This is a genomic window from Algivirga pacifica (assembly GCF_039543525.1).
Lineage (GTDB): Bacteria > Bacteroidota > Bacteroidia > Cytophagales > Flammeovirgaceae > Algivirga > Algivirga pacifica.
This window is the reverse complement of the sequence record NZ_BAABJX010000035.1, coordinates 1-57,671: the sequence shown is the minus strand read 5'-3', so window position 1 is coordinate 57,671 and position 57,671 is coordinate 1. Positions and strand designations below refer to the sequence as shown.

Below are 57,671 nucleotides of genomic sequence, written 5' to 3'. Positions count from 1 at the left end.
CTTTACGTTTCAAAGGGAATGTTCTCCCCTCTGCCTTTAGGGATTTCCATAGTTCAATTTGCTGTTCATACCCCTCTGGCCACCTTCCTTCTTGCTGTAGTTGCTGCTTCTCTTTCAAGTACCAAGCATGGTGCTCTTTCATAATCATACACCAATTTAATGGATTAAAGCGCCAAAGGATACTCCACTGCTGTTTGCATTCTTTCCAGAAATCCTTCCACTGGAAAGGATGTGTTCCATGGGCTGCTACAGAATCGTTCAAATGGGCTTGCATATGATCCTGAAACTGATCTCTCAACTGTTGAATTTCTTCTTCTGTAACTTGTTCTAATGCACGGCCATCTACCAACTCATATGGTTTGAACGGTGCCCCTTTTACAAAAGTCAATTTCGCTGGAAACCCAAAATAAAAGAACCAAGGCTGAAAAGGCACGACCAACAACGCTAGCCCTATAGGCAAAAAAGGAATGCCTAGCTTTTGCGCCAACCGATTGACCCAATCCATACTATAGCTATAAGGGTTAATATACTCTCCATTTACAGTAGCAATTGGTACGATAGGTGTTTTATGCTTAATACTCATACGAATCGTTGAGGAAGCCAATCGCCTTAATTTGTATTTCTTATCAAACCCCTTCCCTATACCCGGTACACCTTCCGGATAGATCAAAACCTGACTATCCTTGGTATGCATTAAAGAATCGTAGTTTATCAATGTCGCGTCTACGCCTCCCAGTTTTTTCCAAAAATCAGGAATCAGGAAAGGGCTCATAATAGGCGCTAATGAAAGTGCAGGAGAAGCTAACACTCTAGCCGCTTTTTTTAAATTGTAATCACTCCGTTCAAAAAAGGAAGAAGCAAGGGCTATAGCATCCCAAGGAAATGCCATCCCCGAATGGTTACTCGCATAAATCAAGGGAACATCTTCACCAACACGCTCAGGTTGTTCTTCAAAACCAATAAATTTGACGCGGAAATAATGACTATTCAAGTGGGTCAGAACAGATGTCGTGATGCTATACGCATACCCTGCATCAAACATCGTATGGAGATTATCAATATTCTCCATCACCTCTTGCTCATTGTAGACTCTAAACTTCTTCTTTGCCTTCATAAATTTAGTGGAATCATTCATTCCCTGATCTTGTATTTTTGATGAAACAGCGACAGCTGAAGATGTAGGATGTTTTGCTTGCATAGTATGATTAATGGGCTAAGGATAAAGAATCTGTATCGCAGCTTACACGTAAAAAAGTTTTCGCTTTTTACATATACTCAATAAAAATAAAAACCTAGAAGGTAATTTCTAGGTTTTTTACTGTTTATACTAATTATTCTTTCAATCAATTGGGAATTTCATCCCCTATTATTCTACTCAGGACAATATTTCATATATTGCTATAAGTGAATACCTATTATTGGTTTGCAGCCATAAAAATGCTGGTATTTTCTGTAACGAAGTCGTAAAAGGCCAAATTGAAGAGCATAAGTACTCCCAATAATACTACTGCAGATACCAATCCTCTTACAATACTCATATGAGCCAAAAAAGAACGATAGCAACGAATCAGGATAGCTAGGGTTGATACGATCAAGTAGACTTTGAATAACAAATCAATGGATTCCATATTCATAGCGGGTTAGTTTTTAAGTATATATCAATATACATACTCTACCACTGAATCACATATAGGCTTTCTTCTCCGTAACATCTATTAATACAATAGCACAGCATTTTTACAGGCAAGAGTCAATAATATTCATAACGCAACAACACATATAAAATAAATTCTATTTCAAACCAACAAAAACATGAATACCAACACGGCTACAACTATTGAGCAACAAAAAGCACAGGAACAATTCCGCAAGAAAATGCTCAACAAAAGTGTCTTTCGCACTTTCACCCTAACGCAAGTACCTCTGGGGTATTTGGCAGGCATGAAGCTAAACAGCCTAGACCTACACACCTGCTCTACTAGCATGAAGTACAAATGGATTAATAAAAACCCTTTTAAGTCCATGTATTTTGCGGCTCAAAGTATGGCAGCAGAACTCTCTACTGCGGCACTTTGCATGTTAGGTATACAAGGGTATGCTCCTTCAGTTGCTTTTATCATTATTGGTATGGAAGCAACATTTCCTAAAAAAGCCACAGGAAAGGTAACCTTCACTTGTGAAGATGGGGATGCCATTATGGAGTGTATCCAAAAAGCGATTGATACAGGAGAGGCTTCTACTATAAAAACGAAAACCGTAGGAAGAATGGAAGATGGTACGGTCGTGTCGGAGTTTTTCTTTACTTGGTCGTTTAAGCAACGAAAGTCTAAATAAAAAAACATGAGTCACCCCCCTAAATGTTAATATGGGGTGACTCATCTATATAGCGTGAAAAGATGTTTGGAGCTTATTTCTCAAATACCATTTTGTGGTCTCCATCTTGATGGATAAGCTCTAACATTCCATCAGAAGTCATTCGATAAGAAGAAACTTTTTCAATAAACTTGATATATTTCTCCTCTTCCCCCGGGTTCATAGGCATTTTTCTGGTCACTGCCATGGCACCGTTCAAAGACAAGCCTTTCTTCCCCTCTCTCGTGAACACCCCCATATAATTATTAAAAACCTGTCCTGCAAAACGCAATGTACCGTCTTCCAAGGTTTCAATGTGTAACACGGGTTCTACTCCTTCTCCTGGCTCTGTCTTGTCTCCACTTTTAATCTCCTCATAGTATGCAAAAGTCCAATCTCCATCAATTGCTGATGGTTTCATTTCCTGAGAGGAATTATCTGTGGCTTTTTTGCTTCCTGCACATGCAAACACAAGGAATGCTATTGCTAAAATAAATAGTTGTTTCATAGTGGCTGCTTTTAATTCAATGATAGTAATACCTCAAGATAAAAACGATCCACTCCAACTCGCAATGATATTTACTGCTTCTCTTTAGAATCTTTATGTACAATTGTTTCCATGATCGATAACAGAATATAGGTAATCACGATCATTGGAATGGCTAATACCTTGAACAGTACAATAAAGACACACGACAACCCCAACAAGACAAATCGGAATTCATTTTTCTTCCACCCAAATGTTTTAAACTTCATGGCTATCAATGGCAACTCTGACACCAGCAAGAACGACATAACAATCGCTACCCCTGCTAATAGCCAAGGGTTATACACTAAAGGAGCATAAGCTGGGTTTACTTCTGCGATGACAGGAAGTGAACCAAACAACAGCGCATTGGCTGGAGTAGGTACTCCAATAAAACGATCAGACTGCCTTGTATCCACATTGAACTTTGCCAACCTCAAAGCGGAGAACGCTGGAATAAGCAATGCGACATACGGAAAGTATGGATGAGGAGCTTCTTTCAATAACAAATGATAGGCGATCATCCCCGGCAACACACCAAAAGAAACCATATCGGCCAAAGAATCTAACTCCTTACCTATAGGTGAAGCCACCTTCAAGAGACGTGCGGCAAAACCATCAAAAAAATCAAATATAGCTCCGAGCAACATTAATGCTGCCGCCATGACTAAATCTCCTTGAAAACAAAAAATAATACCTACTGTACCTGACAATACATTGCCGGTGGTCAATGCATTAGGAATATGCTTCTTAATCATAATTCACGGTGATGTTCAAACATCAATTATCTCAAAAAATAAATTATCCCTTCACAAATGGATTAGACACTTTCTCTTTTCCGATCGTAGTGGTTGGGCCATGTCCACAGTATACTCGTGTATTATCAGGCAATACATAAAACTGTGTTTGAATACTATTCAACAACGTTTGATGATCACCTCCCGGTAAGTCCGTACGCCCTATGCTTCCATGAAACAGTACATCTCCTCCGATAAGAAAACTTTGGGCTTCGCTATAGAATGCCAAATGTCCCGGAGAGTGCCCAGGTACAAATAAAATCTTAAGGGAAGAGTCGCCAAAAGTAAGTGTCCCCTCTTGAGGTAAATAATGGTCTGCTTCCACCTCCTGAAAGCCTTGCATCCCCCACATCTGAGCTTGCATAGCTCCTCGCTCCAATAACTCACGTTCTCCATCAGGAGAATATAAAGGCACTTCAAATGTTGTTTTTGCAAAATAGTTTCCAAAGATATGGTCAATATGGCAATGGGTATTGACGATCTTCTCAATTTGTATGCCTTTCATATCAATAAAAGCTTTCAGCTGTTGCTCTTCATAAGGCTCCATACATCCGGGATCAATAATGATTCCTTTGTTTGTATCATCATAAAGGACATAAGTATTCTCAGCAAAAGCTCCGAACTCAAATGATTCTATATATATCATAAACAATTAAGATTAATATTTAAGGAACAAATATAGATATTTCATAAGTCTATCATTCCATAAGCCTATCTTTTTACCTCAATGATTTACTAATTTAGTAATGCGATTTATTATTTTTGTCCTATGAAGAAGACTTACGATTATATGATCGCCGGGCAAGGGATTGCCGGCACCACACTTGCTTATACTTTATTACGAAAAGGGCACTCTGTACTCTTATTTGATAAATATAACCCATTCAGTTCATCCAGAATGGCCGGTGGTATCGTAAATCCTATCACTGGTAGAAAAATGATCAAAACGTGGATGGCAGACACACTATTTGATAAGTTGCATAGTTTCTATCCTGAAATGGAAGAATTCCTAGGAAAACGTTTCTTCTACCCTATCAACATTTTTTTTCCCTTTGAGAGTCAGGAAAAGCAAACGGATTGGATGAGCGCCAGTGCTGACGAGAAATATGAAAATTATATTGTTGATTTTCATGCTGACGGTATCTACCAAGAGGTGAATCAAGCTTATGGAGGTATGGAGGTGCAACGTTCCGGTTTTTTAGAGGTAGTTCCTTTTTTGGAAGCTTTTAAAAAGTATATGGAAACCAATGGAGATTTTGTTGAACAGAAGCTTGAAGCAAAGGACCTAACCCTTACCGAAAAGGGGGTAATCTGGAATGATATACAAGCCAAAAAAGTAATCTTTGCCGAAGGTGCCAATAACCCTGACAACCCTTATTTCAACTGGCTTGACTTTAGAAATGTGAAAGGGGAAGTATTAATGGTGAAATTCAAGAATGCCCGTTTTAACCATATCATCAACCGCAATGGCTTTATTATCCCTATCGATCAGGAAGGAACTTGTAAAGTTGGCGCGACTTATGAATACCATCAATTGGATAATACCCCAACAGAAAAAGGTAAAGAGCAACTCTTAGAAAAGCTACACGCCCTCTGCAACGATGAATATGAAATCCTAGATCATTGGGCAGGCATTCGTCCTGCCACTTATGATCGCCGTCCCTTTATAGGGCTACATCATGAATATCCTCAAGTGGGGATTTTTAATGGACTTGGCACTAAAGGCGTCTCTTTGGCTCCTTATTTTGCTGAACACTTTTATCATTACCTTGAAAATGGTGAACCTCTCATGCCTGAAATAGATTTTCAGCGACAACTTCGTAGAAAAAAAGGCGGTAGAGGTAAGAAGTAAAAGGTAAAAGGTAAAAAGTTGTATCTTAAAGCTGATCTGTAGAGGTAACCAAAAGGGCACCTCTAGCCACTTACTTATATATCACCTGCGTTGGGGCGACCACAGGGGATGTACTACCTTTTTCTTTGGTCCGGGCAACCACAAGGGGCGCCCCTACCTTTTACCTTTTACCTTTTACCTTTTACCTTTTAAATATGAGACTACTCTATTGCTTATTACTATCCGGAATCTATCTCGTCTCTTGTTCTCAATTACCTAAAAAGTCACAAACACAGGAGCCAATCATTATGACTGAAGCTAAACCTTTTGTAAGTCAGATGATTGAAAAAGACACAGTATACTACAATTCCTCCTTCAGTTTTAAAACAACCTTTCCTACGATACTGCAACAAGAAACGCTCAGTGATAATACAGAAGGAGCTGAATTTACGGATGGTACAGCACACTTAGTATTGTGGGGCTCTCTTGGTACGACTACGGATGTTCAAAATCTCTTTGAAAAAGTGTCTTCCAAAACACTAGAGCAATACAGCATAATTCCTTCCAAATACTCCTGGCAACCAGAACTGAAGAAGCTTTATTTTCAAGAAGCGCTACTTTCTGAAATACGACAAGATAGTATCTTATATCATCAAGCCACCCCCCTATTCTTTGTACTTTCAGGTTATACGTCCGAGAAGAATGTTTTTTACCAAAGGACGGAGCAATTTATGAACTACTATGTGAGCTTTAAACTCACCTATCCTTTGACGTCTAAAGTTCACTATGACTCTCTTGTTGATCAGATTAAGTTAGAACCTTATCTACCTACTCCTTAAACTTATGTTGTTTAATTGAGCTTTGCTCGTTCATATTGTTTGGTTGATTAAAACTTCTTTGACCAACGCTATAACTATCCTGACTCAACTCAACACACTATACGATTTATTCCACTAATTCACCAAAGGGGAAACTAGTGGATTGATTGCTAAATAAACTTATAGCTAAGTAGTACTTTCAAACGGTTTAAGGAAGAAGGAGAAAGGATTAATAATCAATCATACTCCAGAAGCTTCTATTCCTTTATCCTTTTAATACTTATACCTGACAAGTCCAAGATAAGCGCTCGTGAACTATGACGTTATTAGTTTCTTTTTACTATTGACACTCTTCGATTCTTTAGCCTTCCATCTTTTGTCGTATTAGATGCAATAGGTCTCTCCTGCCCCCATCCTTTCGTCGTCATTCTATCCGCAGGGACTCCAACATTCACCAACGCCTCTTTTACCGCAGCAGCTCTCGCCTGTGAAAGTCTTTTATTATTTTCTGGAGTACCTACATTATCGGTATGCCCCTCAATACTAATTTTAAGTGAAGGAGCTTTCTTCAAAAAGCGAGCTACCTCCCGAATGTTTAGGTAAGAGTCATCTGTCAATTCTGCACTACCCGAAGCAAAACCTATATATAAATCCAAACTTCCCTTTTTCTCAATCAAAGCTAGCATATCTTCTGCTGTCTCTGCCTCCTGTAGTTTCTTCTTGGTCATTATAGAAATCGAATAACCTTCTCCTTCCTTATAAGTTTCTACTAAACACCATATCTCAGCCCCTCTACTTTTAATATAATAACCAGCCGCATCCTCATTCTTGTAAATTTCTTCTCCACTATAGCGCCTAACGACCTCCGAAAACTGATTCATGATTTTTTGCTTTCGGTAATTATTTCCGCTGGAAGTCGACGGTTTATTTTTTAGCTCATAAGCCACATATTCCTTGTTACCAGTGATAGTTGTCAGCTCTACTTCACTTAATGGAAATTCAATTTTATCAAACTTCTCCTCTGTATACACTAATTCATATTCTCCTAAAGGCATCAACAAAGGATTACTTCTTACATTTTGAGCATGGACCGGAGCCATAAACTCTACAAAAGTATATAGAAATAACGCCAGTATCCGGTAATAAGCTGTTTTCATTCTCATAAAAAATACTTTGATATAATGTGATGAAGTTCAATCTATGAATCTATGACCTGAATATAGGCCCTATCACATTATTAGAACGGTAGGTATTAAAAAATATTTCGACCCTAAAAACAGAAGTAAAAAAAAGGCAGTTTCATCATTTGAAGCATAAAGTGTAGACATTTATCATGAATAAAAAATTTCTACACCCTACACTTCTACACCTCTTGAGCTTACTAGAAATGCTCCTCTACCATCATCAAAAACTCTTTGGTAGTATCCTCTGTTAGATCCCACTCATACTTTCTCGCAAAATTATTTCGAATATGCTTGATCGCCTCTGAGTATGTATTACTTTCATCAATTAAGCGAATCGCATTTACCAATTCTGTTTTGCTGTTATTAAATAACTTTTCAGTAAAATAGAAACGCTGATTTAAAGCAATTCGACTACCGAAAGATCCCTTAAATCGATCCTTCAACGTTTTTTGTCTTGAAGGATGATCCATCTCTGGCCAAACCGTCTTCTCCTGCTTCTGCTCTTGAGTCCAATCGGTCACTGCCGCTTCTTCTATGGTTTTGGCTATCGCACTTTGTATAGTATCTGCCACTACAGGCTTTACTTCTTGAGCTGTGTTTATAAAAGGACGCTCTGTCTCCTCTTGAATCTCCTTGGTAAAATGATGCTCCGGTTCTTCTCTATACCCCACCACTTCTTCCTGTGTCTGTACCGGAGTTTCCACTTTTGTAGTCGATAGCGTCCCTTCAGGTTCCTCAACAGGCTCATCCACTATTGGGATAAACTGAGCCTCGGTAGTGTAATCAGAAGTTGTTGGTTCAGGTGTTTCCTCCTGTACAATTTCTTTGGGTTTTTCTAAAGGTGCCGTTTTATTGGAAACATTTGCAATATTCCCCCCTGCTGTTACATTACTGAATTTACGTCCAGTCAAGCCTACAAAATCTAATGGGTTCGCTGCTTTCTTTTCTTGCTGTTGAATGAAGAGCTCTTCTTTTTTCAATGGTACTATTTCTCCTAAAATAGCCAGCAACTCTTCCAACTGAGACTCATCACTATTATACTTTTCACAAATACCTAATGATAAAGTAATCGCCTCTTCCTGACCTATACGATCACCTACCGTAGTACGGATTTCGTGAATAATCTCTTGTGCCAAGGAAGCGTATACTCTGAAGTAAGCAAATAATGGAGTAAGGTATCCTTCTACCGGAATCTCCTCACTAAGATTCTCAAAAAATTGCTCAAAATATGTTTTAGGAGATAACCCCAACATAAGGGTATCATAGACAGCCTGTTTTAACAAAGGCTCAAAGTATACTCGCTTGATTGATATGTTCTTTGATAGTATTTCCATCAATCCAAGTAACGCCTCTTGCACATCTTCACTTTCATAGTCGAAATATGGAAGTTGCACCCTCACAGCCTCTTTTTGCCATGTTTCAAAGATCTTGCTAATGACAAATAAATTGACCTGCTCCACAGGTGTTACAGACATCAAGTCCTCCCCTTTGATAAGGTCTTTTTCTGAAAAAATTATCTCACACACCTTGGTTGCAAACTTTGATGAATAAGTATGCAACATCTCTATATTAAACGGTTGGCTCATACGGTAACACTTAAATTCCTTGTATTCACTAAGACAATTCTGATAGACTCCACATCTACTTTCCTTTGAAGATCTTTTCACACACTCCAACAATAATGGTGCCCCAAGGGAAGTAAACACTTTGTTCACTACTCCAAATCTCAATCCTAAATATAGGATATAAACGATTGAAACTACAATCTAATTATTAATTGATTCCAATGATTCAGCAAAAAATGTGTTATTTTTACGTCCTCTAACAATAAAGTTAGATTTTTTTAAGACAAATAGATATCAACCATCTTTATAATCACTGACATACGTAAGAAATATGAGTAAAGTTATTATTGCCAATATGGCAAACAAGACCATTCATGCAGATAGTACAAGTAAATCTCTGTTGGAGCATATCCATGACGCCGAATTGGATTGGATGCATGCTTGTGGAGGAAATGGACGTTGCACAAGCTGTAAAGCGATTGTACTGGATGGCGCAGAGCATTTCTCTCCTCTTTCACCTTTTGAGGAGAAATGTATAGATGCAGGAAAACTAAAAGAAGGAGAACGCCTGAGCTGTCAATGTCAAGTCAATGGCGATATCACGATTCAGGTTCCCGAGACTTCTAAGTTTCCTCACATCACTTACACGGAGGTATAAGTAAAAACAATACACGATTCCTCAACGGGAAATATATTTTTTCACCATTAATCACAAACTAAATGACGAGCACAACAATACACAGCCGCCTTCAAGAGGTGAAATTCGGACTTATCCTAAGTCTTCTAACGATTCTTTTTGGTTTTGGAATGGGAGGTGTCTTTGGAGCGATGGAAGATGATATCAAAGGACATCTAAAAGCAGAAGGACAAGCTGCATTAGAAACCGTTTACAAAGGAGATGAAGCTAAAATGAAAGCTACAGTAAGTAAGTCTTGGAGCTACTTCAAAAGAGCCCACTTACACGGAGGTGGCATTGGAGCCGCGACACTAGGAGTGATCATTGTTCTAGCATTTACCTATGCATCATCGATTTTTAAATTGGTAGTTTCTATCGCGCTTGGAGCTGGCGGATTAGGATACAGTATTTTCTGGATGATGGCAGGCTTAAGAGCTCCCGGCATGGGAAGTACAGGCATTGCTAAAGAATCCCTAAGCTGGTTGGCGATCCCTAGTTCAGGAATGCTATTACTAGGATTGATTACGGCAACTATCGTTGTAGCAATTTCTCTGTTTTCTTCTAAAGAAAAAGCGTAAGTCTCTTTTGTTCATATTGTTTAGTTGAGCTTCGCTCGTTCATATTGTTTAGTTGAATCATTGATTTTCAGCAGAAAACTGCTGAGTTTAATTGAGCTTCGCTCCATTCACACGCTCTATAATGGTCATCGAAGGTGAAATCCAACACTCAACTAAACAATATGAACGAGCGAAGCTCAATTAAACACCATGAACAAACTATTTAGGAAATGGCAAATACAATTCCGGTTGCTTTACTGCTACTTCTGTCAAATGCGCTAAAGAGCGCATCAACTCTGCCTTTAAAGTAACGGGCAAATCTTCCCAAGATCCTTCTTTCAGGTCTCGATCACAATAAGGCCTATAAGCATTCAATAATCGCTCTATAAGCAATTTCCCGCCGAAGCGCAGATTTAGTACTTCATCTGGAAGATTTGTGATCCTTGTGCCATCCGGAAATACTATTGTTCCTTGTGTCAATCTCATACGTGTTCCTTTTAGCTCTTCCAGGTCTTCTGTTTGAAGTGCAACACTTTCAGAAGCTCCTGCAAGCCATAGTGACACTAATGCCTTTCCCTTCTCACTCCACATCCAAAAATCTTTCAGAAAAGGTATTCTTGGAGGCGCCACTTCCAAGTAAGTTTTATACTGCTTCTGGTACTCCTTATTCATGACAATTGCAATACAATAGTAAAAGATATTCTCTTCCGTTACGCTGCGATATTTCTCCAAGGCATCCATCCGCTGCTTATCCAAAGCATAGATACAGTCAGAAAATTGTTGTAACTGCTCTACCAAACGGTTCATCAAAGTCTTACGCTCCTTGACTCCAGAAAATAAGCGTTTTATTTTCTGCTGAAATGCTTGAATAGTCATATTGAGTTGGTCTACTAGCTCCTCCCCTTGTTGCTGGCTTAGAATGTCCGTTAATTGTCTAGAAAACTTATATAATACAGGAAGAGACTTAGTAAGTGTTTCAATTTCACTAACCTTTTCTTTCAAAACGTTTAAAGCTTCTATTGATAAAGAGCTTTCCAAGGCTCCCTCCAAGGGTTGAGCATATCTTTTCCAAAAAGCCTTGACTATATCTTTTGAGATGGAATAAGTCTCCGTTCCATTGTCGTTCAAATACTTTAAAGGGAGTAAGATCGCCTTATATTGCTTCAATAATGACTGTTCTACAGCTCCCTTCACAACTGCTGCTGAAATTCCATATGAACCCGCACTCCATAACAAACTAGGCCCCTCCATTAATGGCACTTCTTCTGTATAAGCCCATGACTTTAGGAAGGGTTGACTCCAAACTCTATGGATATTCTTCTCGGAAAATATTCTAACCTCTACTTTCTGTGAAAAAAATTGCTGTTTGTCTTCCTCGCTATCAATCTGATTACGAAAGTCCTTTTGTACCTTATTTATTAACGCCGTACGTTGTAAATCGAGATATTCAGCATCTATTAATACTCCCTTTCTAGTATCCCTGCTTTCAAAAACTGCCTGTTCATAAGTACTGTATAATGGGATATCACAAAGATATTCCTCTGAAAAACCCAGTAGCCAACTACTACTTTCTTTCAATACTTTTCCGAATTCTTTATCCTTTGAAGCAAAAAACACCTTGTGCCCATCATACGTTTTATCAAAAACAAACGTGTACAAGTAACGGTCAGCTGTGATTTGTTCTATATAAATTGCATCACAAAACTCCCAGGCTTCCTTTCTCCAAACTTGATAGGCTTTCCCAGAACCAATCTCAGCTCCTGCATAAAGCTGTACAAACCCTTTCCCAAGGAACTGTAAACGAGACCATACCAACCAATTAGAGAGCTTTTTATTAGCGGACTTCTTAAAAAACCTTCTTGTTTCCCTAGTAACCACCTTAGATACATAGTAATCCTCTTTCAACCAGTATTGCTCCTGCCCCAGAATGATCATAGGTTTATTCTCACCTAGCTCCCCCACCATATCTTGATGTTGCTTATCTTTCAAAAGAGGTAAGAACTGTTGTCTATAAGTCAAATCATCATAATTCAACCCTAAGACATTTCCCCAAAAAACTCCTTGATTATACTGACTAAATACCCAGTAATAAGCCTCCAAGCTTGTTGTGACCACTAACAACCTACCGCTTACTGAATGTACATTCTCTGCAAAATAATTAGGAGCAATCCATTCTATAGTAGTAGATTCTCCAAGGTGGGTTTCTTGAATGTTTTGAGAAAGTGGCTGAACATCCCATACCTCCTCATCCATTGCTAACATTAGAACGACTTTACACAATAAATCCCTAATGATAGAAGGCTCTCCAATAGACTGAAGTCGACTAACTAACTGTTCTTTTCGCTTTTGCTGCTGAGACCGCTCTAATAGTACTTCTCCAGCGACCTCCATACATTGGTAAACAGAAGAATCTCCTAAGTTATTCTCCTGGCCTAAAGCATAAGTAAGTATAGTACTCATTACCAAATGCTTACTATAATACTGCAAGCTTTCCTCTACCGAAATACGTCTTCCTTCTGTATCCTCAATCAATTGGATCAATTCCAACACAGCATGATCATACTGCATCTCCTCAGCATACCTATAAAATATATCCTGTTGTATATCTTGTTGAAATTGAGCCATCAGGGCTTCTAATACCTCTACGGACGCATAAAACGTATGGCCATTCGTCGTTTGCATATAGTCTATTGCTAATAAAAAACTCAAATAAATGTTGGTTTTTACAATATTGACAAAAAATAAAACAAAACCAATAAAGGTAGAAGGTAAGAGGTAAAAAGTAAAAGGTAGGAGCGACCCTTGTGGTCGCCCAAAGAAAGGCAAGAGGTAAGTAGGCACCTTATAGTCGTCCCTATAAACAAAAAGTCACTTACCCCTATTATCATTAGGAATAAGTGACTTTGCACATAATAGCTTGACTGTCCGAGACAGTAGACTAAGAAGAATACTATCGTACTCTTTTTGAAGCTGCATAGTTTACTTTCAATGCATTCACCTCTCTCAATTGATTGGTAACGTCATTGATCACACCCATTTTAGCATCACGGTCTACTTTCAGAGACATCATGATTTTATCTCTATCCGCTTCAGGCATCTTAGCTTTCTCGTTCATGACGAACTGAGGAATACTCTCTGCGTCGATGATTACATCGTTCACCTGAATACGAGTTTCCTTACCGAAACGAGCTTGATCTTTAGGAGCACCTACGAAGATGTAAGACACCAAAGACTTTTTCTCTAGTTTAGTAAGCTGAGAGGCATTTGGCAAGCTATTCTTTACCATCAGCTCGGAATCTCTCATTACTGTTGTCACCATGAAGAAGAACAACAGCATGAAGATAATATCCGGAAGCGCTGAAGTAGGGATATCCTGACTCGCTTTTGATTTCTTCTTAAATGCCATATACAAATGATATTTGGGATACTGTTAGACAGTACCCAATGGTTCTCAAAATGATAATTAACCTCCGATGTCCGACGGCTCAGCGTCAGAGATCATCTTAGGAATTACTTTTTTCACCTCATCCATTCTTCCTTCCAAAAGTTCCTGCTCTCTACGCTCTACGTCAGACTGAACAGTTTCTTTTAGGAATTCTTCCATTTCCTGGAATTTTTCGATGGAAACTCCCATTTGACGAGCTCTCAACTCATCGTAAGCGTAGTTTAACTCATCACGTACACGAATGTACATTTCGTAGCTAGTACCACGGTCTGTTTTGATAGACACGATCGCCTTTGTAGGAGCCTCAGAGAGGTTACTTTTCTTTGCCGGGTTGATCACAAACTCTTGAACAAGTTCCTTCAATTGGTCAACTTCGACTACTTGATCTTCGGCCAGCAATTGATCCTGAGAGTTGATCAGGATGTTAAAGATGTTACGCTCTTTTTGCTTTACAATTGTCTGGTTCTCAGCTTTAGGGGGTAGCATTACGGCTACCCCTTTATCTGTTGCGATTGTAGTCGTTACCAAGAAGAAAATCAACAAAAGGAATGCGATATCTGCCATTGAACCGGCGTTCACTTCCGAATTCTGTCTATTTTTCTTCTTTTTCATTATTTGAATACTTTTGCAAACGAATTAAATACTGCTGCAATCGCGGTAACTGCTGCCAAGATGTAGAACATGTACAATCCTGACCCTACCAATTTCGAGATATTTGTAGCCTCAGTCACTTGGTCTCTTTTCAGTCCCATGTGTACCAACTGCTGCTCTTCAGTGAAAGCACCGTCAGCCAACACCCAGCTAATGCCAAATATTGCAGCGATCAATGCTACACCTGCGATTGACTTCACAGCCGACTTAGGGTCTGTTGCCATTTTGAAGACTACTCCTAAAAGTACTCCTAGCAATGCCAACGCCATCAGGCCATAAGAAGCATACATCAAGAAATCTGCATAACTACCAATGGTCACCGAGCCGAAAGCTATATCTGTTGCTTTATCTTCCATAATAAACGTTACGTTTTCGTGTAATTAGAAAATATCTAAGCGCCTTTCAACGGCTCGTAGACTTATTTGTGAGATGAAACGTTGTGCTTCACCAATAGGTCTACCAATGAAACTGAAGCCTCTTCCATTTCAAGAACGATGCTATCGATAGAAGACACACAGTAGTTGTAGCAAAGCTGAAGGATAACCGCTACGATTAGACCACCTACAGTAGTCAAAAGGGCTACTTTAATACCACCTGCTACTACCGTAGGAGAGATATCACCTGCTTTCTGGATATCATCGAAGGCACCGATCATACCGATTACCGTACCCATGAAACCAAGCATTGGAGCCAAAGCGATAAATAGGGAGATCCAAACTAGACCTTTCTCCAATTTACCCATTTCAACAGAACCGTAAGCAACTACCGACTTCTCTACTACGTCGATACCCTCACCAGCTCTCATCAAACCTTGTGTGAAGATAGAAGCTACAGGACCTCTTGTTGTCTTACATACTTCAAGAGCTGCATCTACACCGCCAGTGCTAAGTGCATCTTCAACATTCTTAAGAAGCTTCTTAGTGTTTGTAGAAGAAAGGCTCAATACGATGATTCTTTCCAAAGAAACTGCAAGACCCAAGATCAAACAGATTACTACAATACCCATGAATCCCCATCCACCATCGATGAACTTATCTTTGATCACCTGGTGCATACTTGCTTCCTCTTCTTCAGCCTCCTCTACTACTGGAGCTGCTGTTTCTACTGCTGCAGAATCAACTTCAGCAGCTGCGCTATCTACTACATTTTCAGTTTGCTCTCCTGCTGTCATCTGCTCGTCCTGAGCGAATGTAAAAGAAGCAGTATTTAGCATAACTGCACAGAATAGCATCAACGATGTGAATACTGTTTTCATAACTTTAAAAATGTTCAATTTGTAGGTTTAAGTGAGTAAATTAACTTTTTACCAAAAATTGTGGTTTAACATCACAGTTGGCTGTCGCTATAAATGTCGCGTCAATATCAAAGTTTGATTAACAATCTTACTAACGCAATAGATCATTCTTCACCAAGCAGTCCAACAAATTCACCCGCAATTTAAGTAATATTACAATAAATTGTATTTTTTTTCGATATTCTTTAACTGAATAGTCTTGCAAAGAAATTAATAATCTCGAACATAAACAAGAGGTTAAATCTCGAACTATAGCGATTTATGTCACTTTTCTTTCATTTTTTTGTAAAAAAACAAAAACAACCCCTATGTAAGATCTTAGCTAATCTCACCTGCTAACGACTTCTGCATCATACTCTTTACCTCTTCAGAAGAGGTATACCTCCCCCATAAAGCCATCAATTTTGTAATGGCTGACTCAGTGGTCAAATCTTTTCCACTAATTACTCCAATTTTTTCTAAATGAAGACTCGTCGCATATCTTCCTTGCAGTACTGATCCCCCTGTACATTGTGAAACATTCACGATCACTACCCCTTTTTCTACTGCTTTTTGGAGCGCTTGTACCAACCAGGCCTCTGTGGAAGTGTTCCCTGATCCATAGGTTTCCAAAACTACCCCCTTTAATCCTGGCATCGATAAGAGCGCCTCCAAATACTGCTGTGACATTCCCGGAAATATTTTCACGATAATCACATTCGTATTCATCTCCGTATAAACCTTCAGCTCCTGCTCTGTAGATGATGGTCTCCATAAGAGGCTCTCAAAGTACTCAATATGGATACCCGCTTCTGCCAAAGGAGGATAATTATAGGATTTAAAAGCCGTAAAGTTGAAGTTCTGCACTTTCTTGGAGCGATTCCCTCTCAGTAACTCGCTACTAAAACAAATACAAACTTCTTGTACCAACATACTCCCATCAGTCGAGCGAGCTGCTGCCATTTCCATTGCAGAAATAAAATTCTCTCGGGCATCGGTACGAGGTACCCCTATAGGCAATTGTGCTCCTGTAAAAATCACCGGCTTCTGCAGCCCTTCCAACATAAAACTCAACGCAGAGGCAGAATAGGCCATGGTATCAGTACCATGCAGAATCACAAACCCGTCAAAATTATCATATTCCTCCTTGATAATATCCGCTAATGTTGACCAATGCGAAGGTTTAATATCTGATGAGTCAATCAGGGGATCCAAAGAAAATACAGTCAGATTGAAGTCAAAGCGTCCCAACTCAGGCACTTTTTCCAGAATCTGCTCAAAATCAAAAGGCACCAGACTTCCTGATTCCCGATCCTGATCCATTCCAATCGTTCCTCCCGTATACAGAATTAATATGGAAGTATCTGCTTGTCTAACTTTTTGGGTGTTGATTTCCACCACGCTGTACTTACTCATATACTACTTCTTTTTTCGTCTACACTGGTAATCCAAAAAGTGCTTTTGCGTTTTGCGTCGTTTGAGCAACGACATCCTGGAAGTCAAGTTGCTTCAGTGTGGCGACTTTCTCAGCTACATAATACACAAATGCCGGTTCGTTACGCTTTCCTCTATGAGGAGTTGGAGATAAATAAGGACTATCCGTTTCCAATACGATTTCAGACATCGGAATTTCTGGAATCACTTCCTGTAGGCCGCCATTCTTAAATGTTGCCACTCCTCCTAACCCGATCTTGAAATTCAGGGCTTGCAGACGCTTAGCATCCTCTACCGTTCCAGTAAAACAATGTAATACACCAAAAAGACGTTCATCAGAAAGTTCTTCCAACAAATTTAGTGTCTCTTCCATCGCATCTCTCGTATGGATTACCAACGGTAGCTCATGCTTTTTGGCAAGGTCAGCCTGAATACGAAAGGCCTCTTTTTGTTGCTCAAAAAATGTCTTGTCCCAATAAAGATCCAAACCCATTTCTCCCACAGCTACAAAATCCTTTTTCTTATTCAGCCAATCTTCTACCAGGTACAGCTCTTTTTCAAAATCCTTTTCCACATGGCAAGGGTGTAAGCCCATCATGGAGAAACATTGCCCTGGATACTTTTGCTCCAGCTCCAACATTCCATCAATAGACTCGTGATCAATATTAGGCATCAGTATACTTTCAAGCCCCCCCTCATCAAAGGCTCTGGCCAGCATATCATCCCTATCATCCTTAAACTTCTCTGAGTATATATGTGCATGCGTATCAATCATACCCTTGGTTCTTTTTATGTATTAAAAATAAATGTTGCTGTCTTACTCTCTCGTAAAAGACAAAATTAATCAATGAATATTACAAGATCACAGAAGAATCATATAAAAACTTAAAACCTTGTTAAATTCAAAAGAATCCTTAGAATTTGCAGGGAATTTCCGTTTATGCGGAAAGGACAACTGTCTTTAAGATATATATTCCTAAAGCAGCTTTCGTTTTTTGAGCGATGGCATTCCACTGACCACAAGGACACTCATAATGTATAAAACATATGAACTATAAGAATAGAATAACGTTAGGCCTTATTTTTTCAGGAATCATCCTACTCTTTTTTGGATTCAAAAGCTCTCAAGAGCCATATCGTACCCTTCCCAATACTGATTTCCAAAAAGGAGAAACTCTTACCTATACTGCGGGGTATTCTTTTGTCGACGCAGGAGAAGCAGTGGTTCACTTGGATGAAAATCTCCACAAAGTGAATGATCGAATGTGCTACAAAGTGACTGTTGACGCCAAAACCATTGGCGTATTTGGGTGGACTACCAAAGTCCATGACATTTGGGAGTCTTACTTTGATCCCAAAGCGATTATGCCCATGCGTTTTCACAGAGATATTTCGGAGAATCGCTACCGATTGGTAGAGACCACTGATTTTTTTCATGATGAGAAAAAAGCGATTGTCAGCTCTTACAAAAAAGACAGTACGAAGGTCAAAGTAAAAGAATACCCTATCCACAAATATTGTCAAGACATCATCAGTGGCTACTATCTATTACGCACCTTAGAGTATGAAAGCATGAGTAAAGGGGATACGATTAAAATGAAGGCCTTTTTTGAAGACAAAGAATATGACTTCAACATGCTGTATGTAGGTAAAGACCGCATAAGAACTAAATTTGGGCAAGTGGATGCTTTTGCTATTTCACCCATCATGCCCCCCAATAGTATGTTCTCAGGAGAAAATGCGATTCTATTCTGGGTATCTGATGATGCCAATCGAGTTCCTCTCAAAGTTAGTGCAAAACTACTCATTGGAGCCATCAACCTACGGCTTGTAGATTATAAAGGCTTGAAGGAGAAGATTGGAAAGAAAAAGTAATTATCGGTTATCGGTTATCGGTTATCGGTTATCGGTTATCGGTTATCGGTTATCGGTTATCGGTTATCGGTTATCGGTTATCGGTTATCGGTTATCGGTTATCGGTTATCGGTTATCGGTTAAGAAAGTTATTTTAACCCTAAGTAACATACGATACCCTAAGGGTATTTTTTCAACACTTTTTTTAAGCGATAAGCAATAAACGATAAACCAAAAAGAAGCCCCAACATCGCTGCTGGGGCTTTCTTATGATCTATTCTTATTATTACTGAATAACTAGGCCTTAGGAGCACCTTTAAGGATTGTAGCATCCTCCAAGCCTTCTTCAAACTTCTTGAAGTTATCGACAAAGGCCATAGCTAACTTCTTAGCAGTTTCTGTGAATCCTTGGATTCCCGCTTTCTCCCAGTTTCCTTTAGGGCTTAATACCTCTGCTGGTACGTTTGCCACTTCTGTTGGCACCAGTACTCCAAAGATTTCGTCCTCTACAAATGCTACGTTATCCAACTGACCATTCAAGGCTGCTGTAATCATCGCTCTGGTATATTTTAGCTTTGTTCTATCGGCCTTACCGTAAGGACCTTCAGACCAACCTGTATTGATTAACCAGATATTCGTATTGAACTGTTCCATCTTATCTCCAAGCATTTTCGCATATACTGAAGGGTGCAATGGCATGAATGGTGCGCCGAAACAAGCCGAGAACGTTGGTGTTGGTTCTGTCACTCCTGCTTCTGTACCTGCTACCTTCGCCGTATATCCAGACATGAAGTGATACATCGCCTGCTCTTTTGTCAACTTAGAGATCGGAGGCAATACTCCGTAAGCATCACACGTCAAGAAGAAAATGTTTTTAGGGTGTCCGCCTACAGAAGGAATTTTCGCTCCCGGGATATGATCGATTGGATAAGAAGTACGCGTGTTCTCTGTCACTGATACATTCTCATAATCCACGGTCTTTGTACCAGGGAAGAAACGAGTATTTTCCAAAGTAGCTCCAAACTTAATGGCATCCCAGATTTGAGGTTCTTTCTCTTTCGTCAAATCGATGGTTTTTGCATAACAGCCACCTTCAAAGTTGTAGATTCCATTGTCTTGTGACCAGCCGTGCTCGTCATCACCAATAAGCTTACGATCAGGATCTGCGGAAAGTGTTGTTTTACCAGTACCAGACAAACCGAAGAATACAGCAGTATCCCCTTCCAAACCTTCGTTAGCAGAACAGTGCATTGGAAGAACTCCTTCCTCTGGAAGCACCGCATTCAATACAGAGAAAATTCCTTTCTTAATTTCTCCTGTATAACGGCTACCTCCTACGATGGCACATTTCTCTGCAAAGTTAAGAATAGAGAAGTTTCCTTGTCTTGTACCGTCTACAGCTGGTGTTGCATTGTACTCTGGAGCCTGTACCACCATCCAATCTGGTTCTCCAAAGTTTTTCAATTCTTCCGCAGAAGGTTCGATAAACATATTAGAAACAAATAGGGATACGGATGCCAGTGGTGTAATCACTCTTACTTTAATGCGGTAACGTTCATCAGCTCCTGCAAAAACATCTCTTACATACAGTTTTTGATTGTCTTTCAGGTAGTCTAACATTTTAAGGTGTAATGCGGAGAATTTATCTGCATCAAACGGTTTGTTGATATTCCCCCACCATACACGGTCTTTAGTGTAAGCATCCTCTACGATGAAGCGGTCCTGAGGCGATCTACCTGTAAACTTCCCTGTATCACACATGAAAGCACCAGTGTCGGCCAATACACCTTCTCCATTTCTCAAAGCCTCTTCAATTAGGCTAGAGGGAGCTAGATTGTAATTGATTTGCTTAACGTCCTTGAGGAACTCTGCATTCAGCTTATTCGTTTCAGTCATGATAATAAAATTTGATAATTGATGAACGTTTTTGTGTTGTGTATGAATGGTACAGCTTATAATCAATTCCTATAATAGCAATTCACTACAAACGCCACATTCATTGCATAGTCAAACTATGTCATTCAGCTTAGTTAAATATAGTACTTTTCGTATTAACTATTACATAAATCACCTTTCTATTGGTAATTATGTCATTATTTCCTTGTGTGTATTACAATACTATCTAACAACGACCAACTATAAAGTGATCTCCATCAATAGTTTTTAGTAATTCTCATTAGCTTATTTTGCTCCTCAAAAAAATCCTATTTCACCCCCCGCTCTAGCAATTTGAGTGCATTATACAACGACTTTTTTTACCATCCAAAAAAAGCGTAAAAATAACACTTGAATAATTTAATCAGGTATTATCATACCATTTCACGAAGTTATGTTTCTTTAAAAGATCCTAAATAATTGAAATTAATCCATTATATTAAAATTGGGAATAATAGATCATACACCAATGATTATTCTCTATTCAATACCGCTTTCATTCTAAAGTTCTAAAACTCAGAAAGCTGTCTTTTACAACTGTGTGTTTAATAAATTATCACAACTAACCATGGAACAAAAATTACATGTTAGCTCGGAGGTTGGTACCCTTCGAAAACTCATGATCCATAGCCCAGACGAAGGCATTGGAAAAGTTATCCCTACCAAAGCGCAAGAGTGGTTATTTGAGGACATTATCCATGTGGAGACTATGCGAAGCAAGGAATATGACCTTTATATTAAGTTGCTACTTTATTTTCTGGACTATGAAAAAATCCATCAGCAAATTTCGGATGCTGACCACCCAGAAAATAAGCGTAATTTTTACAAACCTGATAAAGAGGAGTACTTTTTGTCCGATAAGGTTATTGAGCCCCAATACCTTCTTTCAGAAATATTAGATATGCGGGATGTCCGCAACCGTTTGGTTGCCTCTATCTGTGCTTACGAGGAAACTTCGTACCATACACAGGAAGAATTATTAGAGATCCCATCAAAAATTCTGGCTCGCACCCTTATTTCGGGAATTATGCCTGACGGCTCCATGATTTTCCCTCCTATTCCAAACTTTATCTTCACGCGAGATATTGGTATTATGATCAATGATCATATCCTACTGAATAAGCCTGCAAAAGCCGCCAGAGCTAGGGAATCTATCTTAGCAAAATATATCTTCCATAACCACCCTATGTTTGCCACTTATAAGGATAACATCATTGAGGTCAACGAGCCAAAAGATTTTTTCCTATTGGATAACGAGGAGTTAAGCAAAAGCCGCATCACGCTGGAAGGAGGGGATATCATGACAATTGCTCCTAATCACCTTTTGGTGGGAGTCAGTGAACGTACTTCACTACATGCTGCGAGTATGCTTGTACAGATTATGCATGAAAGAAACGTAGTGGAGAAGGTCACCGTGATTAGAATCCCTGCCAAGAGGGCTTATATGCATATTGATACGACCTTTACCCAAGTAAAAAGAAATCTCTGGGTTATGTTTGGCTCTTTCTCTAAGCAAGGAATGGAGCAAGAGCAACGTGGATTTATACGCAGCCTGGTTGGAGAGCAAAACAGTGATCATTTGGAAATTCTTCAATATGTAAAAGGAGAAGACTACAACACTCCAAAGCGCTTCACTTATTTGGAGGACTTACTGGATGATATTAGTCAAAATGACTTGCACTCTACAGAGCCAACAGAATTCATTTACTCTGGGGACAATCAATTCCCTTATGGAAGAAGAGAGCAATGGACAGATTCTTGTAATGTCTTGGCGATTAAGGAAGGCGTTGTCATTGGGTATGACCGTAACGATAAAACTTCTGAAGGATTCAGAAAGAAAGGAATGACGGTTATTGATGCAGCAGAGTTATTAGATAAATTCGATAGAGAGGAGCTTCATCCTGATCAAGTAGAGAACACCTTAATATTATTGCCTTCGGCGGAGCTTTCTAGAGCTAGAGGAGGTTCTCACTGTATGAGCATGCCACTATTTAGAGATCCTTTGATCGGTTGAGTCGTTGAAAGAAATAGTGATAATAGAAAAAGCCAATCTTCTCAATAGAAGATTGGCTTTCTCATTATATGAATCGTCCCTTTCGTTATACCAACTCTAATGATCGAATATGTGTAGCGACCTGCTCCATCAACCACATTGGAGTAGACGTAGCGCCACTAATACCTATTTTATCACCTGGGTTAAACCACTCAGGATTCACCTCATCCTCATTCTCTACGAAATAACTTCTTTCATTGAATTTCAGGCAGACGTTATAAAGGGATTTACCATTGGAGCTCTTCTTACCACTCACAAAGACAATCACATCATTTTCCTGAGAGAATTTCTCCATCTGAGGCTCACGGTTGGATACTTGTCGACAGATACTATCGTTAGCGTCAAACATTTCCAAGTGAGCATTCTCTCCATTCGCAGTAGACAGACGCTTTTCAATCTCTTCCTTCAGTTCGTAGAAACCTTTGGTACTTTTAGTCGTCTGGCTAAACAATACAATATTCTTTGCAAAATCTACTCTATCCAACTCATCAATACCGGATACTACAATTGCTTTATCTCTTGTTTGACCAGTCAGGCCAATTACCTCCGCGTGTCCATGCTTTCCGTAAATCACCACTTGTCCATTGATCTCCTCTGCTTTATCAAAAGCATTCTTTACCCTGTTTTGGAGTTTCAATACCACTGGACAAGAAGCATCGATCAACTCAATATTGTTCTCAATGGCTAACTTATAGGTTTCTGGCGGCTCTCCATGCGCTCTAATGAGTACTTTACAATCTCTTAGTTCTTTTAATTGCTCTCGGTCGATCACCTGCAACCCTTTTTGATTCAGGCGTTCTACTTCCATGGCATTATGCACAATATCCCCAAGACAATATAAAGTACCTGAGGCCTCCATTTCTTCCTCTGCCATCTGAATGGCGAACTCTACGCCAAAACAATATCCAGATTTTTCATCGATAACCACTTCCATCACGTTGGCTTATATTAATTCGTTAAAAATATCTTGTTAAAATCTTCGGACGCGCCGGGTGCGCATCCCTACGGGACATATATCCTATCGTTCTACAGTCTTTCTATTTGTTTTCTAATAAACTTCGGCAAAGTAAAACATGTTTTGCGAATTTCTTCATCATAATAAAAAAAGTCTTCTGTCCCTTCTTTACTCTCCTCATTCAACCACTGTCTTGACGAAGGTTCCTTACTTACCCATGCAAATAATTTACTGCCTCCTACATCTCCGGTATGCGCCCAGTACACCTTAATATCTTCCATAGCAAATTGCTGTTGTAGCATCTTCAAATGCTTTATCGCTTTTGCACTTTGCAGCTCTACTTGCCCCAACACCAAAACTAATGTACCGTTACGTTTGAGGTGTTTATTATAAAACGTAATATCAAATGTATCCTTTCCTAAGGTATGCTCATCTAATAAAATAATATCATATACTCCCTTCAACTCCTCTCCTACCAATACCTTTATTTCATTCTTTTGACTTGTTATGTCATAAAATGACTCACTCAATAACTTTTCTTCTTTCTCAACCCACCAAGAGGGTTTTATTCCTTCATAAGAACCTAATTCTTTGAGTAAACCAGCCCCTTCCAACCCACAAACGAGCACCTCTGCTTTTTGTGTATTGGTAATGATAGGGTGTACCATCATTTCATGCATCACTTTAGAAGAATAATAGTCCAATACTACCTTTCCTCTAAAGGTCAGAAGTTCATTCCCTGAAGGAGTATGTAGCTTCTGCCAATAAGGTGATAATTGCTTTCCTGAAGCCACCTCGGCTTTATACGATTTCATCAATGCATCTCCAACCTCCGTAACCCAAACACTACGTTCCAATAAAGATGCTTGTCCTGTATAGGGGAAAGAGTCTGATAGGGCTTGTTCCTGAAGGGCATTCGTATCCCCTCTCAAGGTATCTGAGATATCAATATGCTTGCCTTCAAATGCTTTTGCCAGATAGTTTAACGCACGTTGTGGGTATACGTGTTCCCCGCAAGTAAAAAAATCAATGGTCGCAAATCCGTATTCGGGCCATGTATGTACAGCCAAATGACTCTCCTGAATCACTACTACACCGGATACTCCGTAGGGAGAAAAATGATGAAAAGTAGAGTTAATCACGGTAGCATTGGCTTCTTGCGCAGCCTTCACCATCGCTTGCTCTACAGCAATCACGTTATTAAGAATTTCTGGATTACATTCTTTCACTTCTCCGGTCAACTGCCTTCCCAGTGCGCCCTCAAATGCCTGTAACATTCAAAAAAAAATTTAATTCGATTTTTATATGAGTAATGTTTATTGGTGATGGCTTATCATTCATGAACGATAGGCCATCACCGATAAACCTAACATCTCCGTTACCTACTCTGTCAATAAGCTGCGTAATGTCTCAGGATCGTTAATATCCATATCAGAGGTATGAATTGAACCTTGTGTCGTCAATGCTAAACGTACATATTGCTCATTGAAGATATATTGTTCTCCTTCTCTGCGAACATTGGATAACACCACCCTCACAGGCTTTTTTACTTCCTCCAATAATTCTATATCCCGAATCTGCGAGCGATTATCTGCAATCAAAACCAATGTATGCACATCTTTATAAGCTTTTTGTGCCTCAATAAGCGCCTCTACGTCATTTTCTGGAATATCCCCTCCATCACCACTCTGTTTAATCACAGCCATTTGTCGAATAATATCCGTAGGTTTTCGACTGTACACATGATAAATACCGCCAGTCTGTCCTATTTGCTTATCTGCATTACTCTTGAAACCACCATCATTAAAAAACGTAAAGCCCATCAGTTGCTTCATGGATTGTTCTTGTATTTGCCACAATAGTACCTGTAACGTATACTTATACATACTTCCTGTCCAGTCACTTACAATAACAACGTTATCCCATTGCTGATGGTTACGTTTAAATGCCATTACAGTAGACTGATCATCGTCTAGATGCAACCCCATCTTCCTCTTGATCAAAGCATTGAACTGCTTCTTGATTTGCATCTGTCGCTGCAGAATTTTCTCAGGATCCAATTGTAGATACTTATTAGAAGAAGGGTTAATATAAATCGAGAACCCATGGTAAAGAGCACTAGCCTGTTCTTTACTTTCCACCCCTATCTGCTCTATGATTTTGACTGGGAATTGAACATTCTGCTTCATCAGCTCCGGAAAAACTTGAGCCAACGTTCTAAATCTATCCTGATTAAGCTGATCAAAGTCTAACCCTTGGGGATGATTCGTATAAGCGAGATGTATACTATCCACATCGGTGACTTGAAGCTGCTGGTCTAGTCCATCAAAAGGAATAAACTCCCCATATTGCATGGGGAGTTGTAATACTCGTTTACTTTTATCGACCTGATATACTTTTTGTTGCTCCCTTATCGCCTGCTCGAACAATACCATAGGCTCCTGTCCCCAGGATTTCTGTAAAAAAATAGACAGTAATAGTCCTAAGAAAAATATTGTTTTACCATTCATCATATTATACGATTATTGATCAGAGATGGCAACATACTAGACGATTAGGTTAACTCATCCAATTCCATCCATCTCATCATTTTCTCATCCAATAGGTCTGAAATTTCTCCTATACGCTGAGAAATACTGACCAATTCTTCATGGTCCGTAATTCCTTCATTCATACGAACCGTTAAGACCTCTTTTTCTTTCTCCAACTCCTCCATTTCCTTTTCCAACTGCTCATATTCTTTTTGCTCTTTAAAGCTCAACTTCTTTTTTGCGACAGGTTTAACTTCAGTCTTCTTTTCCTTCTGCTCTGCCTTTCGCTCTTTTTCAGCTTTCTTCTCTGCTGCTTCTTTAGCCAAAAGTTGTTCCCTATAATCCGTGTACTGCCCGTTAAAATCTTTGACAATTCCCTCACCTTCAAAGACAAACAAATGGTCTACTAATTTGTCCATAAAATAACGGTCGTGCGTTACTACCAACAAACACCCTGGAAACTCCTCCAGAAAATCCTCTAGCACACTGATGGTTTGCAAGTCCAAATCATTGGTAGGCTCATCCAAAATCAAAAAATTTGGATTGTCCATCAGTATAGTACACAGGTAAAGTCTTTTGCGCTCTCCTCCGCTCAAAGTAGACACATAAGCATACTGCTGTTCCGGTGTAAAATTGAAACGTTGCAATAGCTGAGAAGCCGTCAACTGATTACCATCGGCCATAGGAATAACTTCCGCTACTTCTTTTACAACGTCAATAACCCGCTTATCATCTGTCTTGGGAAGTCCTTTTTGAGAATAATACCCAAAAACAACGGTCTCTCCATAATCGATATCACCACTATCGGCTGCTTCTTTACCTGTTAAAATATTCAGGAAGGTTGATTTCCCTACACCATTTTTTCCTACGATCCCTATACGCTCTCTTCTTTTAAAGGTATAGTTAAAGTCCTCCAAAATAAGTTTCTCTCCATAGCTTTTATTCAGGTTTTCGATCTCCATGATCTTTTTCCCCATACGAGCCATTTTCACACTCAACTCCACTTTTCCTTCTCTCTTTCCGGAGTGCGCCTTCTCTTTAAGGTCATCGAAAGCATCCATACGATACTTCGCTTTGGTTCCTCTTGCCTTAGGCATGCGTCGAACCCACTCCAACTCCTTACGCATCAAGTTCTTGGCTTTATCAACAGAAGCTGCATCCTGTGCTTCTCGCTCTGCCTTTTTCTCAATAAAGTAAGTATAGTTTCCTTTGTAACGATATACCCCATCCTCAGTCAGTTCAATAATCTCATCACAAACCCTATCCAGGAAGTATCGGTCGTGCGTCACCAATAGCAAAGTCAACTTGGAGCGTTCCAAATATTGTTCCAACCATTCAATCATATCCAGATCCAAGTGGTTGGTAGGCTCATCCATCACCAACAGATCCGGTTCATCGATCAATACCTTAGCCAAGGCAACCCTTTTACGCTGTCCTCCAGACAAAGCACTTACTGGCTGATTAAGTTGCTCCAACTTAAGCATTCCCAATACCTGCTTTACTCTGGCTTCAGCGTCCCAAGCCTTCAACTCTTCCATGCGTTCTGTAGCTTTTTGTAAAGCCAACAAAGCCTTCTCAGAGGTATCATGTAACTGCTTTTCCAGCACCTCCTCATAATGGCGAACCGCTTGCAAGATCGGTGTATCCGAATTCAATACATGCTCTAAAATGGTCTCTGACTCTTTAAATACAGGTTCCTGAGCCAGATAGGCTACATTGATGTCATTGTTCATGGCTACCTTGCCCGTATCAGGCATATCCCTGCCCATCAACACGTCCAGAAGCGTTGACTTCCCTGCTCCATTTCTAGCGACCAGAGCTACCTTTTGTCCCATGTCCAAACCTACATTCACGCCTTGAAAAAGGACTCTATCCCCGTAGGATTTCGATATATTTTCTGCTGATATATAATTCATTGTTGAATTGTTGAACTTCACCTTTGGTGAGTTGAATCGTTGATTATTTTTACTATAGCCTTTCAAGCTAACCTCATCCGGTCTACGGAAAACTATCTGGTTTATCGGTTATTGTTTATCGCTTATGATCACTGATCTATTCACGCTACCGCATCCATCTGAAAACTATAGTTGATTATTTTTCCTTTAAATAGCTTACCATAAGGGATGCCGCTCTTTCCGAAGCGCCTTCCGTATGAATTAATTGCTTAAGTTCTTTGTAGTCTGCTAGTATTCTTTCGCGATTTTGCCCTAAAACTTTATCGAGTTCCTCTGTCAAACGGGTTGTATTAAACTCATCTTGTATAAGCTCCTTGACAACTTCTTTACCCGCTATAATATTCACTAAAGAGATGTGATTTACCTTGATCAATAATTTCACTAGAGAGTATTGTAATGCACTCAGGCGGTAACAAACCACTTCAGGCACCTCAAACAAAGCCGTCTCCAAGGTTGCCGTTCCTGAGGTAACGACTGCTGCCTCTGCATGAGCCAGTAAGTCATAGGTTTGATTATAGATCACCTTCATCTGCTGTTCCTGTGCTTCTTTATACAGTTCAGCCGGTAGGTTATCTACACCTGCCACCACCAATTGATACTTTTGGTCGTACTTCCCCCTTATCGTTAACATTGTCGCTAACATATCCTTGACCTCCTGTTTGCGGCTTCCTGGCAAGATGGCAATCACGGGTTTATCAGGAGACAACTTATTTTTTTCGTGAAAATCAGGATTGGGTTGAAACTGAGCAATAGCATCCAATAGAGGGTTCCCTACATAATCGACCTCATAATCAAAGCGTTTATAAAATTCCTTCTCAAAAGGCATAATCACAAACATACGGTCTACGATACGCTTGATCTTATGTGCTCTTCCCTGATTCCATGCCCATATTTTAGGAGATATATAATAGAATGTTTTGATCCCCTTTTGCTTGGCAAACGCAGCGATTTTAAGATTAAACCCTGCATAATCAACCATAATAACCACATCGGGTTGATAAGCCAGTATATCTTTTTTACACTGTTTTAAGAAAGCTTTAATCTTAAAAATATTCTTCACAACCTCTACGAAACCCATAAAGGCCATCTCTCTATAGTGTGTCACTAGCTCTCCTCCAGCTTTTTCCATCTCATCTCCTCCCCAGCACCTAAACTCTGCTTGAGGATCTTGCTCCTTCAAGGCCTTCATCAAGTTTGCCGCATGCAAATCTCCTGACCGCTCTCCCGCAATTAAATAGTATCTCATAGATAGGTTCTCAGTACAGTAAAAATAAATAAAAAAAGCTGCCCCTATAGACAGCCAAATATAGAAGTATTCCCAGCAAGGTACAAGAAGCAACCTGCAATGTCATACTTATTTACCCCCGTAGTATTTCACGAAATTATTGCGCGTCTCATGCAGCTCAATACAATGCAGCTCTGCATTGGGAGCGCTTTCCTTAATTAATGGATAGAGAATATCCCAGAACGACATGGCCAATGTTTCACAGGTCGTCATCTTTCCCTTGAGAAAATCAACATCTAGGTTCAGGTTACGATGATCTACCTTACTAATGATATGCTCTTTGATCATCCTTCCCAGTTGCTTCATGTCCATTACAAAGCCCCTTTCTGGGTCCACCTCTCCTTTGACCGTAACAATCATCTCAAAGTTATGCCCATGCCAATGCTCATTAGAACAAATACCGAATACCTCTTCGTTTTTCTCCTTTGTCCAATTAGGGTTATAGAGCTTATGTGCGGCGTTAAAATATTCCTTTCTACAAATATAGATCATAGTCCTTTCAATTTTGGAGGGGCAAATTTACAAAGTAAATCAAAAAAAACTATAGAAGGTAAGAGGTAATCCGTAAGGGCGCCCCTTGTGGCTGTCCAACCTTAGGTGATGTCCTCAACGATAAGGTGTCAAAGATCATCTAATGAGATGGAATACTTTCTCTCATATTTTAGTTTCTATTATTAAATGTTAAAGCTGATGTATCTCCTATTGGCTAAGTACTCCAATTATCAGAGAGTTGTTGCATCTGTTTAACACTAACTAATACCCATATGATCAACTAGCTATACTATGAAAAGCTATCGCTTATTACTAATACTCAATATTTGCTGCCTTTTGATCATTAACTCCTCTTGCCAGGATAAAAAACCTGTAGAGCAAGTAGAGTCTCCTTACCCTGCAGTAAAAATCATACAACACAACACCCCTTTTTTTTATGATTTTGCTGCCGATATACAAGGAATTGAAAATGTAGAAGTACGTGCAAGGGTGAGAGGCTACTTGGAAAAGATCTTGGTAGATGAAGGCCAAAAGATTACGCAAGGCACCGTCATGTTCCAGATAGAGGATAAAGAATTTTTGGAACAAATATCCAAAGCAAAAGCCAATGTTAGTCAGGCACAATCCAGTGCCGCCGCCGCCAAAGTGGAGGTCAACCGTTTACGTCCCTTGGTTGAGCAAGATATTATTTCCAAAACAGAGTTAGAGGCTGCTGATGCCCAATATGCTGCCGCACTATCTAAGATACAAGAAGCAAAGGCGGCTTTAAATAATGCTCAAATAAACTATTCCTATACCAAGATTAAGGCTCCCGTAACCGGGTTTATTGATCGTATTCCATATAAAGAGGGTAGTTTAATCAGTGAAAGTACCTTATTGACTACCGTCTCTAATGTTTCCAATGTTTATGCTTATTTCAACGTATCGGAAAAGGCATACCTTGAGTATACCCGTCGAAATGCTGATTTACCCGACAGTATCAAAGAAAAACGAAATAAGGTCGATCTCATTTTGGCAGATGGCAATAAATATGCTCACACAGGAGTCATAGAGACCATTGAGGGACAATTCAATAAAGAAACAGGTGCCATTGGTGTCCGTGCTCGTTTCCCTAACCCAGATACCTTATTAAGAAGTAATACCTCTGGCCGTATCCGAATTTATCGAGAACAAGATGATGCATTATTGCTCCCTTTGAAGTCAACTTTTGAGATACAGGATAAGATCTTTGTTTACGTTCTCAATGAAAAGGACAGTACCGTACAAGTCCGTAACATTATTCCGAAACGTCGAGTATCTTACTTTTACATCGTCGAATCAGGGATCAAAGAGGGCGAACACATCATCTACGAAGGTGCTCAAAATCTTACAGACAGTGCCAAAATAAACTATTACAATATTTCCATGGACAGCCTGATTGAAGCAGCTCCTTGGGAATAAAAACACTGACCATCACCCAAATATACCCATTGTTATGTTTGAGACCTTTATAAAACGGCCCGTATTATCTACGGTCATCTCTATTTTCATTGTGATTGGAGGAGTACTATCCATGATCCAACTACCGGTATCTCAGTTCCCGGATATTGCACCTCCTTCAGTCTCTGTACAGGCGACTTACACAGGAGCCAATGCCGTGGTATGTGCCAATTCCGTAGCAGCACCTTTAGAGGATGCGATCAATGGTGTAGAGGGGATGACTTATATGAACACGGTGTGTAATAATAGTGGTATCACCAATATTCAAGTATTCTTTGAACTGGGCACGGATCCCGATATTGCTGCAGTAAACGTACAAAACAGAGTTGCTACCGCCATGAGTCAGCTCCCTAGTGAAGTTGTAGAAACGGGTGTAGAGACCAAGAAACGACAAAATAGTATCCTACTATTTCTGACTATACTCAGTGATGACAGTACGCATGACGAAAAATTCTTGTACAACTATATGGACCTGAATATCATTCCTGAGATTAAGCGTATCAATGGGATTGGGGATGCTAATATTTTTGGAGGAAAGGATTACTCTATTCGTGTATGGTTGAAGCCAGAAAAAATGATTGCTTACAACCTGTCTACGACAGAAGTCACCAACGCCATAAAATCACAAAACCTGGAAGCTGCTCCTGGTAGACTTGGAGAAAGTTCATTCAGAAACCCACAAGTCCTGGAATACATTCTGAAATATAAAGGGAAACTAAAAACCCCTGAGGAGTATGAAAATATCATTGTTAAAACTAACGATGATGGGTCTTTATTGTACTTAAAAGACATTGCTGAAATCGAGTTAGGGACGTTACAATATTCAATGATATCCAAGACCAACGGAAAGCCTGCTTGTTCTGTGATGCTCTATCAAACACCGGGGTCAAATGCACAAGAGATTATAGCCAATGTGAAGGCTAAATTGGAAGAATTAAAGGGATCGTCTTTTCCCCAAGGAGTAAGGTATGAATTGCCTTATGATATTTCTCTATTTCTTGACGCTTCTATCCATGAGGTAGTTAAAACCTTAGTGGAAGCCTTTATTCTGGTGTTTATTGTAGTATTTATCTTTCTTCAGGATTTTCGTTCGACACTTATTCCAGCCATTGCGGTTCCCGTATCATTGGTAGGGGCCTTTATCTTCTTGGTAGCCTTCGGATTCTCAATCAATCTATTGACACTATTTGCCTTGGTTCTCGCAATTGGTATTGTGGTGGATGATGCGATTGTTGTTGTAGAAGCGGTACATACCAAGATGCATGAAGAACATATGCCCCCGGTACAAGCCACTTTTGCAGCAATGAAAGAAATCGTTTCTCCGGTTATTGCGACCACTTTAGTTGTGATGTCAGTGTTTGTGCCTTCCGCATTTCTTTCTGGTCCGACAGGGGTATTTTACCGACAGTTTGCCTTAACCATTGCCATGTCGGTATTTGTATCATCCATTAATGCCCTTACGCTCTCCCCTGCACTATGTGCATTGCTACTTAAACCTCCAAAAGAAGGAAAGAAAAAAGGGTTATTAGGGGGCTTTTTCAATAAGTTTAATGAGCTCTTTGATAAAGTATTAGGGAAATACGCACAAACACTGCGATTCTTGTTAAGTAAAAAAATTCTTCCGCTAGGATTACTTACTACTTTTATTGTAGGGATAGTTCTTATTGCCCCCACTATTCCTACAGGGTTTATCCCTACCGAAGACCAAGGGGTAATTTTCGTAGATGTCACAGGCCCTCCCGGGGCCAGTTTAGAGCGTTCTCAAAATGTTTTAGATGAGTTGGAGGATATTGCCTCTGAGTTTGAACAGGTGGAAAATGTCACCATGGTATCGGGTTATAGTATTTTGGCTGGATCGGCTGGTAGCTCCTATGGCTTTGCTATTATACAACTAAAGCCTTGGGAAGAGCGAGAAGGAAAGGAAAACTCTGTTTTTGGCTTTATTCAACAACTGAATACTAAAATACGACATATCAAAGATGCCAATATTATCCCCTTTGCACCTCCTACAGTACCCGGTTTTGGTACATCCAGTGGTTTTGAAATGCGTTTACAAGACCGAACAGGAGGAGATTTAAGTGAATTGGATGAAGTCACTAAATCCTTTAGCCTAGCCCTAAGTCAACGACCTGAAATCGCCTATGCGATGAGTAGCTTTAGTACGAAGTTCCCACAATATGAAGTAAGGATCGACGAGGCTCAAGCCATGAAACTAGGGGTCACCGTACAAGACGCCTTGGTTACCTTACAAACCTATATAGGTAGTTATTATGCCTCCAACTTTACACGCTTTGGGAAGCTGTACAGGGTAATGATTCAAAGCTTACCAGAATACCGAAAAGAGCCAAGTGACCTGTTGGATTTTCATGTCAAAAATGACAAAGGAGAAATGGTTCCTCTTTCCGCCTTTGCGAAACTTCAGAAAGCGTATGGGCCAGAGCAAGTAACTCGTTTCAATGTATACAGTGCAGCCTTGATTAATGGACAAGCCGCTCCTGGCTTCAGTACAGGAGATGCAATTAACGCGATATACGAAGAAGCAGAATCACTCCCCAGAGGATTTGGTTTTGACTGGTCTGGTATGACACGGGAAGAAGTGCTATCCAGTGGACAGGCAGGAATCATTTTCGCTATCAGCTTTCTATTTGTTTTTCTGGTACTGGCGGCCCAATACGAAAGCTATATCACCCCTATATCTCTATTGCTTTCTATTCCAACGGGGGTATTTGGTGTTTTTGTTTTCCTAAAATTAACCGGCCTAGAAAATAATATCTATGCACAGGTTGCCTTAATCATGTTGATCGGACTACTGGCAAAAAATGCCGTACTGATCGTGGAGTTTGCCCTTATCAAAAGAAGAGAAGGGATGAGCATCCTAGAATCTGCTATTGCGGCAGCTACCCTTCGTCTCCGACCTATCCTGATGACTTCCTTCGCTTTTGTATTGGGGGTTGTTCCCTTAGCCATTGCTACAGGTGCCGGAGCTATAGGCAACCGTACAATTGGTATTTCAGCCTTTGGAGGAATGCTTTTTGGAACCATTTTCGGTGTCATTATCGTACCGGCGCTCTATGTAGTTTTCCAATATTTAGCCGAGAAAATATCTGGAAAACCTACACCTCCTGAAACCTCTGGTGATACTGCTCAAAACGAACAGTAGTACTGTTGAAACATGCTTCAAGATTATGAAAAAATCACTTTCGATATTTCTATTAGGCATTCTGTTGACAAGTCTATTCTTCCAAAGCTGTAAGATGGGGAAGAACTATAAAAGGCCTGAGTTAGCTATGCCTGAAGCTTTCTATACGGATTTTTCCACAGATACAAGTAGTAATCTATCGGAGATTTCATGGAAAGACTACTTCTCAGACACGGTCTTACTTGCCCTTATTGACTCTGGGTTACATAACAACTATGACCTATTAATTGCGGAACAACGTGTGATACAAGCCAATGCGCTGCTTATGCAAAGCAGGGGTGCTCTTATTCCGTCCTTCTCGGGGGGAGGTGCTGTTGGAATTGCTGATCCAGGAGATAATAGCTTGCAAGGTAAAAACATCAATGCGGCCAATGCTACAGGAAATAACATTCCTATACCTATAGAAAACTATCAATTGGATCTTAGTATGTCCTGGGAGATTGACTTTTGGGGAAGACTTAGGCGGTTAAAAGAATCCGCTAAGGCTCAGGTTGCTCAAACAGAAATGGCGCAAAGAGCTTTAGAAACCGTATTGGTTGCCAATATTGCTAGCTTGTATTATGAGTTACTATCCCTGGATATTAAACTAGAAGTGATTAATAAAAATATTGCCCTACAAGAAGAAGCCTTCAGAGTGGTCAAGCTCCAAAAAGAAGGTGGTAGGGCTAATGAAGTAGGCGTGAAACAGATTGAAGCCCAGCTGCTCAATACCAAAGGGTTGAAACCCGCAGTATTGCAACAGATGGTCGTGACAGAAAATGCACTCAATTATTTATTGGGAAGATATCCTCAGGAAATTCACAGGGGAGACTCCTTAATGCAGCAAGAGCTTCCTGAAACCGCTTTTACAGGAATTCCATCGGAGTTATTACAAAGACGCCCTGATATTTTAGTAGCAGAATATAGCTTGATGGCTGCCAATGCTAATGTAGGTGCAGCTAAAGCGGCTTTTTACCCTACTATTTCTTTATCAGCCACTGGTTTTATGAACTCATTTGATGCCGGAGAATTCTTTTCTTTACCTGCCTCTCTAGGGTACAGTGTAGCTGGAGGACTGGTCGCTCCTATCTTCCAAGGCAATGCCATTCGAGCGCAGTACAAATCTACTGAAGCCGAACGTGAGCAAGCCTTGTTTCAATACCAGCAAAGTATCATTACTAGTTTTAATGAAGTCATTAACTCTTTGGTTGCTGTTAATCAACTGGAAGAGCAAAAATCACTCAAAGTACTAGAAGTGGATGCCCTTCTTAAGGCTGCTCACTTCTCCAATGAACTCTTTAAAAGCGGTTATGCTAATTACCTGGAGGTGATTACGGCCCAAAACAATGCTTTGGTTGCTGAACTTGACTTAGCCGATATTCAAAAAGAGCAACTTATTTCATTAGTCGAGCTATACCGTTCACTTGGGGGCGGCTGGGAGTAAAAACTGGATAGGAAATATATCTTTTAAAACTCTTCAAGTTTAGTAGTTAAACTTATGTTTTTCCTTTTATTAAGGTTGAATAATTAACCGACAGTTGAGACGGCTTACGCCGCTGGTTGAGTGGCACTATGTGCCGTTGAGTAGCCCTTCGGGCTGTTGAGATTTTGCAGTACTACTCTTTCTCAACAGCCCGAAGGGCTACTCAACGGAGCAAAGCTCCACTCAACGGCACGCAGTGCCACTCAACAAAGCGAACTAGCAGTATGACGGTTAAATATTCAACCTTAATTAAAGGAAAAAAGCCTGCAATTCTAGTAAGAATCGCAGGCTTTTAAGTATTATCAATTGATCGCGTAATACCCTACCTGTTAATTTACATATACTTTTTCTGTAACCTCTTGGGCATCATAAGTAAACCTCAACAGGTAAACCCCTTTTCTCAACCCTCGAATCTTAATAGGCAGGCCATTTTCTTGCTTTATTTTTAATAGTGGAGATGTCGCCTCATAGACCACTTGTCCTGTCATACTCATCACTAATAAACGAGCTGAGGAATGAAAGCTTGGTACCTGAATACTAAACTCCCCATGAGAAGGATTAGGATATGCTGCAATAGACTGGGATTCTGTCTCCTCCTCTTGCGTATTTTCATAATCTAATTTATAGGTGAAATAAGAAGAACAACCAAACTGGTTCGTCAGCATCAAAACATACTCTCCTGCTTGCATTCCTCGAATGGCACTTCCTACCCTTTTGATCCCTGCCGCATCAAACCAAGTAGCCTCTACTCCTGAAGGAAGAGGAGTAGCCAAACTCAACGTCCAATTTCCTTTTTTGTATAATGTCCTCACCTTAGCCCTCATCGACACCAACGTTTCACAAAGAGAACTTTTTACAAAAGCAGACAAAGCTACCGAGCAACCGTTGGCATCTGTCACCTCTAAACGGTACTCCCCTGCCGATAACCCCAGCAAATCTTCTTCTGTAGCTATAAACCCATCAGGTCCTGTCCAGTAATAGGTATAAGGTGCTGTTCCTCCCGATACCTCTACAGCGATTGCTCCATTCACTTGCGTTTGCATCCCTTCATCCTCAATACTCTCTACCGTCGCAGACAGATCACTGTTCTGACAAAACTCTTGAAAGTCACCCACTCCTACCTCATACGTAAAATAGGCTGTACATCCATTAGCATCTGTCAATTGAAGTACATAAACCCCTCCTTCTAATCCTGTCAAATCCTCCGTATCAGCAAATGATTCATTATTTACAGTCCAGGCATAGGTATAAGGAGCTTCTCCTCCATTGATCGTTACATCAATAGCACCGTCTTTTGCCCCTGGGTACGTCTCATGTTGTACAACAAGCGTATTCGCAAACTGTACACCATCACATCCCTCCACTGCTTGTCCATAAATCATGGAAGGGGACAATCCTCCAATAGCCACGACTCCCCAGCATAGGTAGTCCATGTATCTCATTTTTGGTTTATTAGTATTCATTCTGGTTGTTAATTAATGAGTTATTAGAATAAGGTATAAGGGAAGCCCCTGAAGGGGACTCCCTTATAATTTAGTCAATTATTAGCTTATGTACTACAGATCGATCATCAGAAATCAATCTTAACAAGTACATACCTTTACTCTGTCGACTCAAATCTACCTGCACATTTGCTGATTCAGCTTGCCTTTCCCAGATCACTTTTCCGGAAGCATCAAACACTACCATTTTTGCATTTTCAAAGGTAGTTGGCAAGGTCAGGTTAAACATACCATTGGATGGGTTTGGATAAACCTTTACTCTTTCTTCCAGGGATGTTACCAAGCGAGCCTCACCTCTTACTTCATACGTAAAGGATGTTTTACAGCCTTGACTACTTCTCATCACGAGTGTATACTCTCCATCACGAAGACCTGTAATACTAAGGTCGGTAGAGTAGAAGCCATTTGGACCAAACCATTCATAACTCATGCCATCTCCTGTGTCTTCTATCTGAATCTGTCCTTGTCCTCCTCTATTTGACGCATTACTTACCCTTGCTCGTATATCCTTCAGTGTATTACACACAGCATTCAGTACTGTTTGTGTCATAATGGCCTCACAACCCCTGGAATCAGTTAAGAACAAACGATACTCACCTTCTTTCAGGTTATCGATTCTGGCCGTAGTGGCAATAAAGCCATCAGGTCCTTCCCAATAGTAATAATAGGGTGCTTCTCCTCCTTGTGCAGATACTTCTAGTAAGCCATCTCTAGCACCCATTTTACTCTCATGTATCAAATCCTCTACTACTACATGAATACTTGTTCCAGTACAAGGGTTCTCTCCTGTTTCTCCCTCTATGCGAAGAAAGTAAGTAAAGTATCCTGTACAGCCATTCGCATCCTTAACTCTCAGTACATACTGCCCACTCGTCAACCCTGCAATATCCTCAGAAGTACTATGAAAGCCCTTCGGCCCCGTCCATTCATAATAATATGGGGCTGTTCCACCCTGTAGTGTCACATCGATATATCCATCTGCCGCTCCTTTATAAGATTCCTTCTTAAAGATTGGATTAGCCTCCATGCGAATCATTCGACAATCTACTTCAGGAGGTGTTCCATCCTCTGTTCTTACATGATAGGTGAACATAGCGATACAACCATTACGATCTGTTACTCTAAGGGTATACTTTCCTCCTGTCAGTTGATCAATATCTTCCACATACGCTTCAAAACCTCTCGGCCCTCTCCATTCATAAGTATAAGGTAAAGTATTTCCTTGAAGGGTCACATTAATTGCTCCATCATAAGCGCCTTGACGAGACTCATTTGTCACCTGAGCTTCCGCCTTAATTTCTACTCCTTTGCAAGGATCTGGAAGAGCCTCTAGATTATACGTACAATATGCTTTACATCCTTTGGCATCCGTAATCTCCAACTCATACTTACCAGCTGTCAGTCCTGAGATATTTTGTTCCGTTGAAGTGAAGCCGTCAGGACCTTTCCAACTATAAGTATAAGGGGATGTTCCTCCCGTAATGGTCACTTTGATTTCTCCATCATAAGCACCTGGAGAGGTTTCATTCATCATGCTTACTTCAGAGACAATCTTCACACCGTCACAAGGATCTGTCGGTGGCGTCTGCCCTACTCTCACAACGTAAGAGAAGCGTCCTCGACAACCATTAGTATCCACCACTTCCAAATCATATTTACCAGCTACCAATCCTGAGATATTTTGCTCCATTGAAGTGAATCCATCTGGACCTACCCAACTATAGGTATATGGAGCTTCTCCTCCTGATATACTCACCGCTATGACTCCATCTGCTGCACCCGGAGTACTTTCCTTGGTCACCGTAGCTGAAGACTCCAATCGAACTTCTTCACAAGGGGTCTCTTTAGGCTCTACCATTACTGTTGCCATCTCAGAACATCCATTTTCATCAATTACTTGAATGAAGTAAGTTCCAGGTCCTAGGTTCTCTACTAAGTATTCTCCTGCTAAAAGGTCATTAAACACCGTATCTAACTGTCCTGTTACCGTTACATCGTATGGTTCCGTTCCTCCACTTAGGATAAACTTGAACGAACCATCCGGTACGCCTGGTACAGTTTGGTCTTGTTTTTCAATCACAAGATCCAAAGCTTTATCCGGCTCTGTGATTTCGGCAGAAGCCTGATCCGTTGCCCCTACTGCATCTTCCACGAATACATCATACATTCCCGCTGGTAAGCTATCCAATTCCTGAAAGCCATCAGGAAGCCCTGTAAATACGCCTACTACTTGTCCATCCTTCTCCACTCTCACTTCATAAGGTGGTTCTCCTCTTGATATTACTGCCTGTAGTCTACCCGTAGAGTCTCCTTTACAAAGCACAGGTACCGTTTGTAATCTCAATACGATATCTCCTCGCTGTGCTACCAGAAAAACAGAATCTTCTTTCACACAACCATTGGCATCCGTCACTTCCACAAAGTACTGCCCTTCCATTAAATCAGATAAATCCTGTGTTGTGGCTCCTGTAGACCACAAGTATGCATACGGAGGTGTACCTCCTGATACGGTTAAGTCTATAGCTCCATCCGTAGCAAGTATAGCTGAAGGGTTCATTCCTTCCAAAGAAGTTTGAATTGGTGCATCCGGCTGTTCTACCACAATATCCCCCACTACTTTTGTACAGCTATCAGCATCCATCACCGTCACCTGATATGTCCCTGCCGGTACATTCACAAGGTTCTGAGTGGTTGCGCCATTACTCCACTGATACGAGAATGGTGCTTTGCCTCCTTCTACTGTAAGCATCACCATACCTGTACTATCACCAAAACATGGAATTGGTGTTGCGACTACTGATACCTCCAGATTATTTTCCTGCTCAACAACCCCTGTAAGCACTGTGGTACATTGATTGGCATCGGTCACGATTAAGGTATAACTTCCTGCAACCACATTGACCAAGTCTTTAGTGGTTGCTCCATTACTCCACTGATACATATAAGGCTCAGTACCTCCTGTAACATCTACCAACAAAATTCCATCTGCCGATTCACAACCTGCCGCTATATTCGTACTGATATTAGCAGATAATTCAAACTCAGGCTCCGTGATTTCTGCTGAAGCGGAAACCATTTGCCCTTGAGCATCTTCTGCCATGACCGTATATACCCCTGCCGGTAGTCCTGTTAACTCCTGAAATCCATCTCCTAATCCAGGGAACTCACCAATAATGGTATCTCCTTGTTTTACGGTAATTTTATAAGGAGGCACTCCATTTGAAACGATCCCCTGTAACCTTCCAGTAGAATCTCCTTTACATGGCACTGGTATAGCAATTACCCTCAGGGTAAGCTCTGATTCACCTGTTGTTAAAGTCACCGTGTCTTTAGCAATACATCCGTTAGCATCAGTCACTATTACACTATATGTCCCCGGCAACAGTTCTGACAGGTCTTCTGTTGTTGCCCCATTTGACCAGAGGTACGTATACGGAGGCGTTCCTCCAGAAACTACTAGATTTATACTACCATCCGCTACATCCGGTGCTGAAGGATTAATCACAGCGCTTACCAGAGAGATTTCTTCTGGCTCCATAATTTGGATACTATTGCTTGCCTGACAGCCATTCGCATCTGTTACGGTCACATTATATACACCTGGCATCAGGCTCGAGATACTGGATGTCGTCGCTCCAGTTAACCAAAGGTAAGTATATGGTGCCTTTCCTCCATTCACAATAGCTTCGATAGCCCCATCCATAGCACCTTTACAAGTAACATCTTCTTTCTTTAATATTACCTTAAAGCCTTCCGGTCCTTTTATTTCGGTCTTAGCCGTTCTTTTACAACCATTGGCATCGATAACTATCACTTCATAGAAACCAGGGGTAAGTCCTGACAAGTTTTGAGTAGTCTCTCCATTAGACCATAAGAAGGAATAAGGGGCTCTTCCACCATTTACTATAGTTGTAATCGTTCCATCATTGCCACTTGCACAAGTCACGTCCGTTTTCTGTAAGGATATTGACAAAGCATTCGGGCTCTTGATTTCTACTGCCCCTGTACCGACACATCCTTTGGCGTCCGTTACCTGTACGGAATAAGTACCTACAGCAAGTCCTGTAATCGTTGAAGTTGTCTCACCGTTTGACCATAAGTAAGTATACGGTGCTACACCTCCATATACGATTACCTTAGCCTCTCCATCCTTATCTCCATAACACAAGATATCCTTCTTGGTTAGCTTCAACTTCAGTTCAGATCCTGTCTCTATTTTAATAGTTTTCGATGCTGTACAAGCATTGCTATCCGTTACGGTTACAGAATAAACGCCTGTACTTAACCCTGTCAGGTTCTTAGTCGTTGCTCCATTAGACCACAAATAGGTATACGGTACTGTTCCTCCAGTTACTACTAACGTAATAGATCCATCAGAATCATTGGTACAAGACACATCCTCTTTATAAGCCTCTATCTTAATTGATTTAGGAGACGACATCTTAATAACTGCTTCTTTCTTACAGTTATAAGCATCGGTCACAATCACCTTATAAGTACCTGCTCCAATATTGATCAGGTCCTTAGTCGTTGCTCCATTAGACCAATGATACCTATAGGGGGCTTTTCCTCCTGACACTGTCAGAACAATACTTCCATCTTTCTGTCCCGGACAGGATTCTTCCTCTATCTCGTAAGTGATATCAATAGGGGTAGGCTGTGTAATGGTTTCTTCTTTTTCGGCCTTACATCCTCTACTATCTGTTACAATAACCTTATAGGTACCTGCCGATACGCTCGTAAGGTCTTTAGTAATTGCTCCATTAGACCACAAATAGGTATACGGTGCTGTTCCACCGGAAACAGTCAATAAAATCTTACCATTCGTATCTCCAAAACATTTCAAGTTTTGCGGGGTCGTTTCCAACGTTAAAGCCGTTGGCTCTTTAATTTCCACAGTAGCAGTTTGTACACAGTACTTACTATCTGTAACCTCTACGGTATATATACCTGCAGAAAGTCCCGTAATTACTTGTGTTGTTGCCCCATTAGACCACTTATAAGAATATGGTGCCTGTCCACCGGAAACAATCGCCTTCGCTTCCCCATCCATTTCACCAAAGCAAGAAATATCCTTTTTGTTGATATTCACTCTCAAGGTAGTCTCCAGTCCAACGGTAATGGTTTTGCGTTCTTCACAACCGGCGGCATCTGTGACTGTCACGGTATAATCACCTGCTGCCAACCCTGTAATAGAAGATGTCGTAGCTCCTGTATTCCACAAATAGGCATATGGTGCCTTTCCTCCTGATACATTGAGGTAAATCGCTCCGGTATTACTAGTACCGCAAACATCATCTTTCTTATTGTAATAAATACTCAGAGGATTTAGCTTCTTAATCGTAAACGACTTATTCAGTTCACAACCTTCTGCATCAGTAATCTTAACACTATAGTTTCCTACCGGAAGATCAAACACACTACTCGTCGTTGCTCCATTAGACCACAAATAGGTATAAGGAGCGGTTCCTCCCGATACATTCAACTCAATACTACCACCGACCCCTTCACAACCTGCATCCTTCACAATCGCATTAGCCTTGATTCGATCAGGTTGTCCTACTTCATAAGTATATACTATTTCACAACCTACAGCGTCCGTAATGGTCACAGTATAGCTTCCTGCTGAAAGGTTATATACATTCTTGGTGGTTGACCCATGAGACCACTTGAACGATAATGGTAACGTTCCTCCTTTCACAAGCAATTCAATACTTCCATCTCTCAAGCCATTACAGCTTACATCTTTGATTGTCTCCTTAGCATAAATTACCGGAGATGCTTTTACTTCAAACGTCTTCTTCACCTGACATCCTTTGGCATCAGTGACGGTCACTTCATACAGTCCCGGAGGAAGGTTATAAAGCTCCTTATTATTGGAACTTCCATAATCCCATGAAATCGTATAAGGTGCTACTCCACCAGAAATCTGGCAAATAATCTTGCCGTTATTGTTTTTTCCACAGATATCGTATACTTCTCCTATGATTTTAATGTCAGAACCATCATTGACTTTAAATGTCCCTTGTGTACCACATCCATTTTTATCCGTAACAACCACTGAATAAGTTCCTGCTGGAAGGTTCGTAAGATCCTCCGTAGTCGCTCCATTAGACCATTTGAAGGTAAAAGGAGCGGTACCACCATTCACGGTTAAATCAATTGCTCCATTATTTTCTCCTTTACAGACCACATCCTTTACTTGAGAAGACAATGACAATGCTCCTGCTGACTTCACCATAACCCCCAAAGATGCTTTACAACCTTTAGCATCAGTGACGGTTACAAAGTAGCTTCCTGCTGGCACATCATATAAATTCTGTGTTGTCGCTCCTGTATTCCATACATAAGTATAAGGTCGCTCTCCTCCATTTACCTCTATATCTATTTCTCCGTCACTTTCACCATAGCAAGATACATCGGTTACATAGCTCTTGATACCTAAACCGGTAATATCCTGTACGGTGTACATTTTGGTGATTTGGCAACCATTGGCATCGGTGATGACCACTGTATAATCTCCCGCTGCCAAGCCTAATAAGTTTTTCGTTATTGCCCCTGTATTCCACAAATAGGTATAAGGAGCCACCCCTCCACTAACACTCAACTTAATTGCTCCTTCATAAGTCGCTCCACAATTATTGTCTTCTACCACTGCAGATGCTTCGAGAGCATAAGGATCTGTAAGCGTAAATGTTTTACTTTTCACACAACCATTCTTATCGGTAATGTCTACCGTATATACTCCTTCTTGTAATCCTGAAAGGTTTTGAGTTGTTGCTCCATTACTCCATAAGAATGTATAAGGAGCTGTAGAGCCGATCACATTTACCGTAATACTACCGTTACTTTGCCCATTACAAAGATTGTTACCTACTACTCCTGTGATTTGAAAGTCAGCCTGTACTCCCACTTCAAAAGAGGCTTCTTTTTGACAGCCATTCGCATCGGTAACTTTCACCGTATAGATTCCTGCAGCCAATCCCGTACGATCCTCCGCAACACTGCCATCAGTCCACGCAAAAGAGTAAGGCATAGTACCACCACTCACCTCCAAATAAATGGAAGCATTCATCTGTCCACAATAATCTGGCGATGGTGTCCCTTTAATGATGATTGGGTCAGGTTGTTTAATCTCATAAAACCACTGTCCCTGCAGTCCATGTTTATCATATACTTTTACCCAGTAGTTTCCTGCGGGTACCCCTGCAAGATCCTCGGTTGTAGCACCTGTATTCCACAAGCAGTAATAAGGCGCCTCCCCACCACTAATCGTGATGTCTATGCCGCCGTCTTTACCTCCATTACAAGAAACATCCTTAATTATTTCTGTAACAGTAAGCCCTATGTTACTATCTTTTTCACTGGTCGGGGTATCCGCCCAGCCAAAGGTCATGCCAGACATCACACAAGCAAGCAGTAATAGCCAGCGCATGATACTTGCAGCACCTAAAGTCATTGATTTGGGTTTTTGATCCATTGAATTTTAGGTAATTAGGTTTTGAACTATTAGTTAATAAGTGAAATACCAGCAATTACATTACTAGCAACTCACCCAAGTAACATTTCCTATTCTCCTGAAAATTCGAGTACGTAAGTAATGAAGCGCTTTGTTAATTTTTACGCAAAAAAATAGCCCTCATAAGGCTATTTTTAATTATTGAAGAATCGTAAAGTTGTACTTTCAGTGACCTCTCTATTACATTACCCTTCAATTACAGTGTATGATTTCTCTGAAAACCAAAAAAAAGAGGGCGATCACCCTCTTTTTTTCATAAAAGCTTACACTTAAAATCTTTCGTAACTACAGGCTAGTAGATCAAATGATTTAGTCTCCCTCTTTAACTCAAAAAGGCCTATAGACGATCCAATGCTGCCTCTATACTTCTCATTTTTTGCGGGGTATACTCCCCTGACACCATATGCACAATTTTCCCATTTGTATTCAAGACAAATAGTTTAGGAGAGCTTTTCTCTATTGATAGCTTTTTTCTTAGTGAACGAACATCTCCTTTATAAATACCTGCATGGGAATGAAGCTTCGGGTCTACATTGGTTTTCATACGTTTTAAGACTTGTCCTTCCAAGGAGTTCTTGACTCCTCCCAACATTCCGGCAAAAAACACCTCTACCTCGTAAACCTTCATTTCAAAAAGTTGTCCCTTAGGAGAGGCGGATAAAAAATTATCATAAAATGGTTGTGCCCAAGTAGACATTACCTTTTCGGCTTTGGGAGAGCACGCCATAACAATCAATGAAGGCTTTACAGACTTCTTTAAGGGAAGTGTCATCATTTGACGGTCAACCGTGATCATCTCCAGCTTAGGAAATACCTTTCCTTTCTGCGCTATAACCGGTGTCGTAAAAATCAATAGTAATATCCCTAGTAGAAAGTGCTCTCTTCTCATCATAACTTTATCGGTTAAAGTTCTTAGAATAATTTAATTATGCTTTCTACTACAAGACATATACCAAAATCCTATGGACACTTACTCAAACACCTGTACAGCCTTAGGCAACTCCGTATATACTAAGAACATCAATACATTAGCATACCCCATTTTTTTTAGTTGTCTGGAATACTTCTTTACTTGCTCCTTGTATTTCTCTTCTGGATGTCCTGTTTTATAGTCAATGACAATCGCTTCCTTTCCCTTCAGCATCAATCGGTCTGGACGAAGGGTTTTCACACTCAAAAGTTCTTCCTCACTTTTTAGTAATAGCTCTGTTTCATTAAGGATCTCGTAACCGGACTTCCTATTGTAATACTGCTGTATTTCAGGCAAGCTCACCACTGTGTTCATCCGCTCAATAAAATCTGCTTCATCTTGTTCACTGATCACTCCTTCATACTTAAGGTTTCTGACCACATCCTCAATATCTTCTTCATAGATAATACGTTCAAAAGCCTTATGAATCATAATTCCTTGATTCTTGGCAGAAAAAACATCAAATATAGAAATCGCTCTTTCTCCCTCCTCTACCTCTATAGAACGTAAAGCTATTTCCTCTTTATTATCAATATGCACATACTCTTGTATCTCAAAGGTATTAGTCATTGCTATTTTTTTCTGGATAATTGGTTCTTCATCCTCAAAAAAAGTATAACGATGAATCCCTGCAGTTACCCCCTCATATTCCCTACTCAATGCTAGCTCCTGTAAATCCTGCTCTTTTCCTGATCGCTCTATGAAATATTGTAAAAACTGACTCACAGTCGTAAACTTCCCTGTTTTTGGGAGCTTCTTCTCTTGTGTAATCACATGTAAATAACGCCCTGCCCTAGTGAGTCCAACATATAATACGTTCAAGGCATCTGTCAGTACTGCCTCCATTTCTTCCTTATAGGAATCTATAAAACTTGTCTGCTCCAGGTCACTCGACACCCCCAAGGTTACTGCAGACAAATCCGGAGCGATAGGATTATGCTCCCAAGGCTGCCATAATACATCTCCCGGCCTGGGCTGCACACTCCAATCTACAAAAGGCATGATCACCGCAGGGAACTCCAATCCCTTGGATTTATGAATAGTCATAATCCTGATCGCATCCCCTGTATCTGATAAGGCTATAGATAAGTCTGCTTTTTTCCGTTCCCAATACTGTAAGAAATCCTGTACACTATTCCCTTCCTTTTGTGTAAACAACAATATCGTCTCCATAAACTTATGTAGATAAATTTGCTGCTCCTTTAAGGTATTTAGCTTCAACTGTATCGTCAGTTCTTCGATCATCTCATACAAGGACATAAACTGCAAACGTCCCAATTGCAAATGATACCCAAATACCTGATTAAGGTAAAGGAAGAAGTCTTTTAGGTAATCGGATTGTAAAACTGCTTCTGCAGACTTCACATACGCAGCACCTTGCATAAAAGAAGAGCTCTCTTCCTGATTCATTACCGCCTGATGCTTCTTCAGGAAACGAAGAATACTCATCTTCAAGGAGGCATCTGCATAAGTCGTAAACAATCGCAAAAAGTCAATCAAAAAGCCGACTACCTCTGCATTCATCAACAATAAGGATTCTGAAGAAATCACCTCATACTTGCGTTCCATCAGGTATTCGGCAATCGCAACACCTTGCTTGTTCTGCCTTACCAAAATCGCTATATCAGACAACTTATAGCCCTTTTGCTGCAGTTCCTCCACCTGCATCAATATCATCTCCAGCGTAGCCTCCTGATAGACGGTTTTGCGCAAAGTGGCATCTTTCTCCTGAGGATCTATTTGTGTAACATAAGCCTCCCCTCCTTTTTTGGAATTATACTTTTGTTCTACTTCCTTATAATAGTTGCCTAGATGTGTAGTCTCTTTACTTAATTGTTGGATCAGTACATCAAAGAAGGCATTATTAAACTGAATGACATTTTCATGGCTTCGATAGTTTGTCGCCAAGTTTTGAACATCCTCATGCTGACGAAACACCAGTTCTTCCTGCTCCAAAGCCGTTCCTCTAGCTGTTGGTAAAGCCGGTAATTGCACCAACATCTCGGCACGCCCACCTCTCCAACGATAAATAGCCTGTTTAGCGTCTCCCACGACCAAACACATACAATGATTGGCTAATGCATTGGATAATAAAGGTACCAGGTTATGCCATTGCATTTTGGACGTATCCTGAAACTCATCGATCAAGATATGGCGGTAACGCTCTCCTATACGTTCATAGATATAGGGAACGGGTTCTCCGTTAATCAAGTCATGAATACTGTTGTTCACCTCTGAGATATGTACCACTCCCTTTTCCGTTTTGAGTTGAAACAGAAGTTTATCTAGCTCATTAATCGTCGCCAACAAAAAGATACGCTTTCTTACCTGTTGAGCGACCACATACTGACTCATAAACTCCTCATCTTCCCGCTTCTTTTCAAATGCATAGTAGATGGCTGTCAGTTCTGGCTTGATTTGCTCCAGGGCACCTTCTACACCTGCTTTTTTTCCTTTAGCGGAAAGCCATTTATCTTGCTCAAAAGTATTTCGGACGGTTTGATTAGGGGATAGTTTATGGAATCCTTCTTCCATCGTAGCATGATGCAAAAAGTAATTATACAGCGATCCACGAGAAAGATGCTCCTTCTCAATTTGATACTGCTGTAGCAGCTCGATCGCCTTATTTCCTAACTCTTTAATATTCTCCTCAAAAGACGCTACAAAATCAAATAGTTGCTTCTTGATTTTCTTGAACCCTTCCAGATCCAGGGAACGCATGGTTTTAATCACCTGATAGACATCCTCATTGAAAAGGTTCTTGCCAAAGTCAAACAGGTCCTTATCAATATACCAGTGTCGCTCATCATCCGCCTTATTCAAGGCGAACTCTACCAATAACTCACTTAATGCCGCATCACGTTCCTCTCCCACCTGTTCCTGCAAAAGATAAACCGCTTCCTCCAACAACTCTTTACTATCCAACTCCAACTCAAAGTTGAAGGGTAAGTCCAGATCTTTCTTGAAAGCCTGAATCACCTTTTGATTAAATGAATCAATGGTACTGACAGAGAAATCTGCATAATTATGTAACAGTTTCTCATGAACCAACTGAGCTCTTTGACAGATTAATCTTCGTCCCTCTTCGGCTGTCTTAAACTTATCTAATGCTTCCGACAAGATCACCTCCAGCAAATCATCTGTATCACCAGCCTCTAAATTCAACGTAGCAAAAGTAGAGAGCTTTTGCAGGATCCTTTGCTTCATTTCATTGGTTGCATCCCTGGTAAAAGTCACGGCCAATATGTGCTTATAATAACCACTATCAAATCGTCCATCCTCGTCTACGGTTGTCAAGGCCAACTTCAAGAATTCCTTGGTCAATGTAAACGTCTTCCCCGAACCGGCCGAAGAACGATAGATACGAAACATCCTTTCCTGCATCATGATACTATTCTCTGATTTTATTGATTTAGTCTATCAAAAGTACAATAAAAAAACCAGTCCTTAATACTAAGAACTGGTTCATTTATCTTGGTCCTCTTCTTCTCTTCAAGAGGCTTTTTTTTCTGCTGCTTCCTCTAGATCCTTCTGCAATTTAGAGGTTGTTCGCTGTATACGCTGATAGGTTTTAAACCAGCTACGGATTGTCATTTCCACAACACCGAACAAGGCTTCCTTAATAATCCCGGAAGACATCTTGGACTCTCCTCTCGTTCGGTCTGTAAAGATAATGGGCACCTCCTTGATTCTAAAACCATATTTCCAAGTAAGGAACTTCATCTCAATTTGGAAGGCATAGCCTACAAATCGAACAGCATCCAAATCTATGCATTCCAAAACCTTACGGCTATAGCATTTAAATCCAGCTGTAGGGTCTTTGATTTTCATTCCTGTGATGGTGCTCACATACTTACTGGCACCATAAGAAAGTAATACCCTACCCATAGGCCAGTTCACCACATTCACCCCTGTAATATAGCGAGAACCGATACTCATATCATGTCCTTCTATAGCACAAGCATGGTGAAGTTTAAGCAAGTCATCTGGATTGTGAGAGAAGTCAGCATCCATTTCATAAATGTAATGATACCCCAGTTCCAATGCCCGCTTAAAACCATGAATATAGGCTGTACCCAAACCTGACTTTTCTGATCGACACTCTAAATGAATCCTATCAGGATATTTTTTCATCATGTCCCTAACGCAGTCTGCCGTTCCATCAGGAGAGTTGTCATCTACAATCATGACATCAAACCTTGTTGGCAGCTTAAGGACAGCCTCAAGAATATCTGAAATATTCTCGATCTCGTTATATGTTGGTATGATTACTATATTTTCCACATCTGTAAGATATTCCCTTCTTTATGATATCTAAAAAATATACTATTTAAATTTAATAATATTTAACTAAAAAAATTAAATTCTCTTAGTTCACCAATACTTTTTCCACTAACACACGTCCATCTGCCAGGATCACCTGCACAAAATAAAGTCCTTTACCTATGTTTTTAAGTGCTAAGGTTACAACCTGTTCCGAGCTAACTTTTCGGATAGCGTAGTTATGTATCAACTGTCCCGAAGAATGAATCAACCGCACTTCTACTTCCCCTAGGCTATCTCCAGAAAGTGATAAGTTCAGGCGTCCATCTTTTACAGGATTGGGATAGAGAGTCATCTTAGTCTCTTCCTTGAACCCATCCTCTACAGAAGTAACCCGAATCGTATAAGGAGCCGTAACGGATGTACAAACCAAAGAAGTATGTTCTACCGTATATACCCCTTCTTCAGGATTTTCTAACACCTTACTATTGGCTCCTTCTATTGCTACTCCATCTTTATACCATTGGTAACTGGAGCTTTCATGTTTTAATGAAAGGTTTTCGTTATTTAAGCGAATAATCTGGTTGCCCAACACTCTCAATGTCCGTATTTCCGTACGCTGATGTCCAAAACGGTCTTCCAACGTAACTTCTAAGCCTATGTTAATACGATCATTCGGAAGGCTGTTAAATGACAAAACACTATCCTTCCACTGAAAACCTAAAGAATCTAATGTATACGATCCCGAAATAGAAGTAACCACCGCCTCTATGCTTATTTCATCCCTAAAAGAATTATCATCGTTCACTTTGGTCTTCAGGTCAAGGCTATACGTTCCACCTTGACATCGTAAGGTATCGGCTTGTGTCCATTCTACCCTAGGGGCCGCATCAATATTATCAATATTCAACCACAATGTATCCTTTACAACCCTACTAATATCTGCAGGGTCACGAGCTGTAATTTCTACACGCTCTCCTCCTACCTGAAAGTCATATGGAACATCCACCCATAGGCGATTAGCATTCAATACATCAGTATATACCTTGACAACACCATTACCATTTCCAACTGTTCGTACCTTATACTCTAGTTCACCTCCACTAGGATCCTTAAAAAAGGCATTGAGATTATCCACAATTACCTTACGATCCCCATCAAAAAGATTGACCACAGGAAAATCTACAGCTGTACGTTCAATTGGTATAGGAGCAATATAGGTTTCTAACTGTATCAACTGTTGCACAGAAAGGGCATTATTTCCACGATTAGGTGCATCGGATGCCTCTACTGTAGCAAAAGCAACCCCTAAAAAGTCTGCCGCTATATTAATGGAAAGGTTATGTAAAGTATACGGTCTCCTAATCACTACTGGCTCCCCATTGATTGTATCCCTGTAAGTCCTATAAGCAGTGCTGTCCGTAATCTCTAACTGCACTGCAGAAGTATCTGAAAACGCTGTAAACTTCAGTCGATTATCATCCCTATCCCCAAAGTAACTTTCTATATTAGAAAAATAAATCGTTCTTTTTCCTCTAGGGTAAGAGAGATAAGGAGGGTATCCTTTTCGAATATAAGGGCGGTCGTTCACATCAGAAACTCTGGTATAGAAGGTTTTTTCGACCACTACTCCATTTTCATCAGTAGCCCTAAGATAAAGTTCACTCGTCCCCACACGACCCGCAGCTGCCTTAAACTGTCCCTCCTTCAAGGCCAATGTATCAATTTGTAAGATGTTACTTTTCTGCTTTACAGAATACGTCATCGCTTGTCCACTGACATGTCCGAAATAAGTATTCAAATCTTCCCAGATCACCCTAAAATCCTTATCGGTTTCCTTAAATACCAAGTTAAACGCCGTATCCAATTGTACGTAAGGTGCATCAATGGTCAGCATTTGACTTACCGTATCCTGCTGGCAAGAAGTCCCACCAATCAAATCCAGTTGATATACTCCCCCTTCTGGGAAAGAGTAAGTACCTGATGGTCCTGAGAGTATAATTTTACTATCTATTTCATAACGATAATCTAGGGCATAAGCGACCCCTGCAGTATCCAACTGTACTTCCAGTCCACTATAAGTCGCTGCTTCTGGAAGAATCCCGCCCAAGGTATCCTGTATCGTGTATCCCAATACCGGTACCTCTTCAAAGCAACGATCAATACGTTGATAAGCCGTAATGGACTGTTCTCCCTCTGCCGTAGCAACCTTCCCGTACACAAAATGCCTTCCATAAGGAAAATCCAGCGCTGCACTATCCACCTCTCCTACAAAAGTTACTTTCTGGGCAGGAGTTCCTGCTGAAATCACTTCTTCCTGTTCCAAATAAGGAACCTGAGCGGAATCAGTCCAAATGCCATTCTCCTTCACTTTGTACACTTGCGCACTGTCTTGATTTTCGGCATACAAAGGCACTTCACCAAAGTAGAAATAAGCATCTGCCAAAGGTTTTACTTCCTTTCTCGTTGGCAAAGGCTTCTTTATCATAAAACGGCCACCTTCAGGAATACCCATATCCCCTTGCTGATCCCAAGCAACGACTGAAAAAGCATTCATACCCAAAGGCAAGGAATTCCCATCCACTAAAGTATCTATTGTTGCTCCTGAAAAGATACTTGTATCTCCATTGATCATTAGTCCTATTTCAGCCACTTCCCCACTTCGTATCACAGGAGTTGCCTTCTTGTGCACATAAAATGGTGCGGTTTGGTTCATGGACCACCATTCTTCCCCTTGCTCCGAACGCCAAAGCGCGCGCACAATCATCAAATGTCGCCCGTAAGCCAGGTCAAGTGAATTGAAGTCTACGGTAAAAGTAAAAGTAGTATCATTTTTCACCTCCACCACAAGTCCATCTGTCCGTCCATTACCGGGACCTTTATCCTCGTCAATATGGTATTCTGCCTTGACAAATTGCTGTGAAAAAGCCAGGCTTCCCATTCCCATCAATAGCAGGAAGATAATATATCTCATATGCACAATAATCGTTCAGGTATGTGATTCATTAATTAGAAGGGTACTCTGCTTCTATCGTCACCCTAACCTTCTGCTGTTGATCAATTACTGGCTTATCGATCTTAATGGATTTAATATAAGGCATAGCATAACGTCTGGAAGGCACAAACGGATAGGCTCCTCCTGTTATTCCAACATCGCCTCCCTGATAGCCTGTACCTAATGCAGGAGAATTCTCCTCCAATGACAGGTTCGATTCCAAAGACATATTGACAAAACTACTACTGCTTCTCACTGCCGTAAACCTAGGGTTAGTGTCATCTACGTTTCCTTCCAGTGTATTATCTATGCTACTTTCTGTAAATTTATCTTCCAGCTGAAAGGCTATATTATTTTTCAGGACACAACCAGAGGCAGTCAGGATTCCTATCTTGTTGGCACCTGTCGTTCCATAAAATATATTATCCAGCAACATAACATCTTCTACCCCTTCAAAGGCTCTCACATTTAAATTACCCGGAATAAACAGGTTATTGACAAATGTACATCCTCCTTTAATTCCTGATAGATAACCAATCACATTATTGGAAAACTGTATACTACTTCCACCAATGGTAGAAGCAGAAACCATATCAAATCGAGGCACCAAACTATTCATCACATTCATGTCCAACACAAACGTTGATACATCTGATACCTGTAGGTCCAAGAGATTGACCTGACAATATTCTATCTCCACTTTTCCGAAATCCTGATTTCCTGACGCATTGAAATCATTAATTTCCAACTTAGCAGTTTTCAGATTGACAAGCTCTACCTGATACCCCCCTGGCAACACGATAATTCGATCTACGGAAGAAGCTATCTCATTATATGCCTCTCTCTCCTTGAATCCTCCGCCTACAATCTTAATGTTCTTATTAATCAAAACCTGTTCATAAGGTCTGTCCGAAGGCTGTAACATAAGGGTACTCCCAGAAGGCACCTCAGCCACTGCAGTGGCTAATGAAGTATATTGAGCGGGTACCTTAACGGTATTACTCACTGTAAAAACACCCTGTGCCATGGCAGAAGGGAGAGCCAGTACGCTCCATAAAAGAAGTGTAACGATATGTCTCATAGATATATTGACGATTTTGAAATATTCTTTTATATAATTCAACAACCAAAAAATAGAATTATTGCATGTAAAAAACGATGGTTTCTCTAAAGAAACATGAAATACTACGATTAATCCCAAAGGTAAGAATACCCTTTTATAAAGTAATATCTTCTAATTTTATACAAAAAAAATTCTAATAGGTAGGGGTATCGCCAACATCATACCAGTTTATAGTCATCAAGATGAAGCTTCTTGATAAACACTTTTTGTTCACTCCACTACATGTCGTATGATATTACTTCTGATTGTTTCATAGTTACGTTCAAATACACCCCTTGTATCATAGATAAGTGGGCATCGTGAACTAATCAGATTTGAAAGGGCTATAACTTCGGTATTCTACAGATTAAGGGGCACAAGACGAAAGCCTAACGTTCAATAAGTATGGCTTTTCCCTTAACAACTTTTAATAAGTTCTTTATAAGGACATAATATTACTATCATTGTACAATAAGCTATTCAAATAACACAATAACTTTCTTTCTTAACCATCATTATTATGGGTAAACTATTACTTCTCTTTACTCCTATTTTGATCAACTTTTCCAAGTCAAAACATTTCCTGTATACATCTAATACCCTACAAGAGTCTATTGTAGATACGGCCTATGTAGCACATAGTCACAATCTATTATTCATTAGTTCCATGCTCGGCATTGGGTTGTCCTCTCTGTTAGGGGTATATGCCTACCGAAAGAAAAGCCAGGTAAAACAGGAATTGAATACCTTATGTCTACAATACTCAGAGAAAGAGTTCTCGATGCTCAGGCAAACCAATCAACTGAAACAAAGTCACCTCGATATTGCACAACAATTAAATGTCAGCAATAATGAGTTGAATACCTTTCTCTATAGAGCTTCCCATGATCTAAAAGGGCCTATTGCCTCTCTACAAGGGTTATGTGAAGTAGCTAAAATGACTTGTGAAGATCCTATTTCCGAAGAATTATTTGAAAAGATTAATGAGGTTTCTAGCAGTATGAATAAAATGTTAGAAAAGATCAGCCTGCTGCATAATATCCAAAATGATAACAGTCAACAGGAATCCATTGATTGGGTGCGCTTTGAAGCAGACCTACAGCAACAGCTAGAGGGCTACCAAAGTACTACTCCTCTGAGCTATCGCTTAGATATCCATGATAATATCACCGATCCTTTTCAAGGAAACACCCCTCTTATTCAATCAATTACAAGGGAGTTGATTGAAAATGCTTTTACATTCCGACAAGGAACGCAACCTGAGATAAATGTCAAAATTTATCAAGAGCAAGAAAATATCTGTATACAAATACAGGATAACGGTAGAGGAATACCTGCAGAAATGCGAGAGCGAATTTTTGAAATGTACTTCAAAGGCGACTTAGCCTCCGAAGGACACGGGCTTGGGTTGTATATCGTACAGAAAGCTGTCAAAAAGCTGAACGGACAAATAACATTGGAATCACTTCCACAAGGAAGTCAGTTCTCCATTAGTATTCCTATGCAAGCATAACAAGACTTCAGCCGTATACCCTCCGATAAACTCCGATGATTTCCTACACTAGAAACATTGGAGTTTATCCTTATACCTCCATTTCCTTCCGGTATGCCTGTATCTCCTTAAATCCCCTTTCGTACATCTTTCCTGATTTTAAATAATAGAAAAGCATCTCGTCCAGGAGCAGTTCATCAAAGTAACGGTCATACCCTTTCTCCAATAGCAAGAAAATATCTTTCAGGTACATCCCTATCCACAAAATAGTGGTTGTCTTATGCTTTCTCACTTCTGTAGCCTGACTTAACCAGGTTACCGCCTCAGCATAATGCCCATAAGTAATCAATTGCTTAATATTCTTTTTTAAAAAGTTAATGTTTGAAGAAGTGTGGCCTCCCTTACTGATCTCTTTTAAGGCTTCTTCCATTAACTTGAGGGGTTTCTTGTAATACTCCAGGCTTTCCCACAACACAGGGGTTTCTCCTATCAATGAAAGCCCTTGCTTCACCTTTTCAATAGCTTTCATATAATGCCCCATTTGCGCGTAGCACTTTGCCAAAAGCTGAAAAGTATCTAGCGTATAGGTCTTTTCTCTTACTTGCTTCTCCAGCAATACAGTCGCTTTACCGTACTGCTGCTTTTCAAAAAACTGTAAAGCAGATTCGTTCACCATTTTAAACTTGTTAGACCGAGTAGAAAATTCAAAAATTATATGATTAAAGGCTTGCTGAAAACAAGCCCATACAAATACTCTTTCACATCAAATGGTAATAAAGCAAGTTAAACCTAATGGGATTCTCTCTCTCTTATAATAGTCACCACTACACTTATCATATCATGTACGCTAAAAAAATTCATTGTACTATCTTTCTTCTGTAGAATACAAGACAGAATCATTATTCAGACTGTACAGTACGAAATTTCAGAATATTATTGTTTTTTCAAAATATTTAATAAAAAAAATCAGTAGCTGTAAAATATTTATGCATAAAAAAAAGCGAAGTCAAATAACTTCGCCTTTTATTCATGTCTTAGCTCTGAATGTCTATGTGTTTATCTATGCGTTAATGTGGTGTTTATTGGTTAGGTATTTCAAATAAAGTGAACTAAAATTTATTTTCCAAACATTTAAGATAAATAATTGTACAAATTACGTTTTAAGTTCCCGGTCATAGGATTTTAGTAGGAATTCTTGTTTATCGCTTATTGCTTATCGTTTAATTATTTCATTAACCGTATTCCAGCAAACCGATAACCGATAACCGATAACCGATAACCGATAACCGAACTTAAAAATCCCTAGACAAAAAAAAGAGCCTTCCTAAATATAGAAAGACTCTTTTGCGGAACAGACGGGACTCGAACCCGCGACCCCCTGCGTGACAGGCAGGTATTCTAACCAACTGAACTACTGCTCCTTTTCCGATTGCTTTTTAGACCTATCGGTGGTCTCTTGGCGGAACAGACGGGACTCGAACCCGCGACCCCCTGCGTGACAGGCAGGTATTCTAACCAA

General features: G+C 40.2%; 40 protein-coding genes and 1 tRNA gene (1 of these 41 running past the window's edge). 11 read left to right on the top strand and 30 right to left on the bottom strand.

The window, feature by feature from the left end:
• Together ABD985_RS12045 and ABD985_RS12040 are read right to left on the bottom strand one after the other, a co-directional pair.
• A protein-coding gene (locus ABD985_RS12045) for a 1-acyl-sn-glycerol-3-phosphate acyltransferase (RefSeq protein ID WP_345372064.1) crosses the window boundary here: on the bottom strand, nt 1-1,198 show its 5' portion. The gene continues 110 nt to the left of window position 1, outside the view; only the first 1,198 of its 1,308 coding nucleotides appear in the window; the start codon lies at nt 1,196-1,198; the stop codon falls past the left edge of the window.
• A 217-nt stretch (nt 1,199-1,415) separates the two neighbouring features.
• Entirely contained in the window at nt 1,416-1,634 is a 219-nt protein-coding gene (locus ABD985_RS12040) for a hypothetical protein (RefSeq protein ID WP_345372062.1), read from the bottom strand.
• A gap of 178 nt (nt 1,635-1,812) precedes the next feature.
• On the opposite strand from ABD985_RS12040, the gene ABD985_RS12035 reads away from it, so the two are divergent.
• Complete coding sequence (locus ABD985_RS12035; RefSeq protein ID WP_345372060.1) at nt 1,813-2,334, top strand: DUF4442 domain-containing protein; 522 nt, start codon at nt 1,813-1,815, stop codon at nt 2,332-2,334.
• A gap of 73 nt (nt 2,335-2,407) precedes the next feature.
• Here the strand turns inward: ABD985_RS12035 and ABD985_RS12030 are convergent, their stop codons facing one another.
• The 3 genes from ABD985_RS12030 to ABD985_RS12020 form a co-directional block, all read right to left on the bottom strand.
• Complete coding sequence (locus ABD985_RS12030; protein ID WP_345372058.1) at nt 2,408-2,860, bottom strand: META domain-containing protein; 453 nt, start codon at nt 2,858-2,860, stop codon at nt 2,408-2,410.
• 71 nt (nt 2,861-2,931) lie between these two features.
• Complete coding sequence (gene pssA, locus ABD985_RS12025) at nt 2,932-3,636, bottom strand: CDP-diacylglycerol--serine O-phosphatidyltransferase (RefSeq protein WP_345372056.1); 705 nt, start codon at nt 3,634-3,636, stop codon at nt 2,932-2,934.
• A 43-nt stretch (nt 3,637-3,679) separates the two neighbouring features.
• Nucleotides 3,680-4,321, bottom strand: coding sequence for an MBL fold metallo-hydrolase (locus ABD985_RS12020; RefSeq protein WP_345372054.1), 642 nt, complete (start codon nt 4,319-4,321; stop codon nt 3,680-3,682).
• A 123-nt stretch (nt 4,322-4,444) separates the two neighbouring features.
• Between ABD985_RS12020 and ABD985_RS12015 the strand changes: the two genes are divergently transcribed.
• Both ABD985_RS12015 and ABD985_RS12010 read left to right on the top strand, forming a co-directional pair.
• Entirely contained in the window at nt 4,445-5,527 is a 1,083-nt protein-coding gene (locus ABD985_RS12015; RefSeq protein WP_345372052.1) for an NAD(P)/FAD-dependent oxidoreductase, read from the top strand.
• A gap of 194 nt (nt 5,528-5,721) precedes the next feature.
• On the top strand, nt 5,722-6,345 hold the full coding sequence (locus ABD985_RS12010; protein ID WP_345372050.1) for a hypothetical protein: 624 nt from the start codon (nt 5,722-5,724) through the stop codon (nt 6,343-6,345).
• Nucleotides 6,346-6,650: 305 nt separating this feature from the next.
• Here the strand turns inward: ABD985_RS12010 and ABD985_RS12005 are convergent, their stop codons facing one another.
• Nucleotides 6,651-7,487 (bottom strand): OmpA family protein, encoded by an 837-nt coding sequence (locus tag ABD985_RS12005; protein ID WP_345372048.1) that lies wholly within the window; start codon nt 7,485-7,487, stop codon nt 6,651-6,653.
• Between the two features lie 218 nt (nt 7,488-7,705).
• On the bottom strand, nt 7,706-9,094 hold the full coding sequence (locus ABD985_RS12000; protein ID WP_345372046.1) for a hypothetical protein: 1,389 nt from the start codon (nt 9,092-9,094) through the stop codon (nt 7,706-7,708).
• 310 nt (nt 9,095-9,404) lie between these two features.
• Here ABD985_RS12000 and ABD985_RS11995 point away from each other — a divergent pair, with 310 nt between their 5' ends.
• Complete coding sequence (locus ABD985_RS11995) at nt 9,405-9,731, top strand: 2Fe-2S iron-sulfur cluster-binding protein (protein WP_345372044.1); 327 nt, start codon at nt 9,405-9,407, stop codon at nt 9,729-9,731.
• Nucleotides 9,732-9,793: 62 nt separating this feature from the next.
• Entirely contained in the window at nt 9,794-10,327 is a 534-nt protein-coding gene (locus tag ABD985_RS11990) for a hypothetical protein (RefSeq protein ID WP_345372042.1), read from the top strand.
• A 198-nt stretch (nt 10,328-10,525) separates the two neighbouring features.
• Here the strand turns inward: ABD985_RS11990 and ABD985_RS11985 are convergent, their stop codons facing one another.
• The 7 genes from ABD985_RS11985 to ABD985_RS11955 all read right to left on the bottom strand — a co-directional run bounded on the left by ABD985_RS11985 (nt 10,526) and on the right by ABD985_RS11955 (nt 17,884).
• Nucleotides 10,526-13,015, bottom strand: a complete 2,490-nt coding sequence (locus ABD985_RS11985; RefSeq protein WP_345372040.1) for a type ISP restriction/modification enzyme — start codon at nt 13,013-13,015, stop codon at nt 10,526-10,528.
• Between the two features lie 241 nt (nt 13,016-13,256).
• Nucleotides 13,257-13,712 carry an ExbD/TolR family protein gene (locus ABD985_RS11980; protein ID WP_345372038.1) on the bottom strand — a complete coding sequence of 152 codons (456 nt, stop codon included), beginning with the start codon at nt 13,710-13,712 and terminating at the stop codon, nt 13,257-13,259.
• Between the two features lie 57 nt (nt 13,713-13,769).
• Nucleotides 13,770-14,363: an ExbD/TolR family protein gene (locus ABD985_RS11975; protein ID WP_345372036.1), complete on the bottom strand. Its 594-nt coding sequence runs from the start codon at nt 14,361-14,363 to the stop codon at nt 13,770-13,772.
• Nucleotides 14,363-14,758 (bottom strand): hypothetical protein, encoded by a 396-nt coding sequence (locus ABD985_RS11970; RefSeq protein ID WP_345372034.1) that lies wholly within the window; start codon nt 14,756-14,758, stop codon nt 14,363-14,365. The genes ABD985_RS11975 and ABD985_RS11970 overlap by 1 nt, the downstream gene beginning before the upstream one ends.
• A 62-nt stretch (nt 14,759-14,820) precedes the next feature.
• A complete protein-coding gene (locus tag ABD985_RS11965) occupies nt 14,821-15,657 on the bottom strand; it encodes a MotA/TolQ/ExbB proton channel family protein (RefSeq protein WP_345372032.1) in 837 nt (278 codons plus the stop codon).
• Nucleotides 15,658-16,014: 357 nt separating this feature from the next.
• Nucleotides 16,015-17,091, bottom strand: a complete 1,077-nt coding sequence (locus ABD985_RS11960; protein ID WP_345372030.1) for an asparaginase — start codon at nt 17,089-17,091, stop codon at nt 16,015-16,017.
• Between the two features lie 19 nt (nt 17,092-17,110).
• The gene (locus ABD985_RS11955; RefSeq protein WP_345372028.1) at nt 17,111-17,884 is read right to left on the bottom strand and encodes a TatD family hydrolase; all 774 of its coding nucleotides are present in this window, start codon (nt 17,882-17,884) and stop codon (nt 17,111-17,113) included.
• A 272-nt stretch (nt 17,885-18,156) separates the two neighbouring features.
• Between ABD985_RS11955 and ABD985_RS11950 the strand changes: the two genes are divergently transcribed.
• On the top strand, nt 18,157-18,984 hold the full coding sequence (locus ABD985_RS11950) for a DUF3108 domain-containing protein (protein ID WP_345372026.1): 828 nt from the start codon (nt 18,157-18,159) through the stop codon (nt 18,982-18,984).
• Between the two features lie 276 nt (nt 18,985-19,260).
• On the opposite strand, the gene pckA is transcribed toward ABD985_RS11950, so the two are convergent.
• Nucleotides 19,261-20,859, bottom strand: coding sequence for a phosphoenolpyruvate carboxykinase (ATP) (gene pckA / locus ABD985_RS11945; protein ID WP_345372024.1), 1,599 nt, complete (start codon nt 20,857-20,859; stop codon nt 19,261-19,263).
• Nucleotides 20,860-21,466: 607 nt separating this feature from the next.
• Here pckA and ABD985_RS11940 point away from each other — a divergent pair.
• Nucleotides 21,467-22,912: an arginine deiminase family protein gene (locus tag ABD985_RS11940; RefSeq protein ID WP_345372022.1), complete on the top strand. Its 1,446-nt coding sequence runs from the start codon at nt 21,467-21,469 to the stop codon at nt 22,910-22,912.
• An 85-nt stretch (nt 22,913-22,997) separates the two neighbouring features.
• On the opposite strand, the gene ABD985_RS11935 is transcribed toward ABD985_RS11940, so the two are convergent.
• From ABD985_RS11935 to ABD985_RS11910, 6 genes are all read right to left on the bottom strand, one after another.
• Nucleotides 22,998-23,885 carry a 4-hydroxy-3-methylbut-2-enyl diphosphate reductase gene (locus ABD985_RS11935; RefSeq protein WP_345372020.1) on the bottom strand — a complete coding sequence of 296 codons (888 nt, stop codon included), beginning with the start codon at nt 23,883-23,885 and terminating at the stop codon, nt 22,998-23,000.
• A 92-nt stretch (nt 23,886-23,977) separates the two neighbouring features.
• Nucleotides 23,978-25,183 carry an adenosylmethionine decarboxylase gene (gene speD / locus ABD985_RS11930; RefSeq protein ID WP_345372018.1) on the bottom strand — a complete coding sequence of 402 codons (1,206 nt, stop codon included), beginning with the start codon at nt 25,181-25,183 and terminating at the stop codon, nt 23,978-23,980.
• Between the two features lie 105 nt (nt 25,184-25,288).
• A complete protein-coding gene (locus ABD985_RS11925) occupies nt 25,289-26,419 on the bottom strand; it encodes a hypothetical protein (protein WP_345372016.1) in 1,131 nt (376 codons plus the stop codon).
• Nucleotides 26,420-26,460: 41 nt separating this feature from the next.
• Nucleotides 26,461-28,353, bottom strand: coding sequence for an ABC-F family ATP-binding cassette domain-containing protein (locus tag ABD985_RS11920; protein ID WP_345372014.1), 1,893 nt, complete (start codon nt 28,351-28,353; stop codon nt 26,461-26,463).
• A gap of 175 nt (nt 28,354-28,528) precedes the next feature.
• A complete protein-coding gene (lpxB, locus tag ABD985_RS11915; RefSeq protein WP_345372012.1) occupies nt 28,529-29,638 on the bottom strand; it encodes a lipid-A-disaccharide synthase in 1,110 nt (369 codons plus the stop codon).
• 108 nt (nt 29,639-29,746) lie between these two features.
• On the bottom strand, nt 29,747-30,169 hold the full coding sequence (locus ABD985_RS11910) for a 6-pyruvoyl trahydropterin synthase family protein (protein ID WP_345372010.1): 423 nt from the start codon (nt 30,167-30,169) through the stop codon (nt 29,747-29,749).
• Between the two features lie 291 nt (nt 30,170-30,460).
• Between ABD985_RS11910 and ABD985_RS11905 the strand changes: the two genes are divergently transcribed.
• Genes ABD985_RS11905 through ABD985_RS11895 form a run of 3 tightly spaced genes read left to right on the top strand, consistent with a single transcriptional unit; the run spans nt 30,461 to nt 36,270 of the window.
• Nucleotides 30,461-31,609 (top strand): efflux RND transporter periplasmic adaptor subunit, encoded by a 1,149-nt coding sequence (locus tag ABD985_RS11905; RefSeq protein WP_345372008.1) that lies wholly within the window; start codon nt 30,461-30,463, stop codon nt 31,607-31,609.
• Nucleotides 31,610-31,643: 34 nt separating this feature from the next.
• Complete coding sequence (locus ABD985_RS11900; RefSeq protein WP_345372006.1) at nt 31,644-34,808, top strand: efflux RND transporter permease subunit; 3,165 nt, start codon at nt 31,644-31,646, stop codon at nt 34,806-34,808.
• A 25-nt stretch (nt 34,809-34,833) separates the two neighbouring features.
• A complete protein-coding gene (locus tag ABD985_RS11895) occupies nt 34,834-36,270 on the top strand; it encodes an efflux transporter outer membrane subunit (RefSeq protein WP_345372004.1) in 1,437 nt (478 codons plus the stop codon).
• 368 nt (nt 36,271-36,638) lie between these two features.
• Here the strand turns inward: ABD985_RS11895 and ABD985_RS11890 are convergent, their stop codons facing one another.
• From ABD985_RS11890 to ABD985_RS11860, 7 genes are all read right to left on the bottom strand, one after another.
• On the bottom strand, nt 36,639-37,772 hold the full coding sequence (locus ABD985_RS11890; RefSeq protein ID WP_345372002.1) for a T9SS type A sorting domain-containing protein: 1,134 nt from the start codon (nt 37,770-37,772) through the stop codon (nt 36,639-36,641).
• A 70-nt stretch (nt 37,773-37,842) separates the two neighbouring features.
• Nucleotides 37,843-45,291, bottom strand: a complete 7,449-nt coding sequence (locus ABD985_RS11885; RefSeq protein ID WP_345372000.1) for a T9SS type A sorting domain-containing protein — start codon at nt 45,289-45,291, stop codon at nt 37,843-37,845.
• Nucleotides 45,292-45,667: 376 nt separating this feature from the next.
• Nucleotides 45,668-46,222, bottom strand: coding sequence for a hypothetical protein (locus ABD985_RS11880; protein ID WP_345371998.1), 555 nt, complete (start codon nt 46,220-46,222; stop codon nt 45,668-45,670).
• A gap of 78 nt (nt 46,223-46,300) precedes the next feature.
• Nucleotides 46,301-49,687 carry a UvrD-helicase domain-containing protein gene (locus ABD985_RS11875; protein ID WP_345371996.1) on the bottom strand — a complete coding sequence of 1,129 codons (3,387 nt, stop codon included), beginning with the start codon at nt 49,685-49,687 and terminating at the stop codon, nt 46,301-46,303.
• A 105-nt stretch (nt 49,688-49,792) separates the two neighbouring features.
• Nucleotides 49,793-50,584 carry a polyprenol monophosphomannose synthase gene (locus ABD985_RS11870; protein WP_345371994.1) on the bottom strand — a complete coding sequence of 264 codons (792 nt, stop codon included), beginning with the start codon at nt 50,582-50,584 and terminating at the stop codon, nt 49,793-49,795.
• An 85-nt stretch (nt 50,585-50,669) separates the two neighbouring features.
• Nucleotides 50,670-53,537, bottom strand: coding sequence for a T9SS type A sorting domain-containing protein (locus ABD985_RS11865; RefSeq protein WP_345371992.1), 2,868 nt, complete (start codon nt 53,535-53,537; stop codon nt 50,670-50,672).
• 31 nt (nt 53,538-53,568) lie between these two features.
• Complete coding sequence (locus ABD985_RS11860; protein ID WP_345371990.1) at nt 53,569-54,639, bottom strand: hypothetical protein; 1,071 nt, start codon at nt 54,637-54,639, stop codon at nt 53,569-53,571.
• A 541-nt stretch (nt 54,640-55,180) separates the two neighbouring features.
• Here ABD985_RS11860 and ABD985_RS11855 point away from each other — a divergent pair.
• Entirely contained in the window at nt 55,181-56,173 is a 993-nt protein-coding gene (locus ABD985_RS11855; protein WP_345371988.1) for a sensor histidine kinase, read from the top strand.
• 70 nt (nt 56,174-56,243) lie between these two features.
• On the opposite strand, the gene ABD985_RS11850 is transcribed toward ABD985_RS11855, so the two are convergent.
• On the bottom strand, nt 56,244-56,828 hold the full coding sequence (locus ABD985_RS11850; protein ID WP_345371986.1) for a tetratricopeptide repeat protein: 585 nt from the start codon (nt 56,826-56,828) through the stop codon (nt 56,244-56,246).
• A gap of 671 nt (nt 56,829-57,499) precedes the next feature.
• Nucleotides 57,500-57,573 (bottom strand) — tRNA-Asp (locus tag ABD985_RS11845).
• Nucleotides 57,574-57,671 lie beyond the last annotated feature (98 nt).

Coding starts and splice junctions, on each gene's coding strand:
- ABD985_RS12040 (WP_345372062.1), bottom strand. CDS start 1,634: ATGAATATGGAATCCATTGATTTGTTATTCAAAGTCTACTTGATCGTA.
- ABD985_RS12035 (WP_345372060.1), top strand. CDS start 1,813: ATGAATACCAACACGGCTACAACTATTGAGCAACAAAAAGCACAGGAA.
- ABD985_RS12030 (WP_345372058.1), bottom strand. CDS start 2,860: ATGAAACAACTATTTATTTTAGCAATAGCATTCCTTGTGTTTGCATGT.
- pssA (WP_345372056.1), bottom strand. CDS start 3,636: ATGATTAAGAAGCATATTCCTAATGCATTGACCACCGGCAATGTATTG.
- ABD985_RS12020 (WP_345372054.1), bottom strand. CDS start 4,321: ATGATATATATAGAATCATTTGAGTTCGGAGCTTTTGCTGAGAATACT.
- ABD985_RS12015 (WP_345372052.1), top strand. CDS start 4,445: ATGAAGAAGACTTACGATTATATGATCGCCGGGCAAGGGATTGCCGGC.
- ABD985_RS12010 (WP_345372050.1), top strand. CDS start 5,722: ATGAGACTACTCTATTGCTTATTACTATCCGGAATCTATCTCGTCTCT.
- ABD985_RS12005 (WP_345372048.1), bottom strand. CDS start 7,487: ATGAGAATGAAAACAGCTTATTACCGGATACTGGCGTTATTTCTATAT.
- ABD985_RS12000 (WP_345372046.1), bottom strand. CDS start 9,094: ATGAGCCAACCGTTTAATATAGAGATGTTGCATACTTATTCATCAAAG.
- ABD985_RS11995 (WP_345372044.1), top strand. CDS start 9,405: ATGAGTAAAGTTATTATTGCCAATATGGCAAACAAGACCATTCATGCA.
- ABD985_RS11990 (WP_345372042.1), top strand. CDS start 9,794: ATGACGAGCACAACAATACACAGCCGCCTTCAAGAGGTGAAATTCGGA.
- ABD985_RS11980 (WP_345372038.1), bottom strand. CDS start 13,712: ATGGCATTTAAGAAGAAATCAAAAGCGAGTCAGGATATCCCTACTTCA.
- ABD985_RS11975 (WP_345372036.1), bottom strand. CDS start 14,363: ATGAAAAAGAAGAAAAATAGACAGAATTCGGAAGTGAACGCCGGTTCA.
- ABD985_RS11970 (WP_345372034.1), bottom strand. CDS start 14,758: ATGGAAGATAAAGCAACAGATATAGCTTTCGGCTCGGTGACCATTGGT.
- ABD985_RS11965 (WP_345372032.1), bottom strand. CDS start 15,657: ATGAAAACAGTATTCACATCGTTGATGCTATTCTGTGCAGTTATGCTA.
- ABD985_RS11960 (WP_345372030.1), bottom strand. CDS start 17,091: ATGAGTAAGTACAGCGTGGTGGAAATCAACACCCAAAAAGTTAGACAA.
- ABD985_RS11955 (WP_345372028.1), bottom strand. CDS start 17,884: ATGATTGATACGCATGCACATATATACTCAGAGAAGTTTAAGGATGAT.
- ABD985_RS11950 (WP_345372026.1), top strand. CDS start 18,157: ATGAACTATAAGAATAGAATAACGTTAGGCCTTATTTTTTCAGGAATC.
- pckA (WP_345372024.1), bottom strand. CDS start 20,859: ATGACTGAAACGAATAAGCTGAATGCAGAGTTCCTCAAGGACGTTAAG.
- ABD985_RS11940 (WP_345372022.1), top strand. CDS start 21,467: ATGGAACAAAAATTACATGTTAGCTCGGAGGTTGGTACCCTTCGAAAA.
- ABD985_RS11935 (WP_345372020.1), bottom strand. CDS start 23,885: ATGGAAGTGGTTATCGATGAAAAATCTGGATATTGTTTTGGCGTAGAG.
- speD (WP_345372018.1), bottom strand. CDS start 25,183: ATGTTACAGGCATTTGAGGGCGCACTGGGAAGGCAGTTGACCGGAGAA.
- ABD985_RS11925 (WP_345372016.1), bottom strand. CDS start 26,419: ATGATGAATGGTAAAACAATATTTTTCTTAGGACTATTACTGTCTATT.
- ABD985_RS11920 (WP_345372014.1), bottom strand. CDS start 28,353: ATGAATTATATATCAGCAGAAAATATATCGAAATCCTACGGGGATAGA.
- lpxB (WP_345372012.1), bottom strand. CDS start 29,638: ATGAGATACTATTTAATTGCGGGAGAGCGGTCAGGAGATTTGCATGCG.
- ABD985_RS11910 (WP_345372010.1), bottom strand. CDS start 30,169: ATGATCTATATTTGTAGAAAGGAATATTTTAACGCCGCACATAAGCTC.
- ABD985_RS11905 (WP_345372008.1), top strand. CDS start 30,461: ATGAAAAGCTATCGCTTATTACTAATACTCAATATTTGCTGCCTTTTG.
- ABD985_RS11900 (WP_345372006.1), top strand. CDS start 31,644: ATGTTTGAGACCTTTATAAAACGGCCCGTATTATCTACGGTCATCTCT.
- ABD985_RS11895 (WP_345372004.1), top strand. CDS start 34,834: ATGAAAAAATCACTTTCGATATTTCTATTAGGCATTCTGTTGACAAGT.
- ABD985_RS11890 (WP_345372002.1), bottom strand. CDS start 37,772: ATGAATACTAATAAACCAAAAATGAGATACATGGACTACCTATGCTGG.
- ABD985_RS11885 (WP_345372000.1), bottom strand. CDS start 45,291: ATGGATCAAAAACCCAAATCAATGACTTTAGGTGCTGCAAGTATCATG.
- ABD985_RS11880 (WP_345371998.1), bottom strand. CDS start 46,222: ATGATGAGAAGAGAGCACTTTCTACTAGGGATATTACTATTGATTTTT.
- ABD985_RS11875 (WP_345371996.1), bottom strand. CDS start 49,687: ATGATGCAGGAAAGGATGTTTCGTATCTATCGTTCTTCGGCCGGTTCG.
- ABD985_RS11865 (WP_345371992.1), bottom strand. CDS start 53,537: ATGAGATATATTATCTTCCTGCTATTGATGGGAATGGGAAGCCTGGCT.
- ABD985_RS11860 (WP_345371990.1), bottom strand. CDS start 54,639: ATGAGACATATCGTTACACTTCTTTTATGGAGCGTACTGGCTCTCCCT.
- ABD985_RS11855 (WP_345371988.1), top strand. CDS start 55,181: ATGGGTAAACTATTACTTCTCTTTACTCCTATTTTGATCAACTTTTCC.
- ABD985_RS11850 (WP_345371986.1), bottom strand. CDS start 56,828: ATGGTGAACGAATCTGCTTTACAGTTTTTTGAAAAGCAGCAGTACGGT.